This window comes from Streptomyces sp. NPDC091972 (assembly GCF_044756385.1).
Taxonomy (GTDB): domain Bacteria; phylum Actinomycetota; class Actinomycetes; order Streptomycetales; family Streptomycetaceae; genus Streptomyces.
On sequence record NZ_JBIVSV010000017.1, the window covers coordinates 119,137 to 170,961 of the forward strand.

Annotated in this window: 43 protein-coding genes and 2 pseudogenes (1 of these 45 only partly in view); 23 read left to right on the top strand and 22 right to left on the bottom strand. The window is 72.8% G+C overall.

Features of this window, described 5'->3' with window-relative positions:
- A protein-coding gene (locus ACIQJT_RS37255; protein ID WP_365463454.1) for an acyl-CoA dehydrogenase crosses the window boundary here: on the top strand, positions 1 to 720 show its 3' portion. The gene continues 453 nt to the left of window position 1, outside the view; 720 of the gene's 1,173 nt are visible here — the last part of the coding sequence; its start codon lies off the left edge, out of view; it ends in the stop codon at positions 718 to 720.
- A 338-nt stretch (positions 721 to 1,058) separates the two neighbouring features.
- Positions 1,059 to 1,236 (top strand): annotated as a pseudogene (locus ACIQJT_RS37260) (phosphotransferase family protein); the annotation flags it as partial.
- Positions 1,237 to 1,255: 19 nt separating this feature from the next.
- Here ACIQJT_RS37260 and ACIQJT_RS37265 read toward each other — a convergent pair.
- Positions 1,256 to 1,690: a hypothetical protein gene (locus tag ACIQJT_RS37265; RefSeq protein WP_365463448.1), complete on the bottom strand. Its 435-nt coding sequence runs from the start codon at positions 1,688 to 1,690 to the stop codon at positions 1,256 to 1,258.
- A gap of 268 nt (positions 1,691 to 1,958) precedes the next feature.
- Between ACIQJT_RS37265 and ACIQJT_RS37270 the strand changes: the two genes are divergently transcribed.
- From ACIQJT_RS37270 to fxsA, 4 genes are all read left to right on the top strand, one after another.
- Positions 1,959 to 2,399, top strand: coding sequence for an Lrp/AsnC family transcriptional regulator (locus tag ACIQJT_RS37270; protein ID WP_037714765.1), 441 nt, complete (start codon positions 1,959 to 1,961; stop codon positions 2,397 to 2,399).
- Between the two features lie 117 nt (positions 2,400 to 2,516).
- Complete coding sequence (locus ACIQJT_RS37275; protein ID WP_402650068.1) at positions 2,517 to 4,112, top strand: amidohydrolase; 1,596 nt, start codon at positions 2,517 to 2,519, stop codon at positions 4,110 to 4,112.
- A gap of 552 nt (positions 4,113 to 4,664) precedes the next feature.
- Positions 4,665 to 5,459 (top strand): polyprenol monophosphomannose synthase, encoded by a 795-nt coding sequence (locus ACIQJT_RS37280; RefSeq protein ID WP_365463442.1) that lies wholly within the window; start codon positions 4,665 to 4,667, stop codon positions 5,457 to 5,459.
- A 72-nt stretch (positions 5,460 to 5,531) separates the two neighbouring features.
- Positions 5,532 to 6,104 (top strand): FxsA family membrane protein, encoded by a 573-nt coding sequence (gene fxsA / locus ACIQJT_RS37285; RefSeq protein ID WP_402650069.1) that lies wholly within the window; start codon positions 5,532 to 5,534, stop codon positions 6,102 to 6,104.
- 86 nt (positions 6,105 to 6,190) lie between these two features.
- On the opposite strand, the gene ACIQJT_RS37290 is transcribed toward fxsA, so the two are convergent.
- The 4 genes from ACIQJT_RS37290 to ACIQJT_RS37305 all read right to left on the bottom strand — a co-directional run bounded on the left by ACIQJT_RS37290 (position 6,191) and on the right by ACIQJT_RS37305 (position 9,669).
- Positions 6,191 to 6,565, bottom strand: a complete 375-nt coding sequence (locus ACIQJT_RS37290; RefSeq protein ID WP_003977404.1) for an RNA polymerase-binding protein RbpA — start codon at positions 6,563 to 6,565, stop codon at positions 6,191 to 6,193.
- A 267-nt stretch (positions 6,566 to 6,832) separates the two neighbouring features.
- Positions 6,833 to 8,188, bottom strand: coding sequence for an MFS transporter (locus ACIQJT_RS37295; RefSeq protein WP_402650070.1), 1,356 nt, complete (start codon positions 8,186 to 8,188; stop codon positions 6,833 to 6,835).
- Positions 8,189 to 8,251: 63 nt separating this feature from the next.
- Positions 8,252 to 9,019: a glycerophosphodiester phosphodiesterase gene (locus ACIQJT_RS37300; RefSeq protein WP_365463433.1), complete on the bottom strand. Its 768-nt coding sequence runs from the start codon at positions 9,017 to 9,019 to the stop codon at positions 8,252 to 8,254.
- Positions 9,016 to 9,669 carry a YitT family protein gene (locus ACIQJT_RS37305; protein WP_402650071.1) on the bottom strand — a complete coding sequence of 218 codons (654 nt, stop codon included), beginning with the start codon at positions 9,667 to 9,669 and terminating at the stop codon, positions 9,016 to 9,018. Before ACIQJT_RS37305 ends, ACIQJT_RS37300 begins: the two co-directional genes overlap by 4 nt.
- A 101-nt stretch (positions 9,670 to 9,770) precedes the next feature.
- Here ACIQJT_RS37305 and ACIQJT_RS37310 point away from each other — a divergent pair, with 101 nt between their 5' ends.
- Positions 9,771 to 11,270 (top strand): PLP-dependent aminotransferase family protein, encoded by a 1,500-nt coding sequence (locus ACIQJT_RS37310; RefSeq protein ID WP_402650072.1) that lies wholly within the window; start codon positions 9,771 to 9,773, stop codon positions 11,268 to 11,270.
- Between the two features lie 94 nt (positions 11,271 to 11,364).
- Here ACIQJT_RS37310 and ACIQJT_RS37315 read toward each other — a convergent pair whose 3' ends face one another.
- Together ACIQJT_RS37315 and ACIQJT_RS37320 are read right to left on the bottom strand one after the other, a co-directional pair.
- The gene (locus tag ACIQJT_RS37315) at positions 11,365 to 12,981 is read right to left on the bottom strand and encodes a hypothetical protein (protein ID WP_402650073.1); all 1,617 of its coding nucleotides are present in this window, start codon (positions 12,979 to 12,981) and stop codon (positions 11,365 to 11,367) included.
- Positions 12,982 to 13,021: 40 nt separating this feature from the next.
- Positions 13,022 to 13,216 (bottom strand): hypothetical protein, encoded by a 195-nt coding sequence (locus tag ACIQJT_RS37320; protein WP_007380617.1) that lies wholly within the window; start codon positions 13,214 to 13,216, stop codon positions 13,022 to 13,024.
- A 216-nt stretch (positions 13,217 to 13,432) separates the two neighbouring features.
- Between ACIQJT_RS37320 and ACIQJT_RS37325 the strand changes: the two genes are divergently transcribed.
- From ACIQJT_RS37325 to ACIQJT_RS37345, 5 genes are all read left to right on the top strand, one after another.
- Complete coding sequence (locus ACIQJT_RS37325) at positions 13,433 to 13,825, top strand: ankyrin repeat domain-containing protein (protein WP_053853164.1); 393 nt, start codon at positions 13,433 to 13,435, stop codon at positions 13,823 to 13,825.
- Between the two features lie 301 nt (positions 13,826 to 14,126).
- Positions 14,127 to 15,545: a HEAT repeat domain-containing protein gene (locus ACIQJT_RS37330; protein ID WP_402650074.1), complete on the top strand. Its 1,419-nt coding sequence runs from the start codon at positions 14,127 to 14,129 to the stop codon at positions 15,543 to 15,545.
- A 223-nt stretch (positions 15,546 to 15,768) separates the two neighbouring features.
- Positions 15,769 to 16,902, top strand: coding sequence for a glycosyltransferase family 4 protein (locus ACIQJT_RS37335; RefSeq protein ID WP_402650075.1), 1,134 nt, complete (start codon positions 15,769 to 15,771; stop codon positions 16,900 to 16,902).
- A complete protein-coding gene (locus ACIQJT_RS37340; RefSeq protein ID WP_402650076.1) occupies positions 16,899 to 18,080 on the top strand; it encodes a glycosyltransferase in 1,182 nt (393 codons plus the stop codon). Before ACIQJT_RS37335 ends, ACIQJT_RS37340 begins: the two co-directional genes overlap by 4 nt.
- Positions 18,077 to 18,925 carry an SGNH/GDSL hydrolase family protein gene (locus ACIQJT_RS37345; protein WP_402650077.1) on the top strand — a complete coding sequence of 283 codons (849 nt, stop codon included), beginning with the start codon at positions 18,077 to 18,079 and terminating at the stop codon, positions 18,923 to 18,925. The genes ACIQJT_RS37340 and ACIQJT_RS37345 overlap by 4 nt, the downstream gene beginning before the upstream one ends.
- Positions 18,926 to 19,016: 91 nt before the next feature.
- Here ACIQJT_RS37345 and ACIQJT_RS37350 read toward each other — a convergent pair whose 3' ends face one another.
- From ACIQJT_RS37350 to ACIQJT_RS37370, 5 genes are all read right to left on the bottom strand, one after another.
- A complete protein-coding gene (locus ACIQJT_RS37350) occupies positions 19,017 to 19,886 on the bottom strand; it encodes a biotin-dependent carboxyltransferase family protein (protein WP_402650078.1) in 870 nt (289 codons plus the stop codon).
- Positions 19,883 to 20,494 carry a 5-oxoprolinase subunit PxpB gene (gene pxpB, locus ACIQJT_RS37355; RefSeq protein WP_402650079.1) on the bottom strand — a complete coding sequence of 204 codons (612 nt, stop codon included), beginning with the start codon at positions 20,492 to 20,494 and terminating at the stop codon, positions 19,883 to 19,885. Before pxpB ends, ACIQJT_RS37350 begins: the two co-directional genes overlap by 4 nt.
- Positions 20,491 to 21,249 carry a LamB/YcsF family protein gene (locus ACIQJT_RS37360; protein WP_402650080.1) on the bottom strand — a complete coding sequence of 253 codons (759 nt, stop codon included), beginning with the start codon at positions 21,247 to 21,249 and terminating at the stop codon, positions 20,491 to 20,493. Before ACIQJT_RS37360 ends, pxpB begins: the two co-directional genes overlap by 4 nt.
- Before the next feature lie 80 nt (positions 21,250 to 21,329).
- Positions 21,330 to 22,151, bottom strand: a complete 822-nt coding sequence (locus ACIQJT_RS37365) for a putative hydro-lyase (protein ID WP_402650081.1) — start codon at positions 22,149 to 22,151, stop codon at positions 21,330 to 21,332.
- A complete protein-coding gene (locus ACIQJT_RS37370; protein ID WP_402650082.1) occupies positions 22,148 to 23,443 on the bottom strand; it encodes an MFS transporter in 1,296 nt (431 codons plus the stop codon). The genes ACIQJT_RS37365 and ACIQJT_RS37370 overlap by 4 nt, the downstream gene beginning before the upstream one ends.
- Before the next feature lie 130 nt (positions 23,444 to 23,573).
- Here ACIQJT_RS37370 and ACIQJT_RS37375 point away from each other — a divergent pair, with 130 nt between their 5' ends.
- The 4 genes from ACIQJT_RS37375 to ACIQJT_RS37390 all read left to right on the top strand — a co-directional run bounded on the left by ACIQJT_RS37375 (position 23,574) and on the right by ACIQJT_RS37390 (position 31,691).
- Positions 23,574 to 24,269: a GntR family transcriptional regulator gene (locus ACIQJT_RS37375; RefSeq protein WP_365463394.1), complete on the top strand. Its 696-nt coding sequence runs from the start codon at positions 23,574 to 23,576 to the stop codon at positions 24,267 to 24,269.
- A 136-nt stretch (positions 24,270 to 24,405) separates the two neighbouring features.
- Positions 24,406 to 25,935: a hypothetical protein gene (locus ACIQJT_RS37380; RefSeq protein ID WP_402650083.1), complete on the top strand. Its 1,530-nt coding sequence runs from the start codon at positions 24,406 to 24,408 to the stop codon at positions 25,933 to 25,935.
- A 181-nt stretch (positions 25,936 to 26,116) separates the two neighbouring features.
- A complete protein-coding gene (locus ACIQJT_RS37385) occupies positions 26,117 to 26,995 on the top strand; it encodes a hypothetical protein (RefSeq protein WP_365463388.1) in 879 nt (292 codons plus the stop codon).
- Positions 26,996 to 27,032: 37 nt separating this feature from the next.
- Positions 27,033 to 31,691, top strand: a complete 4,659-nt coding sequence (locus tag ACIQJT_RS37390) for a hypothetical protein (protein ID WP_402650084.1) — start codon at positions 27,033 to 27,035, stop codon at positions 31,689 to 31,691.
- A gap of 129 nt (positions 31,692 to 31,820) precedes the next feature.
- Here the strand turns inward: ACIQJT_RS37390 and ACIQJT_RS37395 are convergent, their stop codons facing one another.
- A complete protein-coding gene (locus tag ACIQJT_RS37395; RefSeq protein WP_365463382.1) occupies positions 31,821 to 32,360 on the bottom strand; it encodes a hypothetical protein in 540 nt (179 codons plus the stop codon).
- Between the two features lie 431 nt (positions 32,361 to 32,791).
- Here ACIQJT_RS37395 and ACIQJT_RS37400 point away from each other — a divergent pair, with 431 nt between their 5' ends.
- From ACIQJT_RS37400 to ACIQJT_RS37415, 4 genes are all read left to right on the top strand, one after another.
- A complete protein-coding gene (locus tag ACIQJT_RS37400) occupies positions 32,792 to 35,728 on the top strand; it encodes a nitrate- and nitrite sensing domain-containing protein (RefSeq protein ID WP_402650085.1) in 2,937 nt (978 codons plus the stop codon).
- Positions 35,725 to 36,147 (top strand): roadblock/LC7 domain-containing protein, encoded by a 423-nt coding sequence (locus tag ACIQJT_RS37405; protein ID WP_053850301.1) that lies wholly within the window; start codon positions 35,725 to 35,727, stop codon positions 36,145 to 36,147. Before ACIQJT_RS37400 ends, ACIQJT_RS37405 begins: the two co-directional genes overlap by 4 nt.
- A gap of 9 nt (positions 36,148 to 36,156) precedes the next feature.
- The gene (locus tag ACIQJT_RS37410; RefSeq protein WP_053850300.1) at positions 36,157 to 36,552 is read left to right on the top strand and encodes a DUF742 domain-containing protein; all 396 of its coding nucleotides are present in this window, start codon (positions 36,157 to 36,159) and stop codon (positions 36,550 to 36,552) included.
- Positions 36,553 to 37,007: 455 nt separating this feature from the next.
- On the top strand, positions 37,008 to 37,613 hold the full coding sequence (locus ACIQJT_RS37415; RefSeq protein ID WP_402650086.1) for a GTP-binding protein: 606 nt from the start codon (positions 37,008 to 37,010) through the stop codon (positions 37,611 to 37,613).
- Between the two features lie 72 nt (positions 37,614 to 37,685).
- On the opposite strand, the gene glpK is transcribed toward ACIQJT_RS37415, so the two are convergent.
- From glpK to ACIQJT_RS37440, 5 genes and pseudogenes are all read right to left on the bottom strand, one after another.
- Positions 37,686 to 39,197: a glycerol kinase GlpK gene (gene glpK / locus ACIQJT_RS37420; RefSeq protein ID WP_402650087.1), complete on the bottom strand. Its 1,512-nt coding sequence runs from the start codon at positions 39,195 to 39,197 to the stop codon at positions 37,686 to 37,688.
- A 171-nt stretch (positions 39,198 to 39,368) separates the two neighbouring features.
- Complete coding sequence (locus tag ACIQJT_RS37425; protein ID WP_053850297.1) at positions 39,369 to 40,094, bottom strand: MIP/aquaporin family protein; 726 nt, start codon at positions 40,092 to 40,094, stop codon at positions 39,369 to 39,371.
- A gap of 565 nt (positions 40,095 to 40,659) precedes the next feature.
- A pseudogene (locus ACIQJT_RS37430) lies at positions 40,660 to 40,887 on the bottom strand (diguanylate cyclase); the annotation flags it as partial.
- 105 nt (positions 40,888 to 40,992) lie between these two features.
- Entirely contained in the window at positions 40,993 to 42,183 is a 1,191-nt protein-coding gene (locus tag ACIQJT_RS37435) for a lipid-transfer protein (protein WP_402650088.1), read from the bottom strand.
- Positions 42,180 to 42,605: a zinc ribbon domain-containing protein gene (locus ACIQJT_RS37440; protein ID WP_365463579.1), complete on the bottom strand. Its 426-nt coding sequence runs from the start codon at positions 42,603 to 42,605 to the stop codon at positions 42,180 to 42,182. Before ACIQJT_RS37440 ends, ACIQJT_RS37435 begins: the two co-directional genes overlap by 4 nt.
- A 134-nt stretch (positions 42,606 to 42,739) precedes the next feature.
- On the opposite strand from ACIQJT_RS37440, the gene ACIQJT_RS37445 reads away from it, so the two are divergent.
- On the top strand, positions 42,740 to 43,276 hold the full coding sequence (locus ACIQJT_RS37445; RefSeq protein ID WP_402650089.1) for an NUDIX domain-containing protein: 537 nt from the start codon (positions 42,740 to 42,742) through the stop codon (positions 43,274 to 43,276).
- Positions 43,277 to 43,279: 3 nt separating this feature from the next.
- Here ACIQJT_RS37445 and ACIQJT_RS37450 read toward each other — a convergent pair whose 3' ends face one another.
- Positions 43,280 to 45,646, bottom strand: a complete 2,367-nt coding sequence (locus tag ACIQJT_RS37450) for a glycoside hydrolase family 31 protein (RefSeq protein ID WP_402650090.1) — start codon at positions 45,644 to 45,646, stop codon at positions 43,280 to 43,282.
- Between the two features lie 212 nt (positions 45,647 to 45,858).
- On the opposite strand from ACIQJT_RS37450, the gene ACIQJT_RS37455 reads away from it, so the two are divergent.
- The gene (locus ACIQJT_RS37455) at positions 45,859 to 47,826 is read left to right on the top strand and encodes an acetoacetate--CoA ligase (protein ID WP_402650091.1); all 1,968 of its coding nucleotides are present in this window, start codon (positions 45,859 to 45,861) and stop codon (positions 47,824 to 47,826) included.
- A 9-nt stretch (positions 47,827 to 47,835) separates the two neighbouring features.
- On the opposite strand, the gene ACIQJT_RS37460 is transcribed toward ACIQJT_RS37455, so the two are convergent.
- Complete coding sequence (locus ACIQJT_RS37460) at positions 47,836 to 48,027, bottom strand: hypothetical protein (protein ID WP_402650092.1); 192 nt, start codon at positions 48,025 to 48,027, stop codon at positions 47,836 to 47,838.
- Between the two features lie 214 nt (positions 48,028 to 48,241).
- Here ACIQJT_RS37460 and ACIQJT_RS37465 point away from each other — a divergent pair, with 214 nt between their 5' ends.
- Entirely contained in the window at positions 48,242 to 49,135 is an 894-nt protein-coding gene (locus ACIQJT_RS37465; protein WP_402650093.1) for a hypothetical protein, read from the top strand.
- A gap of 74 nt (positions 49,136 to 49,209) precedes the next feature.
- On the opposite strand, the gene ptsP is transcribed toward ACIQJT_RS37465, so the two are convergent.
- Both ptsP and ACIQJT_RS37475 read right to left on the bottom strand, forming a co-directional pair.
- Entirely contained in the window at positions 49,210 to 50,880 is a 1,671-nt protein-coding gene (gene ptsP / locus ACIQJT_RS37470; RefSeq protein WP_402650094.1) for a phosphoenolpyruvate--protein phosphotransferase, read from the bottom strand.
- Between the two features lie 82 nt (positions 50,881 to 50,962).
- On the bottom strand, positions 50,963 to 51,412 hold the full coding sequence (locus ACIQJT_RS37475; RefSeq protein ID WP_402650095.1) for a PTS glucose transporter subunit IIA: 450 nt from the start codon (positions 51,410 to 51,412) through the stop codon (positions 50,963 to 50,965).
- Positions 51,413 to 51,825 lie beyond the last annotated feature (413 nt).

The following is a 51,825-nucleotide window of genomic DNA, read 5'->3' on the forward strand; positions in this document are numbered from 1 at the left end:
GACGGCGAGGACTGGGTGATCACCGGCACCAAGGCGTGGATCACCCACGGCGGGGTCGCCGACTTCTACACGGTCATGGCGCGCACCGGCGAGGAGGGCCCGCGCGGGATCACCGCCTTCCTGGTGCCCGCTGACGCGGACGGCGTGAGCGCCGCGGCGCCGGAGAAGAAGATGGGCATGAAGGGCTCGCCCACCGCCCAGGTCCACTTCGACGGGGTGCGCGTCCCGGACGCGCACCGCATCGGCGACGAGGGGCAGGGCTTCGCCATCGCCCTGTCCGCGCTCGACTCGGGGCGGCTCGGCATCGCGGCCTGTGCGATCGGCGTGGCCCAGGCGGCCCTCGACGAGGCGGTCGGCTACGCGACCGGGCGACAGCAGTTCGGGCGGCCGATCGCCGACTTCCAGGGGCTGCGCTTCATGCTCGCCGACATGGCGACCCAGATCGAGGCGGGCCGGGCGCTGTACCTCGCGGCGGCCCGGCTCCGCGACGCCGGGCGGCCCTTCGCCAAGCAGGCGGCCATGGCCAAGCTGCACTGCACCGACACCGCGATGAGGGTCACCACCGACGCCGTCCAGGTCCTCGGGGGGTACGGCTACACCGCGGACTTCCCGGCCGAGCGGTACATGCGCGAGGCGAAGGTCCTCCAGATCGTCGAGGGCACCAACCAGATCCAGCGGATGGTCATCGCCCGTCACCTGGCAGGTCCGGAGACGCGCTGAACTGACCGGGCCTGACCTGCGGCGCCGCGAGCCGTACCCACTCCGGGTCGTGGCGCCCCGGCAGCGTGCGCCCGCCGCTCGCCCAGGTGCGCATCAGGTCCCGGTAGATGGGCGGGTCCTGGGGCGGCGGCGGGGCCGGACGGTAGCGCGACGGGTTCGGCGGAACCGATTCTGCGACCGGTGCATACGTACGGGTCATACCCGGGCAACGCGGAAGCCGGCGACCGGGTCACGGTGTCCGCAATCGAGCGTGAGTTCACGGACGTCCGGGCCGGACACCCGACCGACCGCAGCGGTCTGACGTGCCGTCGGTCAACCACCTGCGAGGGCAACTGGCGACCGTCTGTTTGCACCGCTTCTTCCGGGACCTGACGATCGCCCTCAGGCACTCAGGACTGCCCGACTTCCTGGAACGCCCGTCGCCAGGCGCACTTCGGTGAAGTGGTGGTACCGGCCGACCCGGACACACTGATCCTGCACCACGGCAGCCTGCGGGCCATGGTGCAGGGCAGTTAAGGGGATTGAGCGAGACCGCTCAGGCGGCCTGGCGGCGCATCACCGGCACCCGCATGGGACGCGAACCGGGGCCACCGACGTGCGAGAACGGCTGGGTCCGCCAGTCGAGCCCCTGAGGGAGCGTCAACAGCAGGGCGGTGTCCTGCTCCTGGGGCTGGGCCGACTCGTCCGCCGACCGGGCCTCGGAGGCCTTGCGGCCCGTACCGGCACAGACCGTGAGGCCGAACGGGTTCCACGGCGAGGCGCACAGCGCGTGCTCCGGCAGCACCTCCTCGTCCGCCAGCAGGGCGATGGGCTGCGCGCAGTCCGGGCAGATCACCCGGTACATCTCGAAGGTGTCGTACGCGTCGAACTCCTCGTCGAGGGCGTCCGGTTCGACGCCCTCCGGCTGGGGCTCGGCAACTGCCTGGAGGCGCTTGGGCGCGGTACGACCAGGACGCTGAAGACTCTGCATTGGGTTCTCCCCCTCGGGCTGGGCCGTGAAGGCGCTGCGGCCTCGACCACAGCAAGCACTTCCCGCCCCGTCGCGGCGGTAATCACGAGAACATCACGGAGCTTTTCGCAGCGGTGTGGCCTTCGTCACATGCCCCTCGTAGATGCCCCGGGTGGTCGTTTTCTCCCCCGGACGGCTCACGGGCGCCGCTCGGTCACATCACGAACCGGGCATGACCTGGGCCGCTCAGGTATCCGAGGAGATCAGGCGCACTGTAGGTTCTTGCGCCATGGAGGAGCTGGACCGACAGATCGTGCAGCTGCTCGTCAAGGACGGGCGGATGAGTTACACGGACCTGGGCAAGGCCACGGGTCTGTCCACCTCGGCCGTGCACCAGCGGGTGCGACGGCTGGAGCAGCGGGGTGTCATCCGCGGGTACGCCGCGGTGGTCGACCCCGAGGCGGTGGGCCTGCCCATGACCGCGTTCATCTCGGTGAAACCGTTCGATCCCAGCGCCCCCGACGACATCGCGGACCGCCTGAAGGGCGTCCCCGAGATCGAGGCGTGCCACAGCGTGGCGGGCGACGAGAACTACATCCTGAAGGTGCGGGTGGCGACCCCTCACGAGCTGGAGGAACTGCTGGCGCGCCTGAGGTCGCTGGCGGGCGTCTCGACCCGCACCACGGTCGTGCTGTCGACCCCGTACGAGGCCAGACCGCCGCGCATCTGATCCAGCGGGTGCCACGACTCCTCAGGACGCGGGGACCCGCGTGACCGGCCACGACGCCCCGGCGCCGGCCGTCGACCCGCACCCGTGCGGTGCGAAGCCCCCTGCGAAACTGTCCTCATGAGTGAACCGAAGACCGTCCTCCTCCGTCGAGGCGAGGTACACAGCCCCGCCGATCCGTTCGCCACGGCGATGGTGGTGGAGCGGGGCCAAGTCGCCTGGGTCGGCTCGGAGGGAGCCGCCGACGCCTTCGCGGACGGTGTCGACGAGGTCGTGGACCTGGACGGCGCTCTGGTCACCCCCGCGTTCACCGACGCACACGTGCACACGACCGCCACGGGTCTCGCGTTGACGGGCCTCGACCTGTCCGACACGCCCTCTCTGGACGCGGCCCTGACTCTCGTACGGGAGTTCGCCGCCGCCCGTCCCGACGACCCCGTCCTCCTGGGCCACGGCTGGGACGCCGCCCGCTGGCCCGGCAACCGCCCGCCCACGCGCGCGGAGCTCGACGAGGCCACCGGCGGCCGTCCCCTGTATCTGAGCCGTATCGACGTCCACTCGGCGGTGGTGACGACGGCCCTGCTCGACATGACGTCCCTCGGAGCGGTGGACGGCCCCCTCACCGCCGACGCCCACCACGCGGTCCGCGCGAAGGCCCTCGGTTCCGTCTCCCCGGCCCAGCGTGCGGAGGCACAACGCGCCGCGCTCGCCCGTGCCGCCTCCCTCGGCATCGGGACCGTTCACGAATGCGCAGGCCCCGAGATCTCCTCGGAGGACGACTTCACGGGCCTGCTGCGGCTCGCCCGCGAGGAGACCGGCCCGCGGGTGGTCGGCTACTGGGCCGAGCAGGGCGACGAAGGAGTGGCCAGGGCGCGTGAGCTCGGCGCGCTCGGCGCCGCCGGTGACCTCTTCGTCGACGGGGCCCTCGGCTCCCACACCGCCTGCCTGCACGAGCCGTACGCCGACGCCGACCACACCGGACTCGCCTACCTGGACGCCGACACCGTGGCCGCCCATGTCACCGCCTGCACCGAGGCGGGCATCCAGGCCGGCTTCCACGCCATCGGGGACGCGGCCGTGACCGCCGTGGTCGAGGGCGTCCGGGCCGCCGCGGAGAAGCTCGGCCTCGCCCGGGTCCGGGCCGCCCGGCACCGCGTCGAGCACGCCGAGATGCTCACCCCCGAGGCCGTCGCCGCCTTCGCCGAGCTCGGGCTCACCGCCTCCGTCCAGCCCGCCTTCGACGCCCTGTGGGGCGGCGAGGAGGGCATGTACGCCCGGCGCCTGGGCCGGGAGCGGGCGAGCCGGCTCAACCCCTTCGCGGCCCTCCTGCGGGCCGGTGTCCCGCTGGCCTTCGGCTCGGACAGTCCCGTCACCCCGCTCGATCCGTGGGGCACGGTTCGTGCCGCCGCCTTCCACCGCACCCCCGAGCACCGTGTCTCCGTGCGCGCCGCCTTCACCGCGCACACCCGCGGCGGCTGGCGGGCCGTCGGCCGGGACGACGCGGGCGTCCTGGTGCCCGGCGCCCCCGCGGACTACGCGGTGTGGCGCACCGGTGAACTGGTGGTGCAGGCCCCCGACGACCGGGTGGCCCGCTGGTCCACCGACCCCCGCTCCGGCACGCCCGGCCTGCCCGACCTGAGCCCGGGCCGTGACCTGCCCGTCTGTCTGCGGACCGTGGTCGGCGGACGGACGGTCTTCGTACGGCCGGGCGAGTGATCTGTGGGGGTGGCGCGGTACCGGTCGCCCGCCGGCCCGCTGTCGCGCGACCTGCGCATCCTCCGCCCTGACCAGGGCTTTGATGGAAGATCCGCAGGTCAAACGACTGTTGACAGCTGACGGCAGGAGGCCGGTAGGTTCGGCCGGGTCCACCACCGGACGCCCGACCGGGGAACCTCCGCCCAGTCGTCGCAGCGCCGCTGGGTCAGGGACGGTGTGCCGCACCGGCGCACCGCCACTGGGAGCCAGGCTCAGCGCTCGCGCCACGGCGAGGGAACGTTCCGTCCGGCCGGGGAGGTGTGACCCGGGTGGGGCCCGGGCGCTCAGTAGACAACGGCTTTCGGTCGACCCGCAGCCAGCGGGCCCCAGGTCGGCCCGAAGAGCGCCGGGCCCCCATCCGCAGCGGGAGCGGAGGATTCCGCCAAAACGGCCGAAACTCCTAGCCTTACCCCGCTCTTGTGGAAACGACACCAGCATACGAACGCCTTGTCACGTCATCGCAGGCCGTGCGCACTATGGTGGACGCCTGCGCAATGACTCGAAGGGGCAGCGGTGAACGAGGGCGACGGGACCCACACGGGCCAGGAGAGGCGATTCGGCCCGCTCGGCACGGCGTTGGTGATCATTCCGACCTACAACGAGGCGGAGAACATCAAGGCCATCGTCGGCCGGGTGCGCAAGGCCGTCCCGGAGGCGCACGTCCTCGTGGCCGACGACAACAGCCCCGACGGCACCGGCAAGCTCGCCGACGAACTGGCCGTCGAGGACGACCAGGTCCACGTCCTGCACCGCAAGGGCAAGGAGGGTCTCGGCGCCGCCTACCTCGCGGGCTTCCGCTGGGGCCTGGAGCGCGACTACGGCGTCCTGGTCGAGATGGACGCCGACGGCTCCCACCAGCCCGAGGAACTGCCCCGCCTGCTGACCGCCCTCAAGAGCGCCGACCTGGTCCTCGGCTCCCGCTGGGTGCCCGGCGGCCGGGTGGTGAACTGGCCCAAGTCCCGCGAGGTCATCTCCCGCGGCGGCAGCCTCTACTCGCGCGTCGCCCTCGACCTGCCCCTGCGTGACATCACGGGCGGCTACCGCGCCTTCCGCCGCGAGACCCTCGAGGGCCTCGGCCTCGACGACGTGGCCTCCCAGGGCTACTGCTTCCAGGTGGACCTCGCCCGCCGCGCGGTCAAGGCCGGCTACCACGTCGTCGAGGTGCCGATCACCTTCGTCGAGCGCGAGCTGGGCGACTCCAAGATGAGCCGCGACATCCTGGTGGAGGCCCTGTGGCGGGTCACCACCTGGGGTGTGGGGGAGCGGGTCGGCAGGCTCACGGCGCGGGGAAAGCGCGCACAGCCGTAGCCCCAGGACCCCGCGGGCACGGTTGATCGGTCCCTTATGCCGTACTGAGCCGCGCCCAGGCACACTGGACGCATGACGACAGGCACCCCGACCCCCACGTACCCCGCCCGGCCCCGCCGCTCCCGACTGCGCACCTTCCTGCCGCTGGGCGTGGCCGCCTGGCTCGTGCTGGAGATCTGGCTGCTGACGGTGGTCGCGGGCGCGGCGAGCGGGTTCGCGGTGTTCCTGCTGCTGGTCGCCGGTCTCGTGCTCGGCTCGGTGGTCATCAAGCGGGCAGGCCGCCGTGCCTTCCAGAACCTGAACGACGCGCTCCAGCGGGGCGGCGCCCCCTCGGGCTCCTCCGGCAGCTCGGGCAACGGCCTGATGATGCTGGGCGGCCTGCTCCTGATGATCCCCGGCCTGATCTCCGACGCGGTGGGCCTGCTCCTGCTGGTCCCGCCGGTCCAGAAGGCGGTCGGCCGCCGTGCCGAGCGCACCTTCGACCGCAAGCTGCGCGCCGCCGCCCCGGGAACCCTGGGCGACGCCTTCCAGCAGGCCAGGATCCATCACCCCGACGGCAAGGTGGTCCAGGGCGAGGTCATCCGCGACGCCCACGACGGGCCCGAGGACACCCCGCAGGACCGGAGGCCTCCGCTCACCCGCTGAGCCGGGCGCGGGCAGCGCAAAACCGCGGGCGCGGTACGTGAGTCACGTACCGCGCCCGCGGTTACTTGTATGCGCTGTGTTCCCGCTCAGGCCGACTTGCGGCTGTCCCGGGGATGAACAGCGATGTTCATCGCGCCGGAACGAAGAACCGCCAGACGCTCCTCGAGGACCTCTTCGAGTTCCTCTCGGGTGCGTCGCTCCATCAGCATGTCCCAATGCGTACGCGCGGGCTTGGCCTTCTTCTCTTCAGGGCCGTCGCCGTCCACGAGGAGTGCCTGGGCCCCGCAGACCTTGCACTCCCACTCCGGCGGGATCTCCGCCTCGACCGAGAAGGGCATCTCGAAGCGGTGCCCCTTCTCGCATGCGTACTCCACGGCCTGGCGCGGGGCCAGGTCGATGCCGCGGTCCGTCTCGTAGCTGGTCACCACGAGGCGCGTGCCGCGAAGAGCTCGCTCACTCATGAATCGTGCCTCCCGGGCTTGTCGCCCACAGGACAGGTGTCGCTGTCGTCGTCATCCGGTCAACGTCCGGTCGGCGGTAAAGATTCCCGTTCCGGGTCCCGTCCCGGGCAATGCGTCGCCGTCGTAGCCGCCCCTTGTTGTACCCACCAGCGCCCGGTTTGTCACATCTGCTAGCAGATGTCACCCAGCGTTTCGGCATCTTTGACGCGCAGTAACGGTACGCCTGGCAGGCCAAACGCGTACACTACAGCGCTTTGGTGTCGAACGCTAAATCCTTTCGGGTACGGGATTGCCCGCGTCGCTGATCGCCCGGCGCACCGGAACCCGTGCGAGCAGGGCGAATCCGATGACGAAGAACGCCACCAGCGAGATGATCGCGTCCCGGTAGCTTCCGGTCAGCTGGTAGGTGATCCCGAACAGCAGCGGACCCAGCCAGCTCATCCCGCGGTCGCTCATCTCGTACGCCGAGAAGTACTCGGCCTCCTTGCCGGGCGGGACGAGGTGCGAGAACAGGGAGCGGGACAGTGCCTGGCTGCCGCCGAGGACGAGACCGATCCCGGACGCGAGGACGAAGAACCACACGGGTGCGCCGGCCGGCAGGAAGTACCCGGCCGCCAGGATCACCGCCCAGGCGACCAGCGAGCCGAGGATCGTCCGCTTGGCCCCGTGGGTCCGGGCGAGCCGGCCGAGCGCCAGTGCTCCCGCCACCGCGAGCACCTGCACCAGGAGCACCGCCGCGATGAGCGTCGACTGCCCGAGGTCCAGTTCCTCGGAGCCGTAGACCGACGCCTGGGAGATCACGGTCTGGATGCCGTCGTTGTAGATCAGGTACGCCAGCAGGAAGGCGAGCGTGAGCGGGTGGCGGCGCATGTCGCGGACGGTGGCCGCGAGCTGCCGGAAGCCGGGCGCGGTCGGTTCCCCCGCCTCCCGCCCGGAGGGGCGGCGGTCGCGCAGCCGGCGGAGCGGGATCAGCGCGAAGGCGCCCCACCACAGTCCGGCCGAGGCCAGGCAGACGCGGACCGCGGCGCTCTCGGAGAGCCCGAAGGAGTCGTGGCCCATGTAGAGCACGAGGTTCACGACCAGCACCAGGGCGCCCGCCGCGTACCCGAAGGCCCAGCCCTTGGACGAGACGGCGTCGCGCTCCTCGGGCAAGGCGATCTGCGGGAGGTAGGAGTTGTAGAGCATCGTGCCCACGGACTGCGCCGCGTTCGCGACGACCAGCAGGACGCCGCCGAGGAGATAGCGGTCGCCGCCGAGGAAGAACATGCCGGTCGTCGCCGCGGCCCCGGTGTAGGCGGCGGCCGCCAGGAGGGGCTTCTTGCGGCCGCCGCGGTCGGCGGCCGCCCCCACCAGGGGCATCACCAGCACGGCCACGATCACCGACAGGGACACCGAGTACGCGAAGAAGGAGCCGGCGCGCACCGGGATGCCCAGCGGATGGACGTAACCGTCCGCGTCCGCCGCGTTCTTGGCGACCGACGTCAGATAGGGGCCGAGGAACACGGTGAGCACGCTCGTCGAGTAGACGGAGCACGCCCAGTCGTAGAAGTACCAGCCGCGCTGCTCACGCCGCCGTTCGGCGGCCTCGTCCGCCGCGCCCGCCCGCACGGTGTCGGTGCCCACCCGTGCCCTCGCTTCCCCGAGAAGGTGCCGTGCGCGGGCAGGGGGACGGGGGCAGGACACGGGTCAGACCCAGACGCCCCGGTCCTCCATGACCTTGCGCAGTGTGTCGATGTGATCGGTCATGATGCCATCGACTCCCAGGTCCAGGAGCCGGTGCATCCGATCGGACTCGTTGACGGTCCACACGTGCACCTGGAGCCCGCGCGCGTGGGCGGTGCGCACGAAGCGGTGGTCGACCACCTGGATGCCGGACTGCGCCTCGGGCACCTGCGCGGCGACGGCCGAACGCCGCAGTGCCGCCGGGACTCCCCAGGAGCGCAGCCGCAGGTTGAGGACACCCCGGGTGCCGTACGACGTCGCCAGGCGCGGGCCGGCCAGCCGCTGCGCGCGCATCACCCGCGCCTCGGAGAAGGAGCCGACGCAGACCCGGTCCCAGGCGGCCGTGCGTTCGACGAGGTCCAGCAGCGGCCGCAGGGCGGGCTCGTCCTTGACGTCGACGTTCCAGCGCGCCCCGGGAAAGGTCTCCAGGAGCTCCTCGAACAGCGGCACCGGTTCCGTGCCCGCCACACGCGCGTGCCGTACCTCCGCCCAGGGCAGGTCCGCTATCCGGCCCGCCCCGTCGGTCACCCGGTCCAGGGTCGTGTCGTGGAAGGCGACCAGCTTGCCGTCCGCGGTGGCGTGGACGTCGGTCTCCAGGTACCGGTAGCCCGCCTCGACCGCCCGCCGGAACTGGGACGCGGTGTTCTCCAGGCCGTCCGCCGCCCCGCCCCGGTGGGCGAAGGGGATGGGGCCGGGATGGTCGAGGTACGGGTGGCGTGTCGGCGGGGTCACGGACGCAGTATCGCTCCCCGCGGTTGCCCGCCGGCAACGACCGTGCTGCCGTCGGATGCCGGGGGAACGGCGAACACGCGCAGGAAGACCTGCGCGAGCGGGCCGATCGACACCGCGTACAGGACGGTTCCCGCGCCGATGGTGCCGCCGAGCACGAAACCCGTGACCACGACGGCCACCTCGACCACGGTCCGCATCAGCCGGATCGAGCGCCCCGTCCGCCGGTGCAGCCCGGTCATCAGGCCGTCCCTGGGGCCCGGGCCGAAGCTGGCGGCGATGTAGAGGCCGGTGGCCACACCGTTGAGCACGATCCCGGCCAGCAGGAGCGGGATCCGTACGGCGAGAGCGTCCACGTCGGGGACCGCGGCGAGGGTGGCGTCCATGGCGACGCCGACCACGAAGACGTTGGACACCGTGCCGAGGCCCGGCCGCTGGCGCAGCGGGATCCACAGGAGCAGCACCACCGCGCCGACGACGATCGACACGACGCCGATGGACAGCCCCGTCCGCTCGGCGAGCCCCTGGTGCAGCACACCCCAGGGCTCCAGGCCCAGGCCCGCCTCGACGAGCAGCGCGGAGCTCGTCCCGTACAGAGCGAGTCCGACGTACAACTGGATCAACCGTCGTCCCAGACGGCTCTGCGTGGACAAGGCGGGGTCCCCCTGTGGTGGTAGTGGCCTGCTGCATGACACCCTGTGGCTTGGGATGACACACCATCCATGGCCAATTCGGGGAAGGTGGACTGATTTCAGTGGCGCAGTGGACCTCTGCGGTGGGCGCGGCGCAGCTCGCCCGGCTGCTCAACTCCCAGCAGGACCGTCCCGCGGGGCCCGGCACGCGCCGCCCGCCGGCCTACCGCGCGCTCGCCGACGGCATCCGCCTGCTGGTCCTGGAGGGACGAGTCCCGGTCGCCGCCCGCCTGCCCGCGGAACGCGAACTGGCCCTGTCCCTGTCCGTCAGCCGCACGACGGTGGCGGCGGCCTACGAGGCGCTGCGGGCCGAGGGATTCCTGGAGTCCCGGCGCGGTGCGGGGAGCTGGACGGCCGTACCCGCCGGGAACCCGTTGCCCGCCCGCGGTCTGGAACCGCTTCCGCCCGAGGCCCTCGGCTCGATGATCGACCTGGGCTGCGCGGCCCTGCCCGCGCCCGAGCCGTGGCTGACGCGTGCGGTGCAGGGCGCCCTGGAGGAGCTGCCGCCGTACGCCCACACGCACGGTGACTACCCGGCGGGGCTTCCCGCTCTGCGCGCGATGATCGCCGAGCGGTACACCGCGCGGGGCATCCCGACCATGCCCGAGCAGATCATGGTGACGACCGGCGCGATGGGTGCCATCGACGCGATCTGCCACCTGTTCGGCGGCCGGGGGGAGCGCATCGCGGTGGAGTCCCCGTCCTACGCGAACATCCTCCAGCTCATGCGGGAGGCGGGCGCCCGGCTCGTGCCCGTCGCGATGGCGGAGGGGCTGACGGGCTGGGACATCGAGCGCTGGCGGCAGGTGCTGCGGGACGCGGCGCCGCGGATCGCCTATGTCGTCGCCGACTTCCACAACCCCACGGGCGCGCTGGCCGGCGAGGACCAGCGGCGGCAGCTGGTGGAGGCGGCGCGGTCCGCCGGGACCGTGCTGGTGGCGGACGAGACGATGACCGAGCTGTGGCTGGACGAGGGCGTCTCGATGCCGCGGCCGGTGTGCGCCTTCGACCCGGCCGGCTCCACCGTGGTCACCGTCGGCTCCGCCAGCAAGGCGTTCTGGGCGGGGATGCGGATCGGCTGGGTCCGGGGGGCGCCGGACGTGATCCGCAGCCTGGTCGCCGCCCGCGCCTACGCCGACCTCGGGACACCGGTCCTGGAGCAGTTGGCCGTGAACTGGCTGTTCAGCACCGGGGGGTGGGAGCAGGCGGTCGAGCTGCGGCGCGGCCAGGCCAGGGAGAACAGGGACGCGCTGGTGGCGGCGATGCGCAAGGAGCTGCCGTCCTGGGAGTTCGAGGTGCCGCGAGGTGGTCTGACGCTCTGGGTGCGGGCCGGGGGCCTGTCCGGGTCGCGGCTGGCCGAGGTCGGCGAGCGCGTGGGCGTGCGGGTGCCGTCAGGGCCGAGGTTCGGGGTCGACGGCGCCTTCGAGGGATATGTGCGGCTGCCGTTCACGGTCGGTGGAGCGGTCGCCGAGGAGGCCGCGGCGCGGCTGGCCGCGGCGGCGCGGGTGGTGGAGAGCGGGGGTTCCGGGGGCGGGGAGGCGCCGCGCACGTTCGTGGCCTGACCGGTCGGCGGCGGGGGGCCTGCGCGGCGCACCCGCCGCCGTCGGCGGGCTCGGAGGGTTACTGCGCCTGCCGTTCACGGCTGGGGGACGAGGGCTACTGCGCCTCCACGGCCACCGCTTCGGTGGGGATGGGCTCCGTGTCCGGTTCCGCGTCGGCCGGCGGCTTCCGGTCCGGGTCCGGGACGGTCTCCTCGTCGGCCGGAGTCGTCCGCTCCGGCAGCAGTGCCAGCACCGCCTGCCGGTCCGCCTCGCTCGTCGCGTCGTCGTACGGGTCCGGGGTCGCCGGCACCTGGAGGCGGTGCACCGGCCCCGTCCCGAGGCGGGCGTACCCGCGGCCCGGCGGCACGTCGGCCACCGGGGTCGTGTGCGCAGGCGCTCCCAGGAAGGCCTCCAACTGGTCCGGCGTCGCAGGCCCCAGCACGACACGCGCGCGCGTGTGCTGCCGTACCGCGTCGCTCAGCGCCTCCGCGCCGTCGAACTGGTCGGCCACCACCACCGTGACGTTCGCCGCGCGTCCGTGCCGCAGGGGGACCTGGAGCAGGGACTGCGGATCCTTGCGGCCCTCCGCGGCCGCCAGGTGGGTGAAGACGCTCGGACGGTCGAGGAGGATCCACAGCGGACGCTTGGTGTCCTCGGGCGGCGGGTGACCGGCCTGGCGGGCGCGGTTGGCCGCGATCAGACGGCGCTCCGTCTCGGTCGCCGCCCACTCCAGGCTCGCGAGCGTCCCCGCCAGCCCGCACTCGACCGCGAGGACCCCGTCCCGCCCGGTCAGGCACGCGTACTCGCCGGTGCCGCCGCCCTCGACGATGACGACATCGCCGTACTGGAGGGCCTGGAGCGCGATGGAACGCAGCAGGGTCGAGGTGCCGCTGCCCGGCTGGCCCATGACCAGCAGGTGCGGTTCGGTGGAGCGGATGCCGGTGCGCCAGACGACCGGCGGGACGTCGCGCTGCGCTTCGCCGTAGCCGAGCGGCAGCGTGCGCTGGACCTGGGTGGGGTCGGTGAAGCCGAGGACGGTCTCACCCGGGGCGGTGACGAAACGCTGGGCGGCGATGTCGGTGGGGAGCGGGGCGAGGACGGTGAGCGTGAGTTCGTTGCCCTCCTCGTCCCAGGCGAAGTGGTACTCGCGGCCGCGGCCCGACTTGGCGTGCAGCAACTGCTCGATGCGGGCCCGGGACTCGGCCTCGCCGTCGGTGAAGTACGCCGGGTAGCGGACCAGCAGATGGGTGATGCGGCCGGTGGCGTCGAATTCGTACGCGGGGAAGGCCTTCTCCCACTCGCCGCCGTGGGTGTACAGCGGGGCCGGGTCCTCGGCCGCCGAGAAGTACGGGACGAGCGCTTCGTACAGCGACTGGAGGCGCTGGGTCTGCGACTCGTCGGGTCCGTCCGGCTCCGGCGGCTTGCGGTCCCGGCCCTGCCGGGCTGCCGCCGCCATCAGGCTGATGACGGCGAGCAGCGGGCCGTACGGCACGAGCGCCACGACCAGGACCACCGAGGCCACCAGGAACAGCAGCGGTCCGCGCTTGTCCTTGGGGGTCTCGGCCCACCTGCGCCGCCCGGCCGAGGCCAGCCGGCGCAGACCACGGGTCATCGTGATCAGCGGGTGGAGGACGTCGGTGGCGCTGTCGGCCGCCGTTCGGGCCAGCTCCCGGCTCCGGGCGATCTGGGCGCTGCCTGTGCTCAGGATGCGGGGGAGGGGGCGGCGGGCCACTGCTGTCTCCTGGTGGTGCGTACGGACGGGAGGGGCGGCGTCAGAACTTGATGCCGCCCAGGAGGCTCGCGAGGCTCTCGCCGCCGGCCTTGATGCTCGGGGCGATGGCGGTGCTGGCCAGGTAGAAGCCGAACAGTGCCGAGATCAGGGCGTGTGAGGCCTTGAGCCCGTCCTTGCGGAAGAAGATGAAGACGACGATGCCGAGCAGTACGACACCGGAGATGGAGAGGATCATTGCGGTGCTCCTGGTTGTGGGGACAGTCACCATGAGTACTTCCAGGATCACAGCATGTATCCATACGACAAAAGGTGCAAATGGATGAATATTTCACGATTTCACCGAGTTGGTGGAGCCATGATGATCCTTACCTCCGGCACTTCGGGTCATCTGCCGCGCCAGCCAGTACCCTTGCGATTCACCTGAACGGTTGTATGAGAGGCGGTCCGGCCGATGACTGAAGCCCCCGACCCGGAGGTCGTGGAGCTGGCGACCAAGATCTTCGATCTGGCCCGGCAGGGGCAGACCGAGGCGCTCGTGGCGTACGTCGACGCGGGTGTTCCGGCGGGCCTCACCAACGACCGCGGGGACTCGCTCGTGATGCTCGCCGCCTACCACGGTCACGCGGACGCGGTGCGCGCGCTCGTCGAGCGCGGCGCGGCGGCCGGCGGTGTCAACGACCGGGGGCAGACGCCCCTCGCCGGTGCCGTCTTCAAGGGCGCCGCGGACGTCATCGAGGCCCTGCTGGAGGGCGGCGCCGATCCGGCCGAGGGCACCCCCTCGGCCCTCGACACCGCCCGCATGTTCGGCCGGACAGAACTGCTCGAACTGTTCGCCGCACACTGACACACATGTTCTGACCAGCGAAAACACAGACAACGGGGGAGGCGGTACAGGGCCGCCGAAATTTCGGTCGCGGCAGACGGAAGTGCCGAGTCATCATGACGTCGTGGTTCACGGACGTGATGGTCGGGCAGGTGTTGCCGCACCGCGCGGACCGTGACGCGGGTCCGCATGGGCCACCGACGAGAGGCAGAGGAAGATGGCTTACAGCAAGCAGGAAACGGCGGGCGCCCCGACGTGTTGTCACGCGGCCAGGTAATGCACGTCCCCGGTTGCGTCGACGCTTGATGTGAGGCTGTTTCCCATGTTCGATCCGGTCATAGCGCCCAGCGGCACGCTGCTCGGCCTGCTCCAGCGGGGCCGCGGCGACGGCACACTGCACGCGCTCACCGCCCCGCGCGCCGAGGCGCTCGCGGCGCTGAACCACTGCGTGCTGCGCGATCCCCGCCACGACTGGCAGGTGGAGAACCGCTCGCTGTACTACGCCCGTCTCTTCCTCGACCTCAACGGCGAGCTGGACGAGATCGAGGCGCACCTCTTCGAGGTGGACGACGTCTTCGACACCGAGGAGTCACGCACGGGCCTCGCCCTCGCCGTCCTCGGCCATCTCGCCTCCTACGGCAGGCGCGACGCGCTCCAACTGCTGCGCAGGTACGCCGCCTCGGGCTCCAACTGGGCCTGGGCGCTGGACGAACTGGCGCTGCGGGACGACGACGCCGGTCTGCGCGCCCTCGCCGCGCCCGTGCTCGCCCGCTTCGGGACCGATCCCGAGGGCGAGGCCGAGCTGGCCGCCGCCGTCCGTGACGCCTTCGAACCACGGCCATGGCGGCTGTGGGCCGACGATCCCCGCGAATCCGTCTCCACGCGTGTGCGTGCCGCCCAGGAGGCCGGCTGCTTCGACCGCTGGCAACGCCAGATGCGGCCCGCCGGGCCCCGCCCCGGGTGGAGCGTGCGGGCCGTCTTCGAATGGGCCCAGCAGGGCGTCGAGCGGGGGGCCGCGCTGCATGTGCCCGCCGCCCGCTGTCTGGCCGCCGTCGCGGGACCCGAGGACCGCTCCGACATCCTCGCGGCAGCCAAGGACGGCACCGAGGGAGCCCGGGCCACCGCGTTGCGCTATCTCGCCGACAGCAATGACCCCGTCGCCTTCGACCTGATCGAGCTGGCCGCCGCCACCGGCTCACCGGCCGTCGTGGAGGCCGCCCTCGACTCGTTCGAACGCATGCGCAGCATCGCCGCCGTCGACCGCGCTCGCGGCTGGGCCCGACGGCCCGATCCGCTGGGCGCCGCCGCCGGACGCATGCTCGCCTGTCTGGGCGGGGCACAGGACAGGGACCTCGTGCTCGCGGCCCTGCGCGAGGCCGTACGGGGCGAGGGCCCCGACGCGCCCACCCTGTGGACCCTCGTCGACGGCACCGGACGGCTCGGCATCGCCTGCGCCGCGCCCGTCCTGCGCCACATCTACCGCGAGACCGCCTCCTCCCACCTCCGCGGCCGCGCCGCCCGCGCGCTGGCCGCCACCGACCCCTCCTTCGCCACCGGTCTCGCCGTCGAGTGCCTCTGGGACTGCGAGGAGACAACCCGCGAGATCGCCGCCCGGCACGCCGAGACCGGCGACGCCCGGGTCGTGGAGCGACTGCGCCGGCTCGCCGCCGACCCCGCCGAGGAGGCCGAGGTCCAGACGGCCGTCCGCAGCCGCATCGGACCGGACGCCGCAGCCATGTGAGACCGCCCGGGCGCGCACCTCGGCCGCAGCCGTGCGAGCCCTCCCCGGGTGTGCGCCTCAGGGGCTGCCATCCTCGCCGGGTGAACCGGGGGCGACCCGCGGGTCAGGTGCGCATGGACGCCGCCTGACCCGCTCGGGTGCGCAGCGGAACGCTCATGGGACGTTCCGCGTCCGGAAAGATCCACGTTGACGCGGGCACGTCCAGCGCGGCGACAACACCTCTATGCGTGTCGTCATCGTGACCGAGTCCTTTCCCCCCGATGTGAACGGCGTGGCCCACTGCGCGCTCCAGACCGCCCGGCACCTCGTGGACCGCGGTCACCTCCCGCTCGTCGTCGCGCCGGCCACCGCGTCCGGCCCCGGGCCCGACGTGGACGCCCTCGCGCCGTGCCCCGTCGTCCGTGTCCCCTCCCTCCCCCTCCCGGGCTACCCCCAGGTCCGCGTCGCCCTCCCCAGCAGGCGCGTGGCCGCGGCGATCGCCGAGCACCGTGCCGACGTCGTCCACCTGGCCAGCCCCTTCGTCCTCGGCGTCCGCGGCATGGCGGCCGCCGCCCGGCTCGGCATCCCCGCCGTGGCCGTCTACCAGACCGACCTCGCCGGATACGCCCGCACCTACGTGCACGCCGGCGAGGCCGCCGCCTGGCGCCGCATCCGTTCCGTCCACGCCGCCGCCGACCTCACCCTCGCCCCGTCCAGCGCGTCCCTGCGCGACCTGGAGGCACACGGCGTGCCCCGGGTCGAACTGTGGCCGCGAGGCGTGGACACCGTCCGCTTCCACCCCGGCCTGCGCGACGAGGCGTTGCGCCGCCGTCTCGCCCCGGACGGGGAGGTGATCGTCGGCTACGTCGGCCGGCTCGCCCCGGAGAAGCACATCGAGCTGTTGGCCGACGCCTGCCGCCTGGAGGGCGTCAAGGTCGTGGTGGTCGGCGACGGGCCGAGCCGGCCGCACCTGGACCAGGCACTGCCCGGCGCGGTCTTCCTGGGCCGCCGCACGGGTGACGAACTGGCCCGGATCTTCGCCTCCTTCGACGTCTTCGCGCACACCGGCCCTTTCGAGACCTTCTGCCAGACCGTGCAGGAGGCCATGGCGAGCGGTGTGCCCGTCGTCGCCCCCGCCGCCGGCGGCCCGCTGGACCTGGTCGCCCACGGGTGCACCGGGTTCCTCGTCCCGCCGCGCGAGCCGGCCGCCGTACGGGACGCCGTGGCGACCCTGGCCGCCGACCCCGCACTGCGGGCCTCGTTCGGGGCAGCCGCGCGGGCCATGGTCGAGGGCCGCACCTGGGCGGCCGTCGGCGACCGGCTGATCGGCCACTACACCGCCGTGCTCAGCGGCCGGAAGACGCCGGTGGCGGCATGAGCGCGCGGCCGCTGCGGATCGTCCGCCTCGCCAACTTCGTCGCTCCCGCCTCGGGCGGCCTGCGCACCGCACTGCGCGAACTGGGCAGGGGCTACCGGGCGGCCGGGCACGAGCCCGTGCTCATCGTGCCCGGCGACCGCGCTAGCGACCGCCCGACCGAGCAGGGACGGATCATCACCCTGCCCGGTCCGCTGCTGCCCGGCACCGGTGGCTACCGCGTCCTCACCGACAGGCGGCGCGTGGCCCGGCTTCTGGAGGCACTCGCCCCCGACCGCCTGGAGGTCTCCGACCGTACGACCCTGCGCTGGACCGGTACCTGGGCGCGGCGGGCCCGCGTCCCCGCCGTGATGGTCTCCCACGAGACCGCCGACGGCGTCCTGCGCACCTGGGGCCTCCCGGAGGGCGCCGCCCGACGCGCCGCCGACGCCCTCAACATCCGTACGGCGCACGCGTACGCGCGCGTGGTGTGCACCACCGAGTTCGCCGAGTGGGAGTTCGTGCGGATCGGCGCCCGCAATGTCGTACGCGCCCCGCTGGGCGTCGACCTGGTCGAGCGGCGCCCGGCGCTGCGCGACGCGGGGCTCCGTGCCCGGTACGCGCGCGAGACCGAGACACTCCTCGTGACCTGCACCCGGCTGTCCGTCGAGAAGCGGCCCGGCACGGCCCTGGACGCCGTGGAGTCCCTCGTACGCCGGGGCAGGCGGGCGGTGCTGGTGGTGGCGGGGGACGGGCCGCTGCGGCCGCGCCTGGAACAGCGGGCCCGGGAACGGCGGCTGCCGGTCACCTTCCTCGGACACGTCTCGGACCGGGGGTTGCTCGGCGCGCTCCAGGCCTCCGCCGACGTGTGCCTGGCCCCCGGGCCCGCCGAGACCTTCGGGCTCGCCGCGCTGGAGGCCATGGCGTGCGGCACGCCGGTGGTGGTGAGCGCCTCCTCCGCGCTGCCGGAGGTCATCGGCTCGGCCGGTGCCGTCGCAGCCGACCGGGGGGCGGCCTTCGCCGACGCCGTGGACCTGCTGCTGGAACGCCCGGAGGGCGAGCGCCGCGAGAGCGCACGCGCGCGTGCGGAGTGCTTCGGGTGGGACACGGCGGTCCGGGCGTTCCTCGCCGCGCACGACGCGGAGGTCCTTCTGCGGCGCTCCGTGCCGGGGGGGCGTGGCATGAGCGGGGGTGCCTCGTGACAGCCGTGCGCTTCGTCGCCCTCGGCGACTCGCTGTCCGAGGGTGTGGGCGACCCCGTCGACGGGGGGTGGCGCGGCTGGGCCGCGCTGCTCGCCGACGGGCTCGCCGAGTCCGTCGAGTTCACCAAGCTCGCGGTGAGCGGGGCGCAGACGCGGGACGTGCTGGAGCGGCAGATGCCGGTGGGGCTGGTGTTGCGGCCGGACGTCATCTCGGTCCTCGTCGGTGTCAACGACACCCTGCGCTGCACGTTCGACATCCACGCGGTGGCCGCCCGGCTCGACGCGGTGTACGCGGCGTTCACCGGACAGGGCGCCGTCCTGCTCACGGCGTGTCTGCCCGACCCGGGTACCATGCTCGGGCTGCCCGGCGCGCTGGCGCGTCCGCTGGCCCGGCGGCAGCGGGCGGTGAACGCGGTGGTGCACGCGCTGTCCGAGCGGTACGGGGCGGTGCATCTGCACGCGGCGCAGGGGAGTTGGACCACCGACCGGGCGATGTGGAGTGCGGATCGCCTGCATCCCGGAGAGCGGGGGTATCGGCAACTGGCCGTGCGGTTCCACGCGTTGCTGGCGGAGTGGGGGATCGCGACCGGGGTGGCCCCCTCGGCCGGGCCGCGCTCTCCCGCGCCGGCGGCGTCGGCGAGCCTGTGGTGGCTGGCCACGGCGGGCACGGGGTGGGTGGCGCGGCGGTGCGCCGATCTGCTGCCCCAGCTGGTGACGCTGGCGGTGGACGAGATGCGGCATCGCGCGCGGGGGACGAGCGGGCGGCTCGATCTGCGGGCCGCGCACGCGGTGTCCGTGGCGTTGGCCGCGTTGTCCGTGCCGGAGCAGCGGGCCGAGGCGGCTTGAGTGCCGTGCCGTGCCGTGCCGTGCCGTGCCGTGTCGTGCCGGGTGCGGGGGCGTGCGGCTGGTCACGCGGTGCACGGCGCCCCTGGGCGGGTCAGCGGCGTCGTGCCTCCACGAAGCGCACCGGGGTTCCGGGCACCGCCTGTGCGGCTCCAGGGAGGTCCGTCTCGCGGACCACTGCGATCACCGGGTAGCCGCCGGTGGTCGGGTGGTCGGCGAGGAAGACCACCGGCCTGCCGTTCGGCGGGACCTGGACCGCGCCCAGGACCATGCCCTCGCTGGGCAGTTCGCCCGGCCGGGCCCGTCCCAGGGCCGGTCCCTCGGTGCGCAGGCCGATGCGGTTGCTCGCCGAGGACACCTGGAAGGTGCGGGAGGTGAAGTCCCGCACCGCTTCCGGGGTGAACCAGTCGGCTCGGGGCCCCAGCGTGACGCGGAGGACGAGCTCCGAGGGCGGCGCGGGCTGCGGAGCGGTGTCCACGCGCGTGTGGAGCGGTCCGGGCGTGCCCAGGGGGAGCACCGCGCCGTTGGTGAGGGGTGTCGGGCCCAGGCCCGACAGGAGGTCCGTGGAGCGGCTGCCCAGGACCGGCTCCACGGCGATCCCGCCGGAGACGGCCACATAACTGCGCAGCCCCGACACGGCCGTTCCCACGGTCAGCAGTGCTCCGGCCGGCACGTCGACCGGTGCGCCCCAGGCCGCCGGGCGGTCGTCCACCGTGATCCGGCAGGGGGCGCCCGTGACGGCCACGGTGACCGCCGAACGGGGGCGCAGCACACAGCCGTTGAGGGTGGTCTCCAGGACGGCCGCCTCGGGGCGGTTGCCGACCAGCCGGTTGGCGAGGGCGGCCGCCGGACCGTCCAGGGCGCCCGAGCGGGGGACCCCGAGGTGGGCGTGGCCGGGGCGGCCCCGGTCCTGGACGGTGGTCAGGGCACCGGCCCGGACGACGGAGAGGGCGCGGTCGGTCATGTCGACCTCACGAAGCGCACGCACGTCCCCGGCGACAGCAGCGCGGCCGGTACGCGCGCGTGGTCCCACAGCACGGCGTCCGTGGTCCCGATGAGCTGCCAGCCGCCCGGGGAGGAGCGCGGGTAGACGCCGGTGTACGGGCCCGCCAGCCCGACCGAGCCCGCCGGGACGGCCGTGCGCGGGGTGGCCCGGCGCGGTACGTCGTAGCGGGCCGGAAGACCGGTGAGGTAGCCGAAGCCGGGCGTGAACCCGCAGAAGGCGACCGTGAACTCGGTGCCGGCGTGGACGCGGGCCACCTCCTCGGGGGAGACGCCCCAGTGCGCGGCCACGTCGGTCAGGTCCGGGCCGTCGTACCGCACCGGGAGCTCGATGACCTCACGCGCGTGCGGGGGAGCGGGCGGGACCTCGGAGGCGGTGAGCTCGGCGGCCAGACGGGCCGGGTCGGCGAGGCCGTCGAGGAGGACCGTGCGGGCCGCCGGGACGATCTCGCGGACCGACAGCGAGCCCTCCGCGCGGCGGCGCACCAGCTCGGCGTGGAGCGCCTGGGCCTCCTCGCCCGAGGCCACCTCGACGAGCAGGGCGCGGTCGCCGACGGGAAGTGTCCTCATGCGAACGCCTCCACCCGGACGCCCGAGGACTCCAGGCGCTCCCTGACCCGTCGGGCCAGTTCCACCGCGCCAGGTGTGTCGCCGTGCAGGCACAGGGAGCGGGCCTCGACCTCGACACGGGCACCGGAGCGGGCGGTGACCGCCCGGTCCCGGGCCAGGCCCAGCGAGCGTGCCACGACCGCCTCGGGATCGGTGATCACCGCTCCCTCCCGGCCGCGGGGCACCAGCGTGCCCTCCTCGGTGTAGGCGCGGTCCGCGAAGGCCTCCGTGACGGTCTCCAGCCCCGCCTTGCCGGCGGCCGCCAGGAGGCGTGAACCGGGCAGGCCCAGCACGGGCAGCGTGGCGTCGGCGAGGAGCACGCCGCCGACGACCGCCGCGGCCTGCTCCTCGTCGTGGACGACCCGGTTGTAGAGCGCGCCGTGCGGCTTGACGTAGGACACGCGTGTGCCCGCCGCCCGGGCGAAGACCTCCAGGGCGCCGATCTGGTAGGCCACCTCGGCCGTCAGCTCGGCGGACGGCACGTCCATCGCGCGCCGCCCGAACCCCGCGAGGTCCCGGTAGGAGACCTGGGCGCCGATCCGGACCCCGCGCGCGGCCGCCAGCTCGCAGACCCGCCGCATGGTGATCGCGTCCCCGGCGTGGAACCCGCACGCCACATTGGCGCTCGTGACGACGGACAGCAGGCGCTCGTCGTCGGTGAGCTGCCAGCGGCCGAAGCCCTCGCCGAGGTCGGCGTTCAGATCGATCGAGGTCATGGAGGTCTCGTGCGTCCTTCCGGGCTGCTCAGCGGTTCTGCGTGCGGTCCGTCATCGGTTTTCCGTCGGGGCCCGGGGTCTCAGGCCACCCTGTACTGCTCGTCCCGGGCGTCCGTCAGGAACATCTGCCCGGGTGCGTGGGTGATGGCGAACGGCGGGCGCGAGGCCGTCACCACGGCCTGCGGGGTCACTCCGCAGGCCCAGAACACCGGGATGTCGTCCGGCTCGGCGTCCACCGGATCACCGAAGTCGGGGCGGCCGAGGTCGTCGATGCCGAGCCCCGAGGGATCGCCGCAGTGCACGGGGCTGCCGTGCACGGCCGGGAGCAGGCTGGTCTCCCTCAGGGCGGCCGCCAGGTGCTGCGGGGGCACCGGGCGCATGGACACCACCATGGGTCCGTGCAGCCGCCCCGCGGGACGGCACTGTCGACTGGTCACGTACATCGGAACGTTCCGGCCCTGCTCGATGTGCCGGATCGGGACGCCCGCCTCCGAAAGTGCCCACTCGAAGGTGAAACTGCACCCGATCAGGAACGAAACGAGGTCCTCACGCCAGTGTGCGCGCACGTCCGTCGGCTCGTCCACCAGCCGGCCGTCCTCCCACACCCGGTAGCGCGGGAGATCGGTGCGCAGGTCGGCGCCCTCCGCGAGGACGGTGGTCGGGTCGCCGGCGTCCGTGACGTCGAGAACCGGGCAGGGCTTGGGGTTGCGCTGGCAGAACAGCAGCATGTCGTACGCCCAGTCGGCGGGCACCGAGATCAGGTTGACCTGGGTGTGGCCGGCCGCGACTCCGGCGGTGGGGCCGGTCAGGCCCGCGCGGAAGCGGGCGCGTGCCTGGACCGGGCTCCACGCGTGCGCGTGCTCGTCGACGAGGGTCAGGGGGCGGTCTTCCGTGCGGTTCACGCGAGTTCCTTCCCACGGGTCTCCGGCAGTCCGAGCAGGGCCAGCGCGGCGATGCCGTAGCCGATGGCGCCGAAGACCAGCGCCCCGCCCACGCCCCAGCTGTCGGCCAGGAAGCCGACGGTCGTCGGGAAGACCGCGCCGATCGCCCGGCCCGCGTTGTAGGTGAAGCCCTGCCCCGAGCCGCGCACCGCCGTCGGGTACAGCTCGCTCAGATAGGACCCGAAGCCGCTGAAGATCGCCGACATGCAGAACCCGAGGGGGAAGCCGAGGACGAGGAGCCAGGTGTCGGCCCCGCTCGGGATGTTGCCGTAGGCCACGATGCACACGGCCGACAGCAGGGCGAACAGCCAGATGTTGCGCCGCCGGCCCAGCCGGTCTGTGAGGTAGCCGCCGGTGAGGTAGCCGAGGAAGGCCCCGGAGATCAGGAACGTGAGGTAGCCGCCGGTGCCGACGACCGACAGTCCGCGGTCGCTCTTGAGGTACGTCGGCACCCAGGTGGCGAGCGTGTAGTAGCCGCCCTGGACGCCGGTGGACAGCAGCCCCGCGAAGATCGTCGTACGCAGCAGGTCCGGTTTGAAGATCGCCGCGAAGGAGCCCTTGCCGGCGCTCTTCTCGCGCACCGCGATCGCCTCCGGGGCGTCCTGGACCCGGCGCCGCATCCAGACGACGAGCAGCGCGGGCAGCGCGCCGGTCCAGAACATCACGCGCCAGGCCGTGCCGTCGTCGAAGACCGAGAACACCAGCGTGTACATGATCGCCGCCAGGGCCCAGCCCACGGCCCAGGAGCTCTGGATCGCGCCCAGGGTGCGGCCGCGGTGCCTGGCGCTCGCGTACTCGGCGACCAGGATGGCGCCGACCGCCCACTCGCCGCCGAAACCGAGGCCCTGAAGGGCGCGGAAGACCAGCAGCGACTCGAAGTTCGGGGCGAAGCCGCAGGCCACGGTGAAGACCGCGTAGGTGACCACCGTGATCATCAGTGCCCTGACCCGGCCGACCCGGTCGGCGAGCACCCCGGCGAGGGCGCCGCCGATACCGGAGGCGAGCAGGGTGACGGTGGTGAAGAGCCCGGTCTGGCCGCTGTCGAGGCCGAAGTACGCGGCCAGCGCGACCATGCTCAGCGGGAGCGTGAAGTAGTCGTAGGAGTCGAGGGCGTAGCCGCCGAACGCACCGGCGAAGGCGCGGCGGCCGCGCGGGCCGAGTGCGCGGAACCAGCCCAGCGCCCCGTCTTCGGCGGGGCCGTCGGTCGCCGTTGCCTGGTCGGTCAGGGCCTGAGGGGGTGGGGTCGTGCTCATGGGCACCTCGCAGAGGGAGGACGGAGGTAGCGGAGCTGCACCGTGCGGTGATGAGCAACGTAGAGGATCGTTCAACGATCCTTCAATACCCCTGTTGTTTCGTTCTCGTGTCTGCGGTTGAATTCCGGGCATGGCAGAGCAGCTGAGCGGACTGGCCGACGACCGTGCCCTCCTGGGCCGTACCAGCACGGCCGAGCGGGTCTCGGACATCCTCAGGAGCCGTATCGCCGAGGGCTACTTCCCGCCGGGGACCCGGCTGTCCGAGGACAGCATCGGCGGGGCGCTCGGGGTCTCCCGCAACACCCTGCGCGAGGCGTTCCGGCTGCTCACGCATGAACGACTGCTCGTCCACGAGCTCAACCGCGGGGTGTTCGTACGGGTCCTGGCGGTCGAGGACGTGGAGGACATCTATCGCACCCGCGCGCTCGTGGAGTGCGCCGTCGTCCGCGGGCTGGGCGAACCGCCGTACGCCCTGGACGCGCTCGCCGAGGCGGTCGGCGAGGGGCAGCGGGCGGTGCGCGAAGGTGACTGGAAAGCGCTGGGCACCGCCAACATCCACTTCCACCGCGAGCTCGTCGCCCTCGCGGGCAGCGAACGCACCGACGAACTGATGCGCAGCGTCTTCGCCGAACTCCGGCTCGCCTTCCACGTCGTCGACGACCCCAAGGCCCTCCACGAGCCGTACCTGGCCCGAAACCAGCAGATCCTCGGCGCGCTCCAGGCGGGCGACAGGGAAGAGGCGGAACGCCTGCTCGCCGTCTACCTCTCCGACTCCTTGGGGCGTGTGGTCGAGGTGTACAGGCGAAGAGTGGGCGAGGACACCTAGCCAGGGGCGCGGGGAACTGCGCGACAAGCCCCCACCGGCCCGCAGACGACGAACAACCGGTGGTCACCCGTCCAACCGCCGGAGGCGATCCGCGCCGTTTGGGGAGTTGTCAGACCGAGGACCTAGTCTGTGCACCGTGACTTCGCCTGCGACGACGGACAGCGTTCCGCCCCAGTTCAGCGCGGGGCCGCGCCCCGCACCGGGCCCGGCCGCCGACGAGGGACTGGCGCGTCGGCTGCGCGCGCTCGCCTGCACCGCGCCGCTGCACGACCTCGACGCCCGCAAGGCCAACCTCGCGGGCGAGTACTCGGTGTACGGCATGGCGGAGGTGGCCCTCGCCGCCATCGACCTGGTCACCCTGAACATGGACTTCGACACCGGCGCCGACCACGACCAGATCGTCGCCCGCCTCATCCCGCGCATCGCCGCCCAGGCCCCGCAGCGGCCCGTCGTCGAGCACGAGCGCGTGGCCCGCTGGGTCCTGGAGAACCTGATCAACGTCGGCAGCGTCGACCGGGGATTCCGCGCGGTCTACGGCACGTTCGCCCCGGACGGCACCTATGTCCGGCGCGACTACGACTTCAAGCTGATCGAGGAGGTGCCGGGCCCCGGCGGCTCGGTGTACCTCCGGACCACGGACGAGGCGGTCAACGTCCTCGTCGGTGCCCTCGACACCGACGTCACCAGCGCCCAGATCGCCGCCGAGGTCAAGCTGGAGGTGCTGATCAGCCGGGGCCGCCTGGCCGACGCCCAGCTCGCCGCGGAGCAGGCCCGGTACCGCACCGTGCAGTACTCCGAGACCCTGCGCAGGGCCCTGGACGCCACCCGCCGCAACGTCCGGGCCGTCGACTGGCTCAACTCCGTGCCCGACATGATCGCCGAGGCCCTCGACCACGTCGCCGACCGGTACCGCCACGAGAACGCGATCCTGACCAACATCCGCAAGGCGCGGGACGAGTCCGAGGACGCCGAACAGAAGCGGCGCACCGCCGAGCTCGTGGACATCGTCAAGGACTGCATCCGGCGCCACACCCAGCTCCAGTCCCGGCTCCTGGAGGCGGGCCCGCTCTTCCGTGCCGAGCAGGACCGGCAGGCCTTCGCCACCCCCATGACGACGTCCGGGACGGACCTGTACGGCCACCTCCTCGCGCCGGTGCTGCCGCTTCCGCTGGAGCAGGCCACGCGGGTCACCGACGCGTTCTTCGCGCACGGGACGGGCCTGCGGACACCGGTGTCGGTCCGGGTCGGCGACCTCGTCGACATACTGCTGACCCCGCCCATGGAGCGGGAGCACCTGGGCGCGGAGATGCCGGAGCCGGACCTGATCGCCACGCCCGACGACAGCCGCTTCAGCGAGGAACAGCTGGCGGCCGCGAAGGAGTTGCTGGACCTGCCGGCGGACGCGCCGCGGCGGCTCTCCGGACTGCTCGCCGAGGCCCGCAGGATCGGCGGGTTCGATCTCGCCTACCTGGTCGCCCTGTTGGCGATCCACGCGGCCAGCCCCGCCGTCGGCACCGCCTACCGCCAGGGCGAGGAGAAGCTGCTCTTCGCGGTGGACGACGGGACGGAACTGGACGATCCGGACTTCGGCGGCGCCGACCTCATCGTCGGCACGGCCCTGCTGGACGCCGTGGGGATGGCGGCGGACCGGACGGAGGCGGCATGAGTGAGGTCAGCACCACCCGAAGCGGCATGAGCGAGATCAGCCCCTCCGGAGGCTGCATGAGTGAGATCAGCCCCTCCCGAAGCGGCATGGGTGAGGTCAGTACCTCCGGAAGCAGCACGTGTGAGGTCAGCCCCTCCAAAGGCGGCACGAGTGAGCAGAAGCGTGACAAGGAGCCCCAGCCGTGAGTGAGCATGTCGAGTGGAGCGACCCGGAGGTCCCGACCCCGTCGGCGCCCGCCGCCGTCACCCCCGCCGACGCCGCCGACGCCGCTCGGCTCGTCGCCTTCGGACTACAGCCCAAACTGCAGCCCGCGCGGGACCAGGAGTACGCCGAGCTGCTGCGGCGCTACCGGGAGGACCCGCCGTTCGCGCGGCTCGCCGACGCCGTGGCCGCCGGACTCGGACTGGTCGTCCTCGAGGTCTCCCCCCGCGCGGGGATGGCCGTGACCGCCGCCGAGGACTCCGTGTTCGCCGTCCGCATGGGGGACTACGCGCGTCGTACGTCCGCCGACGGCGGCGACCGGTTCCTGCACGGCCTCGCCCATCTCGCCCTCGCCGCCATGGCGTTCCCGCGCCCCGAGGACCTCGCCGACGACGGATACATCGGGCGCGTCTCGGTCAACGGCGTCGACGCCTTCGTACGACAGGCCTGCCGACGCCTGGAGGAGCGGGCCGAGGAGGTCGGGGAGAACACCGACCCGGCCACCGACGCCCCCGGGCTCGAAGCTGCCTGGCGGATCTGGGCCAGACGCAGCGCGGCCGGTGCGACCAAGGACGCCCGCCGGCTCGCCGGGTCCACGACCGGCATCGTCGGCAAGGCCGCCGCGTTCCTCACCGACTCCGGCTTCCTCCAGCGCACCGGGGACGACAACGGCGGTACCTACCGGACCACGGCTCGTTACCAGCTCCAGGTGCGGGACATGGCCGCAAGCGCCGCCATGACCGAGCTCCTGGAGCTGGGGGTCGTCCCGGTCACCGACGGCACACCGACGCTGCTGCCCCCCGAGGACGGCGACGACCTGGAGCTGGCGGCCGATGCCGGACTGCCGTTCCACTCCTGAACTTCCCTGATCTGCCGAAGACTTACGAGAGTCCGCCATGTACGAGCTGTCCCGGGTCCGCCTCTACTCCATCGGCCCCGCCGGTGCGCGCTACGCCGACACCGTGCTTGACCTGCGCGGCGTCGGCGCGGAGGTGCCCGACCCCGCGCCCACCCAGGCGGAGTTCTTCGAGGAGGAGCCCGTCGGCCCGCCGCGCCGGCCCGCGCCCGCCGGAGTGCTCCTCCTGGAGAACGGCGGCGGCAAGTCCGTCCTGCTCAAGCTGATCTTCTCGGTGATGCTGCCGGGCCACCGCAACACCCTGGGCGGTGCCAGCTCCGGCGTGCTGAGGAAGTTCCTGCTGGCGGACGACTGCGGACACGTGGCCCTGGAGTGGCAGCACACCCTGACCGGCGAGTGCGTCGTCGTCGGCAAGGTCAGCGAGTGGCGGGGGCGCCAGGTGTCCAACGACCCGCGGAAGTTCGCCGAGGCCTGGTACTCCTTCCGGCCCGGACCGGGCCTCAGCCTCGACAACCTGCCCGTCGCCGAGTCCACCGCCGTCCGGCCGCCCGCCGAGGGCCAGTCGGCCGCCCGGGGCCGCCGCCGCACCATGAAGGGCTTCCGGGACGCGCTCACCGAGGCGGGCAAGGCGTACCCGCACCTGGAGGTGCACTGGGAGGAGATCCACGACCGCTGGATCGAGCACCTCGGTGACCTCGGCCTGGACCCCGAACTCTTCCGCTACCAGCGGGAGATGAACGCCGACGAGGGCGAGGCCGCCGGCCTGTTCGCGGTGAAGAAGGACTCCGACTTCACCGACCTGCTGCTGCGCGCCGTGACCGACACCCGTGACACCGACGGGCTCGCCGACCTGGTCAGCGGGTTCGGGAACAAGCTCGGGCGACGCGCCGAGCTCATCGCCGAACGGGACTTCACCGCCGGGTCCGTGGACCTGCTGGGCCGGATCGTCGAGGCCGCCGAGACCCGCTCACGCGCGCGTGACATCCACACCGCCGCCGAACGCCGTACCCGGACGCTGGCCCGCCGGCTGTCCGCACGGGGCGTCCAGGAGCGCGTCCGGGCGGCGGACCTCGCCCAGCGGGTCACCGCTGCCGCGTACGCCGTCACCCACGCCGAGGCGGGCCGCGAGCGCAGTGCGCTCATCGCCGCCGAACTCGCCTACCGGCACGCCTCCCTGGCGCTCGCCGCCGCCGAGAAGTCGGCCGCGGCCCAGAAGCGCGAACTCGCCGAGGCGCGCACGCTGCACTCCGCCTGGCAGGCCGCCGAGGCCGTCCTGCGCCACCGGGCCGCCGCCGACCGGGTCGCGCGCGTGGCCGCCGCCATCCAGGAGGCCGAGCGGGACGCGGCCCCCGCGCTCGCCGCCCGCGCCAAGGCCGCCGTCGATCTCGTACGCGCCCTGCACGCGGCCGCCGAGAGCGCCGAGACGCTCGCCAACGAGGAGGAGGAGCGGTCCGCGGCCCTCCAGGAGGTCGGCGAGTCCGCGTACCGGGACTCCACCGCGGCCGCCACGGAGGCACAGCGCGCCCGCAGTGAGATCGGGCATCTGCGCCAGCGGCTGAGCGAGGTCGAGCAGGAGACCGCCGAGGCGGTCCGCGCGGGCTGGCTCGACGACAGCGCGCCCGACGCCGACCCCGCCCGCGCGGCCCTCGCCGCGAGCGACGCCGAGAAGACCGCCGTCGCCGCCTGGGACACCGCCCGCGAGGCCGCGAACCGGGCCGCCGAGCACGCGCGCGAGGCGGCCGCCGCCGAAGCCCGCGCCGAACTCACGGCCGCCCGCGCGGAGGACGCGGCCACGGCGGCGGCGCGCTCCTACGAGGCCGAACGGCGCCTGGCCGAAGGGCTGGCGCAGGAGGAGCGGCTCGCGGAGCTGCTCAGCCTGACCGGGAACCCCGGGCTTCCGGCCGGAGTACCGGCGCAGCGCACGGGCGCCGAGGACGCCGGAAAGGGCGGCGCGGCCGGCCAGGAGGGTGCCGTCACCGACGCCGGTCTCACCCCCGAGGACCTCGACCGGTTCGCCGACGAGCTGCGCGAGCTGCTCGACGACTCCGTCTCCTCGGCCGAACGCCAGCTCTTCGAACTGCGTACGGCCGCCGCCGACGACTCCCGGATCCTCGGCGCGCTCGGCGACGGCGGACTCCTGCCGCCGGGGCCGGACGTCCTGGCCACGGTCGAGTTCCTCGGCGAGAACGGCATCCCGGCCCTGCCCGGCTGGCGCTACCTCGCCCAGGCCGTCGACCCCGCCGACCACGCGCGCGTGCTGGCCGCCCGGCCCGAACTGGTCGACGGCGTCATCATCACCGACCCCGACACCCACGCCCGGGCCCGCGAGGCCCTGAACGACGCGGCCCTGCTCCCGCGCTCCGCCGTCGCCGTCGGTACCGCCGCCGCCCTGCTGGCGCCGACCCCGGCCACCGACTCGCAGAGCGCGGACGTCTTCCTCGTACCGCCGAACCCGGCCATGCACGACGAGCACGCCGCCGACGAGGAGCGCCAGGCGCTGCGCGCGCGGGCCGGCGAGCGGGACGAGGAGATCCGAACCCTCGCGGCCCGCCTCGGCAAGGACCGTGAACTGGCCGCCCGGCTCGCCTCCTGGCGCACCGGCTGCCCGGCCGGCCGTCTCGTCGAACTGGCGCAGGCCGCCCGGGACACGCGCGCGTTCGCCGAGGAGGCGGAGGCCGAGCTCGCCGAGGCGCGCACGGTCCGGGCCGAGGCCGACGAAGCCGCCGCCGAGGCCGCGCAGACACGTGACGAGCGACAGGAGGCCGCGCAGAAGGCCCGGCGCGCCGCCGACGCCCTCGCCGGTCTGGCCTACCGGCTGCGCGAGCGGTCCGGCTGGCAGGCCAAGCTGCGCGAACTGGCCGACGAGGCCACCGAGTCGGAAGCCCGCGCCCAGACCTGTCTGGACCGCGCGCGGGCCGCCGACGAGGACCGGCGCGGGGCCCAGCGCGCCGCCGACGACGCCCGCCGCACCGCGCGTGCGCTGCGCGCCGAACGCGCCGAGATCGCCGGCGCCCCGGACGACGTACCGGACAGCGACCCGGATGCCTCCAAGGCGTCCCTGCCCGCCCTCCGCGAGGCCTACCGGGCCGCTTCCCGGCTCTACGAGAAGGTGGGCGTCGGCGCCGACCTGCGGGCCGAGCAGGCGCGGGCGGAGAGCGACGAGAGCGCGGCCCTCGCCGAACTGGACCGGCTGAGCAACAAGGTCCGCACGCGCGCGGAGCAGTTGCTCCAGTCGCCCGACGGCTCCGACGGGCCCTCCCGGCAGGCCGCCGCCGCCCGCGCGGAGGAGCTGGTGCAGCTCCTGGAGACCCGCATGTCGACCGCGAGCGAGCAGCTCGGACGGTTGCGCGGCGAGGCCGAGCGGCACGCCCCCGAGGACGGCGAGGCGCACACCGAGCTGTCACCGGAACTGGAGCCGCGCGACGCCGAGCACGCGCAGGCGCTGCTGCGCACGGCCACCGCCGAACTCGCCTCCCGCACCGAGGCGCTGGCGCAGGCCAGGGAGGCGCACGCGGAGCTGCTCGGCTCCCACCGGGCCGCCGAGGACGCGGCGGGCGGTTTCGACGAGATCGCCGCGATGCTCCGCGACCTGTTGCGCGAGCACGCGATGGAGGACGAGCAGGACGAGCCGGAGCCGTACCCGGGCAGCCCCGAGGAGGCCCGGCAGGCCGCCGCCGAGGCCCGTCGGTCGCTGCGTGGCTGTGCCGCGGACCTCTCCGCCGCCGAGGCCGCCGTGCGCGAGGCCGGCGACGTCCTGGTCCGGCACGCCAACTCCACGCGCTACGAGCAGGTCCGCACCCCCGCCCGGCAGCAGATCCGGGAACTGCCCGCGTCCGCGCTGCCCGAGCACGCGCAGAAGTGGGCGGACGCCTTCGCGCCCCGACTGCGGGTGCTCACCGACGAGTTGGCACAGCTGGAGCGGAACCGGGACTCGATCGTGGACCGGCTGCGGGGGCTCGTGGAGTCCGCGCTCGCCACCCTCAGGTCCGCGCAGCGGCTGTCCCGGCTGCCGGAGGGGCTCGGCGAGTGGTCCGGGCAGGAGTTCCTGCGGATCCGCTTCGAGGAACCCGACCAGGCGACGCTCACCGAGCGGCTCGGCGAGGTCATCGACGAGGCGACCAGGGCCGCCGTGAAGAAGAACTCCGACCTGCGGCGCGACGGAATGTCCCTGTTGCTGCGGGGAGTCGCGGCGGCGCTCCAGCCCCGAGGGGTGGCCGTGGAGATCCTCAAGCCGGACGCCGTGCTGCGCGCCGAGCGGGTGCCCGTGGGACAGATGGGCGACGTGTTCTCCGGTGGCCAGCTGCTCACCGCGGCCATCGCGCTGTACTGCACGATGGCGGCCCTGCGGTCCAACGACCGGGGCCGGGACAGGCACCGGCACGCCGGCACGCTGTTCCTGGACAACCCGATCGGGCGGGCCAACGCGACGTATCTGCTGGAGCTCCAGCGGGCCGTGTCGGACGCGCTGGGCGTCCAGCTCCTATACACCACGGGGCTGTTCGACACGACGGCACTCGCCGAGTTCCCCCTGGTCATCCGTCTGCGCAACGACGCGGACCTCAGGGCCGGCCTGAAGTACATCAGTGTGGAGGAGCACCTCCGCCCGGGCTTGCCCCAGCAGCCGCAGGCGGGCGAGGCGGGACACAGCGAGATCACGGCGACCCGGATGTTCAAGCGTCCGACGCCTGTCACGCCGTAGAGGACGCGCCGAAAGCGACGCGCGGACGCGCTGTGAAGAACACGCCGTAAAGGACGCGGGGCCGCACCAGTGGGTGTCGGCCCCGCCGTATGAGCGCGCCGATCCGTGACGGACGCGCGCTCGCCGGGCTCAGGAGTGGGACAGCCGCCCCGTGCTGCCGCCCTGACGCCGTATCCGCTCCTGGGTCCGCTCCGTGATCCGGGCATGGCGCCGGGCCTTGCGGCGCTCGCGGCGCAGCGCGCGGGCCGTGCTGCTCGGGGTCGACACCACGCCGTGACGCTGGTTCCACACCTGGCGGGTCACCCAGACGTCCAGGGCGCCCCAGGTGGCCACAACCGTGCTGGCCACGCTGCTGAGCACCATCGGGAACGCCAGCCAGGAGCCGGCCATCGTGCACAGGAAGGCCACCATCGCCTGGAGCAGGGTCACCGCGATGATGAGCACCGCCCGCACCGCGGAGGTCCGCACCGGGTCCGGCAGCCGTCGCCTGCGCGCGGGTTCCTCGACCCACAATGGCCGGTACGGCTCCTCGTGTGCCGCGGCGCGCCCGCCGGGCACGTCCGATCGCGCCGGTGCGTCATGACCCCGCGCCCCGGGGCGCCGTGGCGTCGCCGGACTCGCTGTCCTCACGCCGGTCCCCGGCGCCTCCTGCCGTTCCGCCGTGCCCATCACCGTGTCACTCCCCACCGCCGGCAGACCCCCCGTCCCGGTGTCCGTGGACCGGGCCTCAAGGGTGGCTGCCCGGCTTGCGCTGCTTTACGCCGCCCAGTTGCAGATGCGGCTCCTGTGGCCGAATCCACCGCCATTTCCCGAAGAGAAGGACGAACAAGACTCCTTCAAGATTCCCGCGTGCCCCCAGAGAAACGAAAAAATCCAGCCAACCACCCACCCTGAGCGGTCGGTTCCGGTCCGACACGACTCGCCTGGTCGCAGGAGGCAATCTCCCGCAAAGGCGGGACAACTCCCCATGTCCCGATCCCGGGGCGCACGTTCTGGTTCCGGACGCAACTTCGAGTTACGTGTGCGTCGGTAGTAGGCTCGCGCCGTTTGTTGACGTACATGTGTGCCCCCGGCCGGCGGGGGTCGAGCTGGGGGAGGCCATGCGCTTTCGCGGGAAGTCCATCCGCCGGAAGATCGTGGCGCTGCTTCTCGTGCCGCTGGTGTCCCTGATCGCGGTGTGGGGCTTCGCCACGGTGCTGACGGGACGTGAGGTCGCCCGGCTCTTCGAGGTGTCGACCGTCACGGAGAAGCTCGGTTATCCCATCGAGGACACCGTGCGCGTGCTCCAGCAGGAACGCCGCCAGACGCTCGTCTACCTGGCCGATCCGCGCGCGTCGGACGCCCTGTCCGCGCTGCGCGGCACGCGGGACGCCTCGGACGAGGCCATCGCCAAGTTCCGCCGCAACGCCCGCGACCCCGACGTCCGCGACGGCATGGACCAGGACGACGACGAACGCCTCACCGCCGTCCTGGACGCGTTCGACGGCATCGAGTCGCTGCGCCGGACCGTCGAGGACGGCACCGTCTCCAGGCTGCAGGCCCTCGACCAGTACAACCGCCTGGTCGACCCCGCCTACGCCCTCCTCGCCACCCTCGACGGCATCGACAACGTCGAACTGGACAAGCAGGCCAGGGCGCTGGTCAACATCTCCCGTGCCCGCGAACTGCTCTCCCGCGAGGACGCCCTCCTCGGTTCCGCCCTGGTGGTGGGCAAGCTCACCCGCGACGAGATCCGAGACGTCTCCGACCTGATCGCCCAGCGGAACCTGCTGTACGACACCACCCTGGCCGTGCTGCCGACCTCGGAGCGCGAGCGCTACGAGCGCTTCTGGAAGAACGCCGGCACCGCTCCGCTGCGCGCCGCCGAGAAGTCCGTCGTCGGCGCCGAGCCCGGCACGGCCGGCGACGTCAGCGCCAAGAGCTGGGACGCCGCCGCGGGCAACGTCCTCGACGAACTCGCCAAGCTCGACGACCAGGCGGGCGACCGCCTCCAGGACCGCGTCCGGCCGGACGCGATGGCCGTCATCGTCAAGGCGGCCGCCGTCGGCGTCCTCGGTCTGATCGCCCTCCTGTTCTCCCTCGTGCTGTCCGTGCGCGTCGGCCGCGGCCTCATCCGCGACCTGCGGCAACTGCGCCTGGAGGCCCACGAGGCGTCCGGCGTACGGCTGCCCAGCGTGATGCGCCGCCTCTCGGTGGGCGAACAGGTCGACATCGAGACCGAGGTCCCGCGCCTGGAGTACGACAAGAACGAGATGGGCGAGGTCGGCCAGGCCCTCAACACCCTCCAGCGTGCCGCCGTGGAAGCCGCCGTCAAGCAGGCCGAGTTGCGCGCAGGCGTCTCCGAGGTCTTCGTCAACCTCGCCCGGCGCAGCCAGGTCCTGCTGCACAAGCAGCTCACCCTGCTCGACACCATGGAGCGCCGCACCGAGGACACCGACGAACTCGCCGACCTGTTCCGCCTCGACCACCTGACGACCCGTATGCGCCGGCACGCCGAGGGCCTGGTGATCCTCTCCGGCGCCGCCCCCTCCCGGCAGTGGCGCAAACCCGTCCAGCTCATGGACGTCGTCCGCGCGGCCGTCGCCGAGGTCGAGGACTACGAGCGCATCGAGGTCCGCCGGCTGCCCAAGGTGGCCGTGACCGGCCCCGCCGTCGCCGACCTCACCCATCTCGTGGCCGAACTCCTGGAGAACGCCACGGTGTTCTCCCCGCCGCACACCGCCGTCCAGGTCCTGGGCGAGCGCGTCGCCAACGGCTTCACCCTGGAGATCCACGACCGCGGACTCGGCATGGCCGCCGACGCGTTGCTCGACGCCAACCTCCGGCTCGCCGAGACGCCCGAGTTCGAGCTGTCCGACACCGACCGGCTGGGCCTGTTCGTGGTCAGCCGGCTCGCCCAGCGGCAGAACGTCCGGGTCTCGCTCCAGCCCTCGCCGTACGGCGGCACCACGGCGGTCGTCTTCATCCCCGACGCGCTGCTGACCGACGACGTCCCCGACACCAACGGCATCGGCTTCCGCCTCGACCGCCCCCGGCCGTCGAAGGAGGCCGAGCTGGAGGAGGCCCAGCGCGTCTCGCTCACCCGGCGGCCGGCCCAGCTCACGCCCGCGATCCTCGACGGTCCGGTCGAGCTGGAGGCTCCGGTCGACCTGGACACCCTGAACGACCTGCCGGGCGTGCTCGACGGCGAGGACAGCGAGCGCGGCGGACTGTTCCGGCCGCGCCGCTCCCTGGCCCAGGTCGACGACGGGACCCCCGGAACCGACGCGGCGGGCATCGGCGAGGACGTCCCGGGCGCTCCGGTGTCCCTGTCCCGCCGCCGGGCCACCAAGCTGGTCAGCTCCCACGGGCGCCCGGTCACCGACGAACACACGGGACGCGACGACACGGACCGGACGCCGACGGCCGGACCGGGCGCGTCCCGAGCGCAGCCGGGCCCCTCGGCGGGGCCGGCGCGCTCCGAGCCTCCGACGCTGCCGAGCCGCCGTCGTGCCGCGGCCCTGCGCCGGAGCACCGATGTGGCCGGCCCCCACGACGAGCTGACGGAGACCCGGGCGTTCCCGGCTCCCGGGGCACCGGCTCTGCCCCGGCGCACCCGGCGTGCCGAGATCGCGTCCAGCGGACCGGCCACGGAGGACACGGCCACGGGCGCCACCGGCGTACCGGGTGCGGGTACGACCGCTCCCGGCGCCGCGGACGCCCTCGGACGGGGTGGGGTCGCCCACGGCACCGCCGGGACGTCCGGCTCGGGCAGGCCGCCGCTGGGCGTCCCCCGGGGAACCCAGGACGCTGCCTCGGGGTCTGCCCCGCTGCCCCGCCGCGTGCGCCAGGCCAACCTGGCCCCGCAGCTCAAGCAGGCCCCCGAGCGGCGCCCCCAGAACCAGCCGGAGCCCGCCGAACGGGACGCCGACGAGGTACGCAGCCGCATGGCCTCGCTCCAACGGGGCTGGCAGCGCGGCCGCGAGGAGAACGCCGGGAGCGACGACACGTCCGGCGGCACAGCACCACAACGAACGACTAAGGGGGACGGTCGATGACCGCACCGAAGGCGACCGACAAGTCCGGCGAGCTCAACTGGCTCCTCGACGACCTGGTGGAGCGCGTCGCGAGCATCCGCAAGGCCCTGGTGCTCTCCAGCGACGGCCTCCCGACCGGCGTGTCCCAGGACCTGACCCGCGAGGACAGCGAGCACCTCGCCGCCGTGGCGTCCGGTTTCCACAGCCTGGCCAAGGGCGTGGGCCGGCACTTCGAGGCGGGCAGCGTCCGGCAGACGGTCGTGGAACTGGACGACGCCTTCCTGTTCGTGACGGCCGCGGGCGACGGCAGTTGCCTCGCCGTCCTCTCGGACGCCGACTCGGACGTGGGTCTCGTCGCGTACGAGATGACACTCCTGGTCAAGCGGGTCGGCGCGCATCTCGGTGCCGCCCCGCGCACCGATCTGCCCCAGGGCGGGTAGTGAGATGGCATGAGCACAGACGGTCAGGGAAGAAGCCACTGGTTCGACGACGAGGCCGGACCCGTGGTCCGTCCGTACGCCATGACGCGTGGCCGCACCACGAGTGCCGGTCAGCACCGTCTCGACCTGATCGCGGTCGTCGTGGCCGAACCCCACACGGACGACCCCGAAGGGGACCACTCGCTGTCCCCCGAGCACGTGGACATCGTCGACCTGTGCCGGGAGAACCCGCAGTCGGTCGCCGAGCTGTCCTCCGAACTGGACCTGCCCATAGGGGTCGTACGCGTCCTGGTGGGTGACCTCGTCGCCTCGGAGTGGGTCCATGTGAACCGGCCGGTGCCGCCCGCGGAGCTCCCGGACGAGAGCATCCTGCGGGACGTGATCAACGGCCTGCGGGCCCTGTGACCGCCCCTCCCGGGCGCCGCTCGCCGGTGCCGCGAGGCACGCACGGGCGGCGTCCGGGCGCGGTGCCGATCCGCCCGGCCGACGCGCGCGCCCGCGGGGCTGTCCCGTCGGCAGGCGGCGGGCGCCGGCCCGCCCCTGGCCTATGATCTGACAGATCGTCGACGACCCTCCGCGGACGGCCCGCCCCGCCCCGCGGAGACGGTTTTGAGCAGTGCGATCGGGGAGACGGACGTGACGACTTTCCGGCAGCTCCGGCGCGGCCGAGGTGACCGTCACCGGCACCACGGGACGGTGGCCTCAGAGGCAGTCGTGCCCGCCGCCCGGACCCACCGGCATGCCGGACACCGCGCCGGCCCAGGCCGGTCCCGGCGACGTCCGCGCCATCGAGACCTCCGGCGGCGCAGGCCGTGGCCCGCCGTCGCCCCAACACCCCCACCTGGCAGGAGAAGAGACCAATGATCTTCGGGCGTTCTGAGCGCGGCAAGCCCCCGGTCGAGCCCGTCACGCTCAAGATCCTGGTGGCCGGCGGCTTCGGCGTGGGCAAGACCACGTTTGTGGGCGCGGTCAGCGAGATCAGGCCGCTGCGCACCGAGGAACTGCTCACCGAGGCAGGGCGCCCGGTCGACGACACCAGCGGTGTCGAGGGCAAGCGGACCACCACCGTCGCCATGGACTTCGGGCGCATCACCCTGCGCGAGGACCTGGTGCTGTACCTGTTCGGCACCCCCGGACAGGAACGGTTCTGGTTCATGTGGGACGAGCTCTCCGAGGGCGCCCTGGGCGCCGTCGTGCTCGCCGACACGCGCCGCCTGGAGGACTGCTTCGCGGCCGTCGACTACTTCGAGCGCCGCTCCATCCCGTTCATCGTCGGCGTCAACTGCTTCGAGGGAGCGATCCGTTACCCCGAGGAGGACGTACGGCAGGCCCTCGACCTCGACGAGGACGTGCCGGTCGTGCTGTGCGACGCCCGGGACAAGCAGTCGGTCAAGGAGGTGCTCGTGGGCGTCGTCCAGCACGCGATGGCGTACTCCGCGCGCCGCCGGCAGACCGTCACCACCTGAGGAGCGGGAAGCGGCCCGTACCCCCGCCGACTGGGGTACGGGCCGCGGCTGGAGGGCACCACGCGCGCGTGCCTAGTTGTCGCCGCCCTCCTCCCACCCGAAGCTCTTCTCCACGGCCTTGCGCCAGTTGTGGTACTCGCGGTCGCGGACGGACGCCTCCATGTCCGGAGTCCACTCGACGTCCTTCTGCCAGTGGGACTTCAGCTCGTCCAGGTCGTTCCACACGCCCGTGGCCAGCCCGGCGGCATAGGCGGCACCGAGACAGGTGGTCTCGGAGATCTTCGGCCGGACCACCGGCACGTCCAGCACGTCCGCCTGGTGCTGCATGAGCAGGTTGTTCCTGGTCATGCCGCCGTCCACCTTCAAGGTGGTGATGCGCACCCCGGAGTCCTGGTACATGGCGTCCACGACCTCGCGCGTCTGCCAGCTGGTCGCCTCCAGCACGGCCCGCGCGAGGTGCGCCTTGGTGACGTACCGCGTCAGGCCCGTGACGACCCCGCGCGCGTCGGAGCGCCAATAGGGCGCGAACAGGCCGGAGAAGGCGGGCACGATGTACGCGCCGCCGTTGTCCTCGACGCCGGCCGCGAGGGGCTCGATCTCGTCGGCGGTACGGATGATGCCGAGCTGGTCGCGGAACCACTGGACCAGGGCGCCCGTGATGGCGATGGAGCCCTCCAGGCAGTAGACCGGCGCCTCGGAGCCGATCTTGTAGCCCATCGTCGTCAGCAGGCCGTTCTTCGACGGCACCGGCCGGTTTCCCGTGTTGAGCAGCAGGAAGGAGCCGGTGCCGTAGGTGTTCTTCGCGGTGCCCACGTCGTAGCAGGCCTGCCCGAACACCGCGGCCTGCTGGTCGCCCAGCGCCGATGCCACGGGTACGCCCGCGAGTTGGCCGACGGCGGTGCCGTAGACCTCGGCGGAGGACCTGATCTCGGGCAGGACGGCGGCGGGCACGTTCATCGCGGACAGGATGGACTGGTCCCACTGGAGCGTCTCCAGGTTCATCAGCATGGTCCGCCCGGCGTTGGTGACGTCCGTGACGTGCCGCCCGCCGTCCGTGCCGCCGGTGAGGTTCCAGATCAGCCAGGAGTCGATGGTGCCGAAGGCGATCTCGCCGTTCTCGGCACGCGTCCGCAGCCCCGGCACGTTGTCCAGCAGCCAGGCCGCCTTCGGTCCCGAGAAGTACGTGGCCAACGGCAGCCCGGTCTGCTCCCGGAACCGGTCCTGCCCGTCCGCGCCGCCGAGCCGGCTGGTCAGGGACGCGGTGCGGGTGTCCTGCCACACGATCGCGTTGTGCACGGGCTTGCCCGTGGCGCGGTCCCACAGGACCGTCGTCTCGCGCTGGTTGGTGATGCCCAGGGCGCTGAGTTGGTCGGCGCGCAGCCCCGCCTTGGCGATCGCTCCGGCGACCACGGCCTGCACCTTGGACCAGATCTCGGTGGCGTCGTGCTCCACCCAGCCCGGCTTGGGGAAGATCTGGCGGTGCTCACGCTGGTCGACGGCCACGATCGCGCCGTCCTGGTTGAAGATGATGCAGCGGCTCGAGGTGGTGCCCTGGTCGATAGCGGCGACGAACTTGTCCGTCATGACGTCCCCTTCGTCGGTTCCTGCACAGCGCTGTGGTTCCTGCACAGGGCGGTGGTTCCCGCACGCGGCGGTTTTCCCGGAGGCCGGTGTGTCCGAAGGACGGTGTTGCGCAAGGCCGGTGTTGCGGAAGGCCCATGTCCCACATGGCCCATGTCGCACATGGCCCGTGTCTCAGAAGGCTGCGTTGAAGATCACCCCGGACAGCGCCCCGCCGATCAGCGGTCCCACCACCGGGATCCACGCGTAACCCCAGTCCGAGGTCCCCTTGTTGGGGATCGGCAGCAGGGCGTGGACGATGCGCGGTCCCAGGTCGCGGGCCGGGTTGATGGCGTATCCGGTGGGGCCGCCGAGCGACAGGCCGATGCCGACCACCAGGAACGCCACGACGAGGACCGCGGTCCCGGACTCGCCGAGACCCTTGGTGAGTCCGAACGCCAGGATCGGCAGGACCAGGCCGACGGTGGCGATGATCTCCGTGACCAGGTTCGCCACCGGATGGCGGATCGCGGGCGCGGTGGAGAAGATCCCGAGCGTGGGCTGGGCGAGCTCCTCCTCGGCGTTGGCCCGGAACTGCGCGTAGTAGGTCAGCCAGCACAGGACCGCCCCGAGCATGGCGCCGACCATCTGCCCGGCGACGTAGACCGGCACCTGGTCCCAGTCACCGGTGTCGACGGCGATCCCGAGGGTGACGGCGGGATTGAGGTGCCCGCCGGACAGCGGCGCCGCGGTGTACGCCCCGGCCAGCACGCCGAAGCCCCAGCCGAACGCGATGACGACCCAGCCGGCGTCCTTCGCCTTGGAGTAGTTGAGTACGACGGCGGCGACCACGCCCGCGCCGAAGAGGATCAGAATCGCCGTACCGATGACCTCACCGAGGAATACGTCTCCGTTGCTCATGGCGGCTCCTAGGCCCTGGCCCGGGGTTCTCCCGCCCCGGTCCTCCGTGCAGGGTTGCGGTTCCCTTGGCGGACTGCCGAAGGGCAGGGAGGGTCCCGCGCCCCGCCCGGCGTCCGCGACGAGCGTGCCGTCGCGGCCGAATCGCCCGTGGGGGTAGGGGCCTTGGCTCGTGGGGGGCCCGCGCGGCGTGGTGCCTGGAACGCCGAGAATGTACGGCGATGTCGACCGACACCGGAAGTGTTCACCGGGCCCAGGGGAGCGTCAAGGTCGCCGACCGCACCGGTTGGGGCGGGCCCTCGAACCGGGTCGGCCGACAGCCGCGGGGCAGGCGGAGTCCTTCTCGACCCCTTCCCGAGCCGTACGGCGCCGCACCGGACGCTGCTCAGCCCCTCCCCGGCTCCGCCACCGCGTACCCCGTCGAGGCCGTCCGTGCGACCGTCCCGCGCCGGATCTCGTGCCCCGGCAGACCGGCCCGCCCCACCACCCAGCTCGCTCCGACGAGTGCCTTGGCGGCCATCTTCGACGGCGCCAGGCAGGCGGCCGCCGCCCGGTGGTCGGCCACACACGTACCCGCGAACACGTTGACGTGCAGCGGCAGCAGGGTTTCCCGGCGCACCGCCGCACGCACCGCCAACACGGCCGGCCGCCCATCGAGTTCGGGGTCCTGGCGGGCCTCGGCGAGGATGTCACCGGTCTCCGGGCGGGCCAGTACCTCCAACCCTGCGAATCCGCCGGTGGCCGGATTGACCACGGGCTGGAAGGCGAAGCGGAGAGTGTCCGTCCAGTAGCGCACGGGAGCAGGATGGCGCCCCGCGCGTCCGCCCAGGTCCAGTTCATACGACGTCCCGCAGGATTCCCGGCCGCTCACGCAGCGTACGGCGAGCCCGCTGTCCTCGGCTCACCGCACGGCGACCACCGCCGAGCCGTGCCCGAACAGCCCCTGGTTCGCGGTGATCCCCACGCGTGCGTGCCCGACCTGCCGGGCACCCACGTCGCCCCGCAACTGCCAGGTCAGCTCGCACACCTGGGCGATCGCCTGGGCGGGCACCGCCTCGCCGAAGGAGGCGAGCCCACCGCTCATGTTGACGGGTATGCGCCCGCCCGGCGCCGTCGCCCCCTCGCGCAGCAGCTTCGCGCCTTCGCCCTCCGGGCACAGACCGAGGTCCTCGTACCACTGCAACTCCAGGGCGGTGGACAGGTCGTAGACCTCGGCGAGGGAGAGGTCCTCCGGCCCCACGCCCGCCTCCTCGTAGGCCGCGCGCGCGATCGACGCGCGGAACGTCACGGCGACGGGCTCGACGGCCGCCGCGGAGTCCGTCGCGACATCCGGCAGGTCGAGCACCGTGTTCGGATACGTCGGCGTCACCGTCGACACCGCCCTGATCCGCACGGGGTCGGCCACACCCCTGCGGCGCGCGAACTCCACGCTGGAGAGCACCAGCGCCGCCCCGCCGTCCGAGGTGGCGCAGATGTCGAGCAGCCGCAGTGGATCGGCCACTACGGCGGAGGCCGCGACCTCTTCCGCGCTGACCCGCCTCCGGTAGCGGGCGTACGGATTCAGCGCGCCCATGGCCGAGTTCTTCACCTTGACCTGGGCGAAGTCCTCCACGGTGTCCCCGTGTACGGCCATGCGCCGGCGCGCGTACAGCCCGAAGTAGGTCGGGTTGGTGGCGCCGAGGACCCGGAACCGCAGCCAGTCCGGATCGTCGGGCCGGTCTCCGCCCGCGGGCCGGAAGAACCCTTTGGGGGCGGCGTCGGCCCCCACCACGAGCACCACGTCGGCCAGGCCCGCCAGGATCTGCGCCCGTGCGGCGGCCACCGCCTGCGCCCCGGACGCGCACGCCGCGTACACGCTGGTGACACGGGCCCCCTGCCAGCCCAGCGCCTTGGCGAAGGTCGCCCCCGCCACATGACCGGGATAGCCGCCACGCACGGTGTCCGCGCCGACGATCGAACCGATCTCCCGCCAGTCCAGGCCGGCGTCGGCCAGCGCCGCGCGAGCCGCCGCCACGCCGTACTCGACGAAGCCGCGCCCCCACTTGCCCCACGGGTGCATGCCCGCGCCGAGCACCGCCACTTCTGCCGTCATGTCGTCACCCCCGTCGGCCGCCACCGCCACGTCGTCCAGACCGTCTCGCCGTCCTCATGGAGCACTCCGGGGACGACCTCCACCTCCGCGCCCACGGTCAGATCGGCGACGGTCACCCCCGCAGCCGCCTGCCCCAGCACCACGATCCGCTCGGCGGCCAGCTCCACAGCGATCAACGTGTACGGCTCCCACGGAAGTTCCGGATCGGTCACATACGGTGACGGAGGACGGTAGCGGCTGTCCGTGTACGACCAGATCCGGCCGCGCCGCGACAGGGGGATCTCCGTCAGATCGCCTCCGGCGCATCCGGGGTTGCGGCAATGGCCGTCCTCGCGCGGGAAGAAGACCGACGCGCAGGCGGAGCAGCGGGTGCCCAGGAGCGTGAAGTCGTCCCCGTCACCGGCGAACCATCCGGCGACCACAGGTGTACGCGTACGCGGCAAAGCCCCTCCCCGGACCGTATCTGACGGAACGTCAGAAGTGTCGCACGGGCGGCCGCAAAGAGGCAGAGGGCCCGACGGAACCGGAATGCCGGTGATCGGATACAGTCCGCGGCGTGTCCGAAACTCAGCACTCCATCCCCAACTCCACAGCCGGTTCCCACTGTTCGAGCTGCGGAGCGCCCTACGGAGAGGGCGTCGCGGGCTGGCCCCGCACCTGTCCCGTCTGCGGCACCGTCGCCTACCGCAACCCCCTGCCGGTCGCCGTCGCACTCCAGCCCGTGTACGACACACAGGGCACCGCCCTGGTCGTCATCACCCGCACCGTGGCCCCCGCGCGCGGCGGCATCGCCCTGCCCGGCGGTTACGTCGACGACCGCGAGGACTGGCGGCACGCCCTGGTCCGCGAACTCAAGGAAGAGACCGGCATCGACGCCGCGAGCCGCGACGTACGGCTCGTCGACGCGCTGAGCTCGCCCGACGGCCACCTGCTGCTGTTCGGGGTGCTGCCAGAGCGGCCCGCCGACGGCCTCCCTCAGTCCGCGGCCACCGACGAGACGGAGGGCTGGCACCTGCTGCGCAGGCCGGAGGAGCTCGCCTTCCCGCTGCACACGCTGGCCGCACGGGCCTGGTTCGAGGGCCGCTACGCCTGAGCCTCAGCGCGCTGTGAGCCCGCGCAGCCGCACCGGGTGGGACGGCTCGCTCAAGCCGTCCTCGCCCTCCCGCTGAACAACCACCCTCCGGCCCTCCCAGCGGGCGACGTAGCGTTCGATCTCCGGTTCGTCCCAGCCGTCGCCCGCGTCCTGGACGACCAGTCCGCCCCCGCTCCGTCCCCGGGCGGGAGCCCACACCTCCAGGACGGTCCGGCCGTCGTCCCCGCGCACCGGAATGACGGCACCCGCGCGCGCGAGCACCGGGATCCGCGACAGCGGAGCGTCGACGAGAACCTGTCCCGGCCCCTCGTACACCTGCTCCGTGACCGTGTCGTACCAGCGTCCCCGCGGCAGCTGCACGGCACGCCGGTCCCCGCCCGGATCGAGCACCGGTGCCACGAGCAGCCCGTCACCGAGCAGGAAGGCGTCCTCGCAGTCCCGCAGGGCGCGGTCCTCGGGCGCGGACCACCACAAGGGCCGTACGTAGGGCGCTCCTGTACGCCGGGCGAGCTGCGCGAGCGTCATGAAGTACGGCAGCAGCCGCCGGCGTTCCACGAGCGCCACGCGCGCGTGCTCCAGCACCTCTGGGCCGAACTCCCACGGCTCCCTGCGCCCCGCCCGAGGACTCGCGTGCGTGCGGAACAACGGCAGATAGGCGCCGAGCTGGAACCAGCGCAGATACAGCTCCGGGGAGGGATGCCCGTCGTAGCCGCCCACGTCCGGCCCCGAGTACGGCACCCCGCACAGCCCGAGCCCCAACACGAGCGACAGCGAGGCCCGCAGGCCGGGCCAGCCGGTGGCCACGTCACCGGACCAGGTGCCCGCGTACCGCTGGAGGCCGGCCCATCCGGAGCGCGAGAACAGGAAGGGCCGCTCGTCCGGGACCAGCTCGCGCAGCCCTTCGTACGCCGCCCGGGCCATGCACAGGGCGTAGACGTTGTGCGCTTCCCGGTGGTCACCGCCGCGGCCCTCCAGGGCGTGTCTCGCCGACCGCGGCAGGGTGGACTCGCCGAACGCGGCGAAGGACGTGGGCTCGTTCATGTCGTGCCAGAACCCGCTGAATCCCGCCGCGATGCGCTCCTGGTAGAGACGGCCCCACCAGGCACGTACACGCGCGTGCGTGAAGTCCGGATAGACCACCTCGCCGGACCGCACCACCCCCTCCACGAGCCGTCCCGCCGCGTCCCGCACGAAGGCGTCCTCGGCCGTCCCGCTGTCATGGACGGAGTTGCCGGGCGCGTCCTTGACCGCCGGGTTGACGACCGACACCAGCCGGACGCCGTCCCGCAGCAGTTCCCCGGCCAGCTGGGGCAGTTTCGGGAAGCGCTCCTGGTCGACCGTGAACACCTGGTGCTCGTCGTAGTGGTCGATGTCCAGGTGGACGGCGTCGAGCGGCAGCCCGCGCTCCTGGTACCCGGCGACGATCCGCCGCACCTCCTGCTCGCTGCCGAAACCCCAGCGGGCGTGATGATGGCCGAGCGCCCAGGACGGCGGCACCGCGGGCGCACCGGTCAGCGAGGCCCAGGCGAGCAGCACACGCGCGGGCGTGCCCACCATCACCCAGCAGCGCAGCGGCCCGCCGGTCATGCGCAGCTCGGACATCCCTACCCGGTCGTGCCCGGAACCGGCGCCCTCCTCGCCCTCCCGCAGGGTCACGGTGCCGTCCCAGGAAGTGTCGTGGAACACGAGGTGGGTGGCGGCGTCGGCCACCACCAGCTGCACCGGCATCGTCACGTACAGGGGATCGTCCCCAGGGCCGAAGGCCCGGCCGGGATCGGTGTTCCACAGCCGATACGTCCCGTCGCGGAGCCGCGGCCCCGAGGCCCGACCGCCCAGCCCGAAGAACCGGGCGTCGGCGGCCACCTCCGACCGCTGCACCCAGCGCGCCTCGCCCCCGCCCACCGGCTCCCACCAGCGGGGCGGCAGGTCCTGGCGCAGGGGCACCCCGCCGGGCGTACGCACCTCGACGGCTCCGTGCCGCGACACGACGACTGTGGCCCGCTCGGACACGACCCGCCAGCCGCCGTCCTTGTCCGGCTCCAGAACCGCCCGGGGGTCCGGTTCCGGGCAGCGGCCCGCGAGCGCGTACGACGGCTCCGGTTCGGCCCCGTCCCACCCCCAGAAGACCGCCCCGCTCACCGCGACGACGATCCGCAGCTCGGAGCGACTGAACCGGACGACACCCCCGCCCGGAGCCGGCTCCGCGTCCTGGACCGGCCCAGGCACCCGCGCCCGCTCGGCCCCCCGCGCCGGCAGCCCGACCGCGTCGGTGCGCCTCCTGCGCCACGCGGCACGCACGGTACGCAACACCTGGGGCGCCCCCGCCGAACCGACCGCTTGCATCGAACGCACCAGGTCACGACCGTTCATGCTGTTCACCCTGCCACTCACTGCCCCACGCGCGCGTGCCGTTCAACTGCCGTTCACCCGTGCCAGGGCCACATCTTCACGACACGGACTATGTGGGGCGCGCCCTGGCGTAGAAGTTGATCACATGGCATCGTCCCTGTCAGCCGCGTCACGCGCACACCCCTGGCCCGTGCGCGGGAGACGCACACGACGCGCACAGTCCGGGAGCCCCCATGCCGACCGAGAATCCCCAGCCGCTCTGGCAGCCAGATCCGCAGCGCATCGCCAGGTCCCAGGTCACCAGGTTCCAGGCGTGGGCGGCCGAACACCACGGCGCTCCGGCCGACGGCGGCTACCCGGCCCTCCACCGCTGGTCGGTGGACGCGCTGGAGCCGTTCTGGGAAGCCGTCACCCAATGGTTCGACGTACGGTTCTCGACGCCCTACACGCGCGTGCTCGGCGACCGCTCGATGCCGGGTGCCGAGTGGTTCCCCGGCGCCACCCTCAACTACGCCGAGCACGCCCTGCGCGCCGCCGGGACCCGACCTGACGAACCCGCCCTCCTGCACGTCGACGAGACCCATGAGCCGACCCCGGTGACCTGGTCCGAGCTGCGCCGCCAGGTGGGCTCCCTGGCCGCCGAGCTGCGCGCCCTCGGCGTCCGGCCGGGAGACCGCGTCAGCGGCTACCTCCCGAACGTCCCGCAGGCCGTCGTCGCCCTCCTCGCCACGGCCGCCGTGGGCGCCGTCTGGACCTCCTGCGCCCCCGACTTCGGCGCCCGCAGCGTCCTGGACCGCTTCCAGCAGGTCGAACCGGTCGTCCTGTTCACCGTCGACGGCTACCGTTACGGCGGCAAGGAGCACGACCGCCGCGACACGGTCGGCGAACTCCGCCGCGAACTGCCCTCCCTGCGCGCCGTCGTCCACATCCCGCTCCTCGGCACCGAGGCCCCCGAGGGCGCTCTGGAATGGGACGCCCTCACGCGCGCGGACACGGAACCGGTCTTCGAGCAGGTGCCCTTCGCGCACCCCCTGTGGGTCCTCTACTCCTCGGGCACGACGGGCCTGCCCAAGGCGATCGTCCAGTCCCAGGGCGGCATCCTCGTCGAGCACCTCAAGCAGCTCGGCCTGCACTGCGACCTGGGTCCCGAGGACCGTTTCTTCTGGTACACCTCCACGGGCTGGATGATGTGGAACTTCCTCGTCTCCGGCCTCCTCACGGGCACGACCGTCGTCCTGTACGACGGCAGCCCCGGCTACCCCGACACGGGCGCCCAGTGGCGGGTCGCCGAACGCACGGGCGCCACCCTCTACGGCACCTCGGCCGCGTACGTCATGGCCTGCCGCAAGGCCGACGTGCACCCAGGACGCGACTTCGACCTCTCCAAGGTGCAGTGCGTGGCCACCACCGGCTCCCCGCTGCCGCCCGACGGCTTCCGCTGGCTGCACGACGAGGTCCGCGAGGACCTCTGGATCGCCTCCGTGAGCGGCGGCACGGACGTGTGCTCGTGCTTCGCGGGAGCCGTACCGACCCTGCCCGTGTACATCGGCGAGCTCCAGGCGCCGAGCCTGGGCACCGACCTCCAGTCCTGGGACCCGAGCGGCAAGCCCCTGACCGACGAGGTCGGCGAGCTCGTCGTCACCAACCCCATGCCGTCGATGCCGATTCACTTCTGGAACGACCCCGACGGCAGCCGCTACCACGACAGCTACTTCGACACCTATCCCGGAGTGTGGCGGCACGGCGACTGGATCACCCTCACCTCGCGCGGCTCGGTCGTCATCCACGGCCGCTCCGACTCGACCCTCAACCGCCAGGGCGTCCGCATGGGCTCGGCCGACATCTACGAGGCCGTCGAACGCCTTCCCGAGATCAGGGAGTCCCTGGTCGTCGTCATCGAACAGCCCGACGGCGGCTACTGGATGCCCCTGTTCGTGCACCTGGCCCCAGGCGCCGTCCTCGACCAGGCACTCCTCGACCGCATCAAGCGGACCATCCGCGAGAACCTCTCGCCCCGCCATGTCCCGGACGAGGTCATCGAGGTACCCGGCATCCCGCACACCCTCACCGGAAAGCGCATCGAGGTCCCCGTCAAGCGCCTCCTCCAGGGCGCCCCGCTGGAGAAGGCGGTCAACCCCGGCTCCATCGACAACCTCGACCTGCTGCACTTCTACGAGGACCTGGCCCGCAAACGCGCCTGAGGGGGCCGGTCACCCCCCGTAGGTGGCCTCGGACTCGCCGAGCACACCGGCGAAGTCCGAGGCCAGCCGCGCCGCGTCGGCAGGCTCCAGTTCGGCGGCCGTGATCCGCACGCCGGGACCGGCCGAGAGCCGGAACCGGGCCCCGAACTCTCCGTCGCCCTCGCCCCCGACACCGCGCAGGGCGCCTACCTCGGAGTCCACGGCCTGGCGCAGTCCGTACAGCGCACCTTCGGACCACTCGCAGTCACCGCGGCCATCGCCACCGGCCCGGCAGGATGGGTCCTCTTCGGCACAGCCATCGCGCTGACCTGCACAATCCAGCACCGACTGGTCCGCGGGCGCCTCACCCAGCCCTCATTGTCAGTGCCGCCGATTACTGTGAGTGAACATTGATCGACTGCGCACAGGGGGAAACATGGCGCACACCGACCACCAGACGATGCGACGCGTCCTGCGCCGCGAAATCGCCGGCACCATCGGCCTGCTCACCGACGAACACGACTTCCGCGCCATGCGGCGCTACCGCACCTTCACCTTCGACGACCACGCGACCTACCTCAAACAGGTCGAAGAGCTCCTGCGGACCCGCGCCGCACAGGGCAGCCACACCACCGTCGCCCTGTTCGACCCCCAGCAGTACGCCGATTTCTGCAAGGACACCGGCCTCGACCCGGACATCCCGTCCAGCCGCACACGCTTCACCGCCGAACTCGCCGGCACCGGACCGACGGTCCCCTACGAGGGCCAGCCCCTCACCGACCTCGTGCCCGCCCTCGTGGACGAGGCCGTCCGACAGGCCACATGGGAGTACGCGACCACACTCCTCGCCCGCCTCGGCGCCTGCGGTACCTGCGGAGAGGACATCGGCCGCGCCGCCTTCACCCGCGCCTCGGACCTCCTCCTCCGGATCCTCGAGTCAGCCCTGCCGGGCGAACACCACCTCGTCTGCAGCATCACCGGCACCCCGGAAACGCTCGTCGCCGTCCTCCACTCCGACGAGAACACCGACGGAGCCGTACAACTCGACGAGGCCGAGGCCCTCGAATTCACCACGGTCCTCGCCCTCGGCATCGCCACCCGCAGCCCCGGCGGACTCGTCATGCGCACCAGCGTCCGAGGAACCACCGACCGCGTCTACGGCTGGCGCCTGCGCGGCGACGGCCTCGAACCCCTCACCGCGGGAGAGGTCTTCGACGCCTACTGCACCGACGTCGACTCCGGCGATCTGATCGCCCCGGAGTCGGACGTCGACTACTGCGTGCCCCCCGACCTGGGCCCGGAGGGACAGCTGCCGCGCCACAACCACTGAACACAAGGAGGGCGCCCCACCCACAGGTGGAGCGCCCTCCGGAAACAGTCGGCCGTCGGCCGGAACCGGTCCGACTACTCGCCCGACAGCACCGCCTGAGCCGCGGCGCGCGCCTCCTCGGCACTGTCGGCGGCCCGTGCCGCCGCGGCGGCACGCTCGCACTGCGCCAGCGTGTACTTCGCCAGCGCCGTCCGCACATAGGGAATGGACGCCGCACCCATGGAAAGGGAGGTGACACCCAGACCGGTCAGCACACAGGCGAGCAGCGGATCGGACGCGGCCTCACCGCAGACACCACAGCTCTTGCCCTCGGCCTTCGCCGCCTCGGCGGACAGCGCGACCAGGTCGAGCAGCGCGGGCTGCCACGGATCCTGCAGTCGGGACACCGCACCCACCTGACGGTCGGCGGCGAAGGTGTACTGCGCGAGGTCGTTGGTCCCCAGCGACAGGAACTCGACCTCCTGCAGGATCGACCGCGCCCGCAGCGCGGCCGAGGGAATCTCCACCATCGCGCCGAACTTCGCCCGCAGCCCTGCCTCCCGGCACGCGTCGGCGAACGCCTTGGCGTCGGCACGGTCCGCCACCATCGGGGCCATGACCTCGAGGTACACCGGCAGGCCCTCGGCGGCCCTCGCGAGCGCGGTGAGCTGGGTGCGCAGCACCTCCGGGTGATCGAGCAGCGTACGGAGACCGCGCACGCCCAGCGCCGGGTTCGGCTCGTCGGACGGGGTCAGGAAGTCCAGCGGCTTGTCCGCACCCGCGTCCAGCACCCGGACGACGACGCGCCCCTCCGGGAAAGCCTCCAGCACCTGCCGGTACGCCTCGACCTGCTTCTCCTCGGACGGAGCGTTCTTGCTGTCGTCCAGGAAGAGGAACTCGGTACGGAAGAGACCGACACCCTCGGCCCCCGCCTCGACCGCCGCGGGCACGTCCGCCGGACCACCGACGTTGGCCAGCAGCGGCACCTTGTGGCCGTCGGCCGTGGCACCCGGACCGGTGGACGCGGCGAGCGCCGCCTTCCGCTCGGCGGCCGCGGCCTCCAGCTCGGCCTTCTTCTCCTCGCTCGGGTTCACGAAGATGTCGCCCGTGCTGCCGTCGACAGCGATGACCGTGCCCTCGGCGAGCTCACCGGCACCCGGCAGCGCCACGACGGCCGGCACCCCGAGCGCCCGCGCCAGAATCGCACTGTGACTGGTCGGCCCGCCCTCCTCGGTGACGAACCCGAGCACGAGCGTCGGGTCCAGCAGAGCGGTGTCGGCGGGCGCGAGATCACGCGCCACCAGAACATAGGGCTCGTCACTGTCCGGGATACCCGGCATGGGCACACCGAGCAGACGGGCGACGATTCGATTCCGCACGTCGTCCAGGTCGGCCACGCGTCCGGCGAGGTACTCACCGGCACCCGCCAGCAGCTCCCGGTACGCGGCGAACGCGTCGTACACGGCACGCTCGGCCGTGCTGCCGACGGCGATACGCCGGTCCACGTCCGCCATCAGCTCGGGGTCCTGGGCCATCATGGCCTGCGCCTCGAGCACCGCCTGGGCTTCACCCCCGGCCAAATTGCCGCGCGCCATCAGGTCGGCCGCCACAGCCTCCACCGCCTTGCGGGCGTGCCCCTGTTCACGCTCCGCGTCCTGCGCCGGATTCTGCTTGGCAGGCGGCTCCAGGACCGCCGTTCCCATGTGCCGAACCTCGCCGATCGCCACACCGTGGCTCACGCCGACGCCTCGCAGCGTTGTCTCCATCTCACCCGTCTCCGATAGTGCGGCGGGTCCCGCCGCCGCGGTGGTTGTCGTCCCTATTCGCCGTCGTACGACGGCACTGACGTCACTTCCAGGTGAAGAGACTGTCGCCGGCCTTCACATCGCCGTCGTCACGGAGCTCGGAGAGTGCCTCGGCCGTGGCCTCCAGTGCCACGACGGGGCAGACCGCGGACTTGCCGGCGGCCTCGACGGCGGCCGGGTTCCAGCGCACGATCGCCTGACCGCGGGTGACGGTGTCGCCCTTGCTCACGAGCAGCTCGAAACCCTCGCCGTTGAGCTGCACGGTGTCGATGCCGAGGTGGACGAGGACGCCGTGTCCCTGCTCGTCCACGACGACGAAGGCGTGCGGGTGGAGAGAGACGATCACACCGTCGACGGGCGCGACGGCCTCGGACGGTTCGCGTACGGGGTCGATCGCCGTACCCGGGCCGACCATGGCCCCGGAGAAGACCGGATCCGGCACGGCGGCCAGTCCGATGGCGCGTCCTTCAAGAGGGGACGTCACGGTGATCATGGGAAGCCTCCCAGGGGTGGAGCTGGGTACATGGGCCGTCACTGCCTGTCTCGGACGGCTCTGTCCAGCAGCGTATGTCAGATGAACTGAGGGTTCCGCACGGAAGATACCGGCTGGTGGTCTAGACCACCAGTCCAAGCGATTTGCAAGGCGTTCGAGGCCGCGTGTACAGTCGTACTCCTGCTTGGGGCTGAGCGGCGCGGTCAAGCGCCCTGGCCCGGCAGCATCCAACTTGTCAGACCCTAACTCGGGATCATCTTCTGCATGCCTGCAGGACGGTGGTCAGAGGGCCGGAAAAACACTGATAGAGTTTGGAACACCGAAGGGAAGCGCCTGGAGGAAAGCCCGAGAGGGTGAGTACAAAGGAAGCGTCCGTTCCTTGAGAACTCAACAGCGTGCCAAAAATCAACGCC

Bases quoted from the DNA above. Each gene is read 5' to 3' on its own strand.
- ACIQJT_RS37450 (WP_402650090.1), bottom strand. From the start codon at position 45,646: ATGAACGGTCGTGACCTGGTGCGTTCGATGCAAGCGGTCGGTTCGGCG.
- ACIQJT_RS37390 (WP_402650084.1), top strand. From the start codon at position 27,033: ATGTACGAGCTGTCCCGGGTCCGCCTCTACTCCATCGGCCCCGCCGGT.
- ACIQJT_RS37325 (WP_053853164.1), top strand. From the start codon at position 13,433: ATGACTGAAGCCCCCGACCCGGAGGTCGTGGAGCTGGCGACCAAGATC.
- ACIQJT_RS37410 (WP_053850300.1), top strand. From the start codon at position 36,157: ATGAGCACAGACGGTCAGGGAAGAAGCCACTGGTTCGACGACGAGGCC.
- ACIQJT_RS37270 (WP_037714765.1), top strand. From the start codon at position 1,959: ATGGAGGAGCTGGACCGACAGATCGTGCAGCTGCTCGTCAAGGACGGG.
- ACIQJT_RS37455 (WP_402650091.1), top strand. From the start codon at position 45,859: ATGCCGACCGAGAATCCCCAGCCGCTCTGGCAGCCAGATCCGCAGCGC.
- fxsA (WP_402650069.1), top strand. From the start codon at position 5,532: ATGACGACAGGCACCCCGACCCCCACGTACCCCGCCCGGCCCCGCCGC.
- ACIQJT_RS37375 (WP_365463394.1), top strand. From the start codon at position 23,574: ATGGCAGAGCAGCTGAGCGGACTGGCCGACGACCGTGCCCTCCTGGGC.
- ACIQJT_RS37335 (WP_402650075.1), top strand. From the start codon at position 15,769: ATGCGTGTCGTCATCGTGACCGAGTCCTTTCCCCCCGATGTGAACGGC.
- ACIQJT_RS37320 (WP_007380617.1), bottom strand. From the start codon at position 13,216: ATGATCCTCTCCATCTCCGGTGTCGTACTGCTCGGCATCGTCGTCTTC.
- ACIQJT_RS37395 (WP_365463382.1), bottom strand. From the start codon at position 32,360: ATGGGCACGGCGGAACGGCAGGAGGCGCCGGGGACCGGCGTGAGGACA.
- ACIQJT_RS37290 (WP_003977404.1), bottom strand. From the start codon at position 6,565: ATGAGTGAGCGAGCTCTTCGCGGCACGCGCCTCGTGGTGACCAGCTAC.
- ptsP (WP_402650094.1), bottom strand. From the start codon at position 50,880: ATGGAGACAACGCTGCGAGGCGTCGGCGTGAGCCACGGTGTGGCGATC.
- ACIQJT_RS37475 (WP_402650095.1), bottom strand. From the start codon at position 51,412: ATGATCACCGTGACGTCCCCTCTTGAAGGACGCGCCATCGGACTGGCC.
- ACIQJT_RS37400 (WP_402650085.1), top strand. From the start codon at position 32,792: ATGCGCTTTCGCGGGAAGTCCATCCGCCGGAAGATCGTGGCGCTGCTT.
- pxpB (WP_402650079.1), bottom strand. From the start codon at position 20,494: ATGAGGACACTTCCCGTCGGCGACCGCGCCCTGCTCGTCGAGGTGGCC.
- ACIQJT_RS37265 (WP_365463448.1), bottom strand. From the start codon at position 1,690: ATGCAGAGTCTTCAGCGTCCTGGTCGTACCGCGCCCAAGCGCCTCCAG.
- ACIQJT_RS37330 (WP_402650074.1), top strand. From the start codon at position 14,127: ATGTTCGATCCGGTCATAGCGCCCAGCGGCACGCTGCTCGGCCTGCTC.
- ACIQJT_RS37465 (WP_402650093.1), top strand. From the start codon at position 48,242: ATGGCGCACACCGACCACCAGACGATGCGACGCGTCCTGCGCCGCGAA.
- ACIQJT_RS37350 (WP_402650078.1), bottom strand. From the start codon at position 19,886: ATGACCGACCGCGCCCTCTCCGTCGTCCGGGCCGGTGCCCTGACCACC.
- ACIQJT_RS37275 (WP_402650068.1), top strand. From the start codon at position 2,517: ATGAGTGAACCGAAGACCGTCCTCCTCCGTCGAGGCGAGGTACACAGC.
- ACIQJT_RS37360 (WP_402650080.1), bottom strand. From the start codon at position 21,249: ATGACCTCGATCGATCTGAACGCCGACCTCGGCGAGGGCTTCGGCCGC.
- ACIQJT_RS37340 (WP_402650076.1), top strand. From the start codon at position 16,899: ATGAGCGCGCGGCCGCTGCGGATCGTCCGCCTCGCCAACTTCGTCGCT.
- ACIQJT_RS37425 (WP_053850297.1), bottom strand. From the start codon at position 40,094: ATGAGCAACGGAGACGTATTCCTCGGTGAGGTCATCGGTACGGCGATT.
- ACIQJT_RS37370 (WP_402650082.1), bottom strand. From the start codon at position 23,443: ATGAGCACGACCCCACCCCCTCAGGCCCTGACCGACCAGGCAACGGCG.
- ACIQJT_RS37405 (WP_053850301.1), top strand. From the start codon at position 35,725: ATGACCGCACCGAAGGCGACCGACAAGTCCGGCGAGCTCAACTGGCTC.
- ACIQJT_RS37435 (WP_402650088.1), bottom strand. From the start codon at position 42,183: ATGACGGCAGAAGTGGCGGTGCTCGGCGCGGGCATGCACCCGTGGGGC.
- ACIQJT_RS37415 (WP_402650086.1), top strand. From the start codon at position 37,008: ATGATCTTCGGGCGTTCTGAGCGCGGCAAGCCCCCGGTCGAGCCCGTC.
- glpK (WP_402650087.1), bottom strand. From the start codon at position 39,197: ATGACGGACAAGTTCGTCGCCGCTATCGACCAGGGCACCACCTCGAGC.